41 protein-coding genes and 2 tRNA genes (2 of these 43 cut by a window edge) are annotated in these 57,671 nt (G+C 32.8%); 7 read left to right on the forward strand and 36 right to left on the reverse strand.

Going from position 1 to position 57,671, the window contains the following annotated elements:
• The 5 genes from APR43_RS18100 to APR43_RS18120 form a co-directional block, all read left to right on the forward strand.
• A protein-coding gene (locus APR43_RS18100) for a SusC/RagA family TonB-linked outer membrane protein (RefSeq protein ID WP_053471164.1) crosses the window boundary here: on the forward strand, positions 1–22 show its final stretch. The gene continues 3,065 nt to the left of window position 1, outside the view; 22 of the gene's 3,087 nt are visible here — the last part of the coding sequence; its start codon lies off the left edge, out of view; its stop codon occupies positions 20–22.
• A gap of 19 nt (positions 23–41) precedes the next feature.
• Positions 42–1,640 (forward strand): SusD/RagB family nutrient-binding outer membrane lipoprotein, encoded by a 1,599-nt coding sequence (locus APR43_RS18105; RefSeq protein ID WP_053471163.1) that lies wholly within the window; start codon positions 42–44, stop codon positions 1,638–1,640.
• Between the two features lie 90 nt (positions 1,641–1,730).
• Complete coding sequence (locus tag APR43_RS18110; RefSeq protein ID WP_053471162.1) at positions 1,731–2,780, forward strand: sialidase family protein; 1,050 nt, start codon at positions 1,731–1,733, stop codon at positions 2,778–2,780.
• Between the two features lie 17 nt (positions 2,781–2,797).
• Complete coding sequence (locus APR43_RS18115; protein WP_053471161.1) at positions 2,798–3,130, forward strand: L-rhamnose mutarotase; 333 nt, start codon at positions 2,798–2,800, stop codon at positions 3,128–3,130.
• Between the two features lie 152 nt (positions 3,131–3,282).
• The gene (locus APR43_RS18120) at positions 3,283–4,254 is read left to right on the forward strand and encodes a M20/M25/M40 family metallo-hydrolase (RefSeq protein ID WP_053471160.1); all 972 of its coding nucleotides are present in this window, start codon (positions 3,283–3,285) and stop codon (positions 4,252–4,254) included.
• A 74-nt stretch (positions 4,255–4,328) separates the two neighbouring features.
• Here APR43_RS18120 and APR43_RS18125 read toward each other — a convergent pair whose 3' ends face one another.
• The 26 genes from APR43_RS18125 to APR43_RS24525 all read right to left on the reverse strand — a co-directional run bounded on the left by APR43_RS18125 (position 4,329) and on the right by APR43_RS24525 (position 46,447).
• Positions 4,329–4,670, reverse strand: a complete 342-nt coding sequence (locus tag APR43_RS18125) for a hypothetical protein (protein ID WP_053471159.1) — start codon at positions 4,668–4,670, stop codon at positions 4,329–4,331.
• Positions 4,671–5,171: 501 nt separating this feature from the next.
• On the reverse strand, positions 5,172–7,475 hold the full coding sequence (locus APR43_RS18135; protein ID WP_240514971.1) for a mechanosensitive ion channel family protein: 2,304 nt from the start codon (positions 7,473–7,475) through the stop codon (positions 5,172–5,174).
• 233 nt (positions 7,476–7,708) lie between these two features.
• A complete protein-coding gene (locus tag APR43_RS18140; RefSeq protein WP_053471156.1) occupies positions 7,709–9,478 on the reverse strand; it encodes a hypothetical protein in 1,770 nt (589 codons plus the stop codon).
• Between the two features lie 77 nt (positions 9,479–9,555).
• Positions 9,556–11,511, reverse strand: coding sequence for a leucine-rich repeat protein (locus APR43_RS18145; protein WP_053471155.1), 1,956 nt, complete (start codon positions 11,509–11,511; stop codon positions 9,556–9,558).
• 2 nt (positions 11,512–11,513) lie between these two features.
• Positions 11,514–11,987 carry a hypothetical protein gene (locus APR43_RS18150; RefSeq protein WP_053471154.1) on the reverse strand — a complete coding sequence of 158 codons (474 nt, stop codon included), beginning with the start codon at positions 11,985–11,987 and terminating at the stop codon, positions 11,514–11,516.
• Between the two features lie 80 nt (positions 11,988–12,067).
• Positions 12,068–13,954, reverse strand: a complete 1,887-nt coding sequence (locus tag APR43_RS18155; protein ID WP_123959161.1) for a BspA family leucine-rich repeat surface protein — start codon at positions 13,952–13,954, stop codon at positions 12,068–12,070.
• Positions 13,955–14,079: 125 nt separating this feature from the next.
• A complete protein-coding gene (locus APR43_RS18160) occupies positions 14,080–15,807 on the reverse strand; it encodes a hypothetical protein (protein WP_053471152.1) in 1,728 nt (575 codons plus the stop codon).
• A 127-nt stretch (positions 15,808–15,934) separates the two neighbouring features.
• A complete protein-coding gene (locus tag APR43_RS18165) occupies positions 15,935–17,650 on the reverse strand; it encodes a hypothetical protein (protein ID WP_053471151.1) in 1,716 nt (571 codons plus the stop codon).
• A gap of 175 nt (positions 17,651–17,825) precedes the next feature.
• Entirely contained in the window at positions 17,826–18,980 is a 1,155-nt protein-coding gene (locus tag APR43_RS18170) for a DUF5977 domain-containing protein (protein ID WP_053471150.1), read from the reverse strand.
• A gap of 5 nt (positions 18,981–18,985) precedes the next feature.
• A complete protein-coding gene (locus APR43_RS18175) occupies positions 18,986–19,852 on the reverse strand; it encodes a DUF5977 domain-containing protein (RefSeq protein WP_053471149.1) in 867 nt (288 codons plus the stop codon).
• Between the two features lie 78 nt (positions 19,853–19,930).
• Positions 19,931–20,299, reverse strand: coding sequence for a tail fiber assembly protein (locus APR43_RS18180; RefSeq protein WP_053471148.1), 369 nt, complete (start codon positions 20,297–20,299; stop codon positions 19,931–19,933).
• Between the two features lie 24 nt (positions 20,300–20,323).
• Entirely contained in the window at positions 20,324–21,469 is a 1,146-nt protein-coding gene (locus APR43_RS18185; RefSeq protein WP_053471147.1) for a hypothetical protein, read from the reverse strand.
• An 88-nt stretch (positions 21,470–21,557) separates the two neighbouring features.
• The gene (locus APR43_RS18190; RefSeq protein WP_053471146.1) at positions 21,558–27,347 is read right to left on the reverse strand and encodes a vWA domain-containing protein; all 5,790 of its coding nucleotides are present in this window, start codon (positions 27,345–27,347) and stop codon (positions 21,558–21,560) included.
• 13 nt (positions 27,348–27,360) lie between these two features.
• Positions 27,361–34,749 carry a hypothetical protein gene (locus tag APR43_RS18195; RefSeq protein ID WP_053471145.1) on the reverse strand — a complete coding sequence of 2,463 codons (7,389 nt, stop codon included), beginning with the start codon at positions 34,747–34,749 and terminating at the stop codon, positions 27,361–27,363.
• Positions 34,750–35,211: 462 nt separating this feature from the next.
• Positions 35,212–36,792, reverse strand: coding sequence for a hypothetical protein (locus APR43_RS18200; protein WP_053471144.1), 1,581 nt, complete (start codon positions 36,790–36,792; stop codon positions 35,212–35,214).
• A gap of 422 nt (positions 36,793–37,214) precedes the next feature.
• A complete protein-coding gene (locus tag APR43_RS18205; RefSeq protein ID WP_053471143.1) occupies positions 37,215–37,535 on the reverse strand; it encodes a hypothetical protein in 321 nt (106 codons plus the stop codon).
• 185 nt (positions 37,536–37,720) lie between these two features.
• Complete coding sequence (locus APR43_RS18210; RefSeq protein WP_123924564.1) at positions 37,721–40,492, reverse strand: hypothetical protein; 2,772 nt, start codon at positions 40,490–40,492, stop codon at positions 37,721–37,723.
• A gap of 2 nt (positions 40,493–40,494) precedes the next feature.
• Positions 40,495–42,681 carry a hypothetical protein gene (locus tag APR43_RS18215; RefSeq protein ID WP_053471141.1) on the reverse strand — a complete coding sequence of 729 codons (2,187 nt, stop codon included), beginning with the start codon at positions 42,679–42,681 and terminating at the stop codon, positions 40,495–40,497.
• Between the two features lie 28 nt (positions 42,682–42,709).
• Complete coding sequence (locus APR43_RS18220; RefSeq protein ID WP_053471140.1) at positions 42,710–43,207, reverse strand: hypothetical protein; 498 nt, start codon at positions 43,205–43,207, stop codon at positions 42,710–42,712.
• A 21-nt stretch (positions 43,208–43,228) separates the two neighbouring features.
• Positions 43,229–43,687 (reverse strand): CHAP domain-containing protein, encoded by a 459-nt coding sequence (locus APR43_RS18225; RefSeq protein WP_053471139.1) that lies wholly within the window; start codon positions 43,685–43,687, stop codon positions 43,229–43,231.
• Positions 43,684–43,971, reverse strand: coding sequence for a methyl-accepting chemotaxis protein (locus APR43_RS18230; RefSeq protein ID WP_091290755.1), 288 nt, complete (start codon positions 43,969–43,971; stop codon positions 43,684–43,686). The genes APR43_RS18225 and APR43_RS18230 overlap by 4 nt, the downstream gene beginning before the upstream one ends.
• A gap of 315 nt (positions 43,972–44,286) precedes the next feature.
• Positions 44,287–44,532, reverse strand: a complete 246-nt coding sequence (locus tag APR43_RS18235) for a hypothetical protein (protein ID WP_053471137.1) — start codon at positions 44,530–44,532, stop codon at positions 44,287–44,289.
• 436 nt (positions 44,533–44,968) lie between these two features.
• A complete protein-coding gene (locus APR43_RS18240; protein WP_053471136.1) occupies positions 44,969–45,169 on the reverse strand; it encodes a hypothetical protein in 201 nt (66 codons plus the stop codon).
• A 122-nt stretch (positions 45,170–45,291) separates the two neighbouring features.
• Positions 45,292–46,008, reverse strand: a complete 717-nt coding sequence (locus APR43_RS18245; RefSeq protein WP_053471135.1) for a DUF3164 family protein — start codon at positions 46,006–46,008, stop codon at positions 45,292–45,294.
• A gap of 30 nt (positions 46,009–46,038) precedes the next feature.
• On the reverse strand, positions 46,039–46,317 hold the full coding sequence (locus APR43_RS18250) for a hypothetical protein (protein ID WP_053471134.1): 279 nt from the start codon (positions 46,315–46,317) through the stop codon (positions 46,039–46,041).
• Positions 46,310–46,447 carry a hypothetical protein gene (locus APR43_RS24525; protein ID WP_165590678.1) on the reverse strand — a complete coding sequence of 46 codons (138 nt, stop codon included), beginning with the start codon at positions 46,445–46,447 and terminating at the stop codon, positions 46,310–46,312. The genes APR43_RS18250 and APR43_RS24525 overlap by 8 nt, the downstream gene beginning before the upstream one ends.
• Before the next feature lie 304 nt (positions 46,448–46,751).
• On the opposite strand from APR43_RS24525, the gene APR43_RS18255 reads away from it, so the two are divergent.
• Together APR43_RS18255 and APR43_RS18260 are read left to right on the forward strand one after the other, a co-directional pair.
• Positions 46,752–47,435, forward strand: a complete 684-nt coding sequence (locus APR43_RS18255) for a helix-turn-helix transcriptional regulator (protein ID WP_053471133.1) — start codon at positions 46,752–46,754, stop codon at positions 47,433–47,435.
• A 316-nt stretch (positions 47,436–47,751) separates the two neighbouring features.
• A complete protein-coding gene (locus APR43_RS18260) occupies positions 47,752–49,554 on the forward strand; it encodes a glycoside hydrolase family 2 protein (RefSeq protein WP_053471132.1) in 1,803 nt (600 codons plus the stop codon).
• Between the two features lie 134 nt (positions 49,555–49,688).
• On the opposite strand, the gene APR43_RS18265 is transcribed toward APR43_RS18260, so the two are convergent.
• The 10 genes from APR43_RS18265 to APR43_RS18310 form a co-directional block, all read right to left on the reverse strand.
• Positions 49,689–49,773, reverse strand: a tRNA-Ser gene (locus APR43_RS18265).
• 143 nt (positions 49,774–49,916) lie between these two features.
• Positions 49,917–50,001, reverse strand: a tRNA-Ser gene (locus APR43_RS18270).
• 141 nt (positions 50,002–50,142) lie between these two features.
• Positions 50,143–50,541, reverse strand: coding sequence for an acyl-CoA thioesterase (locus APR43_RS18275; RefSeq protein ID WP_053471131.1), 399 nt, complete (start codon positions 50,539–50,541; stop codon positions 50,143–50,145).
• A gap of 5 nt (positions 50,542–50,546) precedes the next feature.
• Positions 50,547–51,677: a 3,4-dihydroxy-2-butanone-4-phosphate synthase gene (gene ribB, locus APR43_RS18280; protein WP_053471130.1), complete on the reverse strand. Its 1,131-nt coding sequence runs from the start codon at positions 51,675–51,677 to the stop codon at positions 50,547–50,549.
• A gap of 2 nt (positions 51,678–51,679) precedes the next feature.
• On the reverse strand, positions 51,680–53,137 hold the full coding sequence (locus tag APR43_RS18285; RefSeq protein ID WP_053471129.1) for an LptF/LptG family permease: 1,458 nt from the start codon (positions 53,135–53,137) through the stop codon (positions 51,680–51,682).
• Between the two features lie 8 nt (positions 53,138–53,145).
• A complete protein-coding gene (locus tag APR43_RS18290; RefSeq protein WP_082356391.1) occupies positions 53,146–53,838 on the reverse strand; it encodes a LolA family protein in 693 nt (230 codons plus the stop codon).
• Positions 53,839–53,845: 7 nt separating this feature from the next.
• Positions 53,846–56,293, reverse strand: coding sequence for a DNA translocase FtsK (locus APR43_RS18295; protein ID WP_053471128.1), 2,448 nt, complete (start codon positions 56,291–56,293; stop codon positions 53,846–53,848).
• Between the two features lie 13 nt (positions 56,294–56,306).
• Positions 56,307–56,681: a diacylglycerol kinase gene (locus APR43_RS18300; protein WP_053471127.1), complete on the reverse strand. Its 375-nt coding sequence runs from the start codon at positions 56,679–56,681 to the stop codon at positions 56,307–56,309.
• A gap of 13 nt (positions 56,682–56,694) precedes the next feature.
• The gene (gene tpx / locus APR43_RS18305; protein ID WP_053471126.1) at positions 56,695–57,192 is read right to left on the reverse strand and encodes a thiol peroxidase; all 498 of its coding nucleotides are present in this window, start codon (positions 57,190–57,192) and stop codon (positions 56,695–56,697) included.
• A gap of 360 nt (positions 57,193–57,552) precedes the next feature.
• Positions 57,553–57,671: the 3' end of a DUF6952 family protein gene (locus tag APR43_RS18310; RefSeq protein ID WP_042566605.1), read on the reverse strand. 139 nt of this gene lie beyond the right edge of the window; only the last 119 of its 258 coding nucleotides appear in the window; its start codon lies beyond the right edge, outside the window; it ends in the stop codon at positions 57,553–57,555.

A 57,671-nucleotide genomic window follows, 5' to 3' on the forward strand; every position in this document is an offset into this window, starting at 1 on the left:
TAATGTGAAATTTGGATTTTAATTAAATAAAGAGAGATATCATGAAATATAGTTTTAAAATAAAAACGTTAGGAGTTGCATTAATGGCAGTTTCTATTTTGTCAAGCTGCACTGGTGACTTTGACGAAATAAACAAAGATCCTAATTCATTGACTGAAGATCAGTTAGATGCTACGTTAGCGGGGCCATCATTTGCATCTGCGCTTTATGCGGGTATTCATAACGGATCTTACTCATCGCCAGGTGTTGATGATCAGGGAACTTGGGGTATTGCTACAGGTATTTTATCTTCTACTTTTATTCAATATTTAAATTGTGGATATGGTACTGAGAGAAATGCATTCGTAAATGGATACGAAGGCCGTGGATGGACAAGATTTTACACCGTTGCAGTTCCGGCTTTAAACAATGCTATTAAAGCATCTGAAGGAAACGCTGAAGCTTTGGCAGTTCTTAAAATCTGGAAAGTTTTTATGTACAACCAAATGGTTGATGCTTACGGACCAATTCCGTACACTGAAGCAGGAAACGGAAAAGAAAAAGTAGCTTATGACAGTGTAGAGTCTATCTACGAAGACTTTTTTAAATTATTGAATGAAGCAAATACGACATTAAGTTCTACATCTGTAACAACTGTGGCTTCATTTCAGCCAAACGACAGAGTTTATGCAGGAAGTGTAGCAAAATGGAGAGTTTTTGGAAATAGTTTAAGACTTCGTTTAGCTTTAAGAATTTCTGATAAAGAACCTGCAAAAGCAAAAACAGAAGCAGAAGCTGCTGTAGCTGCAGGTGTAATGCAGACAAACGATCAAAGTGCTTTTTTCAAAGCGAGCAATATTACTCCAAACAATTTAAATATGATTGTAAACAGCTGGGGTTATACTATGACAGCTTCTATGGAAAGTATTTTGGTTGGATACAACGACCCTCGTTTAGCAAAATGGTTTGCTCCGCTTGACGCTTCAGCTCCGACTCCTGTTTATAGAGGACAGCCAATAGGAGGTTTAGAAGATCAGTTTGGAACAACTAAATTCTCTGCTTTCAACAATGATATTATGGGTAACGGAGCTGCAGGAAACGTAAGCGAATCTAAAAATATCGAAATCTTCATGGCTTCTGAAAACTATTTAAGCAGAGCAGAAGGTGCTTTAAACGGATGGAACATGGGTGGAACTGCTCAAAGTTTGTATGAAACAGGTATTAGATTGTCTTTACAACAATGGGGAATCACTAATGCTGCTGATATCAACAGCTATATCGCAGGTTCAACTTTGCCAACTTTACCAAACGTACTTACAGTTTATCCAACTTTAGATTTACAAGATATTCCGGTAAAATTGCCTGTTGCATGGTCTTCTACAGAAGCAAATCAGAGAACTCAAATTGCAGTTCAAAAGTATTTGGCAATTTTCCCAGAATCGTGGGAAGCTTGGGCAGATTTACGTAGAAGTGATGCAAAAGTTATTTATCCGCCGTTGAATACAGATAATACTGATCCGGGAGTTGGAAAAAGCTTAATGAAACGTATCATTTATGTTACAAACGAATATTCTTCAAACAAAGATGCAGTTACAGACGGAATCTCAAAACTTGGAGGTCCTGATTCTGGAGGAACTAAACTTTGGTGGGATACAAAATAATTATTTGGTTGAGTAAAGATCCACACAATCTTTACTTAAAAATTCAAAAGGAGAGGAAACTCTCCTTTTGTTTTATATAAAAGTCAGATTATGAATTTAAAAAAATACGGTTCAATTGTTTTATTAGTTTCTGTTTTTCTTGCTTGTAAATCAATTAAAAATGAACCAAAAGCAGTTAATATTACCCAAAATTATATTGCAGCAAATCCGGTCACAGCGGCCAGTCATGCTTCAACATTGGTCGAATTAGAAAATAATACACTTTTAGCAGCTTGGTTTGGCGGAAAATATGAAGGCGCAAAAGATGTCAGTATTTATATTTCATCTTATAAAGAAGAAAAATGGTCGGCACCAAAAAGACTGATTGAACCTTTGATTAAAGACGGAGATACACTGCCATGCTGGAATCCGGTTTTGTTTAAAAGTAAAAGTCAGAATTTGTATTTATTTTATAAAGTGGGGAAAAATCCGAGAGAATGGTTTGGTGCGATGATTGTTTCAAAAGATGATGGAAAGAGCTGGAGTAATCCAAAATATCTTCCGAAAGGAATTTTAGGACCGATTCGGAATAAACCCATCGAAACAACTCTCGGAATTATTTTATGCGGAAGCAGTACAGAAAGTGTCGACGATAATAAATGGCGAGTTTTTATAGAAACTTATACAGAAGCGACGGACAGCTGGACAATTACCGATATTAATGACAAGAAGAATTTTGATATTATTCAGCCAACATTTTTGGTTCATTCTGATGAAGAAATTCAGATTTTATCCCGAAGCCGACATAATAAATTGATTTCATCCTGGTCTGAAGATAACGGAAAAACCTGGCAGAAAACAGACAGTATTAATGTTGTAAATTCAAATTCTGGAGTTGATGCTGTAACTTTATCAAATAAATCTTTTTTATTGGTGAATAATCCGCTTAAGATGGGAAAAGACTGGTTTAACGGAAGAAATGTTTTAGATGTAGAATATTCGAAAGATGGTGTAAATTGGAACAAGTTATTTGATTTAGAAAACCAGCCAGAAGGAGAATTCAGTTATCCGGCCATTATTCAGACTTCAGATAAAAAGATTCATATTTTGTATACTTATAATCGAAAATTTATCAAGCATACAACATTCGATTTGAAATAAATTTTAAAAACAGAATTATGCAAAAACACTGTCTCGCCTTAGACTTAAATAACCACCCGGATTTAATTGCAGAATATATTGATTACCATAAAAATGTTTGGCCAGAAATCCAAAAAAGCATCAAAGATTCGGGAATTATCAATTTAGAGATTTACAATGTTGGCGATCGTTTGTTTATGATTATCGAAGCCAATGAAGATTTTTCATTTACAGAAAAAGCAAAACAAGATGCCGAAAACCCAAAAGTGCAGGAATGGGAAACGCTAATGTGGAAATTCCAAAAAGCTTTGCCACAAGCCAAATCAGGAGAAAAATGGATTTTAATGAATAAAATTTTTGAACTTAAATAAGTTGGCACACGGATGACACGGATTTGCTTCGCAAAGGCGCGGATGGGCACAGATTTTTATTGTAAAAAAAGAAAAAAAGAAATCCGTTTTAATCCGCGTTTTCACGAAGTGAATCCGTGTCATCTGTGTGCCAATTTTAGATAACTATAATTATGAGATTTTTTAAAAAGATCAACTTTGTTTACGGTTTATTACTTTTTAGTTTTATTGCAAATGCTCAAAAAGATAACTTAGCCCAGACATTTTATAAACACGATAAATTTCTTTCTTCAGATAAACTAGAAGGTCGCTTCGTTGGAACAAAAGGAAATAACGACGCAGCATCTTACATCAAAAAATATTTTAAAAAGTATGAATTAAAGGAATTTAACAGCAGCTATTATCAGCCTTTTAAAGTATTTGTAAAAGAAGGAATCAACAAAACAAAATCCGACAGTGTTTCGACCCAAAATGTTTTAGGATATATTGAAGGATCTGACGAAAAACTCAAAAATGAATTTATCGTAATTGGCGCCCATTATGATCATTGGGGCTGGGGCGGAAGCGGTTCCGGAAGCAAAAAGAAAGATACCGTTGCGATTCATAATGGAGCGGATGATAACGCATCCGGAGTTTCGGCTTTGTTGTGTATTTTGGAAGAAGTTTCTAAATTGAAAATCAAACCCAAAAGAAGTATTATTTTTATTTCTTTCAGCGGAGAAGAAGAAGGATTACTAGGTTCGAAATATTTCATAAATCATTTACCTATAAAAAAAGAAGCTGTAAAAGTAATGCTGAATATGGATATGGTTGGAAGATTAAATACCGAAAAACAAATCTATATGGGCGGCGCAGGAACTTTCCCAAACGGAGTCGACCTAATGAAAAAACTAGGCCAAAACAGCGGACTAAATCCGGTTGTTTTCGCCGGCGATGTTGGCGGATCTGATCATGTTTCTTTTTATAAAGCTTCGATTTCTGCAGTAGGTTTCCACACAGGCGGACATCCGCAATACCACACTCCCGAAGATGATATTGATTTAATTAATTTTGAAGGCGGTGCTTTGGTAGCAAAGTATATTTATAATGCTTTGGTAAGTATTGCTGATTATGAAGAGGAATTGGTTTTTATAAAGCAGGATTAGAATTATATATATTAAAAAAAGCCACTTTTGTAATGAAGTGGCTTTTCGTATTTTTAGAAGGACAATGCTATTTTTTATTTGTAAGTTTTTCCTTCGCATTGCCAAGATAATGATAGAATTGTATCCTTTTTATGAATACTAAAAAGTACTTCCCCTTTTCTTTTTATTATTGTATCTCCTATTGAAATAAGATTATTATATTCACTCCAACCATCATTTTTATATTCAATTTTTTTACCTGTAGTAGGATTAATTCCTTTAATGTTGAATCTATAACCCCCTGTATTAGGAATCTCTTGAACTACAATTAAGAAGTCATCATTTTTTCTTTTTTCAAATAAACTCTCACAATCAGCTTTTAAGCAAGAATTGAATATTAAAAAAGATAGACTCAAAAAATAGCAATAGCACTTCATTGTTACCTGTTTTTAGAATTATAAAAAATTATTGTTCTAGATCCTGTAGCTCCTCCATTAAATCCAGCTAATAAATTTATACTTTTTGTTTCTACACCTTTATCAGAAACCTTTAAAATCGCTTTCTGCGGATTTAGTATATGTTCCACCAAAAAGCAACGAGCCTGTATAACCCATTGAATAATCTCGCATTCCAGAGAATACATCGGTATTCCCTTCAAAATTATTGTACATGTCATATGATAAACCATATCCTATTTTTGGAATTCCTAAAGTTCCATTAAAACCTATATTTCCCCTGCTGGTGCGAGGGTCTCGCTCGTGAACACAAAGATGTCTTGTAAATGCCCCTAAGACTTCGAGGAGATATCTGCCAAATATTATTTCTAGAAATCCATTATCTTTTTTTAATTTGAAGAATAAAGAAAATTAAATTTTAGCAATAAAAAAATGGTTTGAAAAACTTATGTGTAATTCAAACCATTTTTCGCATCTAAATTTCTATGTCGAAAAAATCAACCCTTTTGCTTTAAAATTACTAAACAAAACTTGTTTAGCTGTACTTATAGTTTCTTCGGTTCTGTAAATACTACACCAGAATTTAATCTGTATTTTGAATTTCCCATCAGAAATAGAATTGTAATAAATCTGAGATGGTTTGGTGTTATTTACTAAAGGAAGACTTTCAAGAGAATTTAAAATAGTTGCATTTATATCTTCGGGAGTTGCATCGCCGCTAATTTCGATAGAAATATCTACGAGTTTAAAATTATCAGTATAAGTCCAGTTGGTAATGTTTTGAGATAATAGATTTCCATTCGGTATAATAATTTCGGCACCATTTGGAGCATTGATTTTAGTTGTACGCAATCCCATTGATTTTACTCGTCCAGATTCAGAACTAATATCAATAACATCCCCAATTTGAATTGGTTTATCAAAAATCAAAATAATTCCCGAAACAAAATTGTTGACCACATTTTGAAGCCCAAGTCCAACACCGACCCCTAAAGCTCCTAAAAGAATACTCAGTTTATCTAAAGGCATTCCAGAAGCTGCGACAGCTAAAAGATAACCCACAATTAAAACAATAAGTCTGGTAATTAATAATTTTGAATGTTGTCTTTTGTTGATGTTTTCTTCGTTTTCATCTTCAATTTCTCCAAAAAAGTAAGCAACATAATTCTGCAATAAATGCGCAGCCCAGACAATAATGAAAAACAATACAATATTCCCTAAAGTGAAAGTGATACTTCCAATGGTATTTGGACGGCTTAGTAAATTTCCAAGAGAAGTACGTAATGATTCCCAAATATTTAGATTAGAAGCGATTACAACCAGCCACATATAGCTGATTATGATTATAAATGGTTTCTTTAGTGTATCAGATACATTCTCGAAATCAAATATTTTTTCGATTCCGCGTTTAATTCGTGTAGTGTAAATCTGTAAAAGGATTATTTCCAGAATTATTTTCAAGAGAACACTTAAAGCAACAATCTGCGTTAGCGAAATAAAAGCAGTTAAACTCAACATATTTGAAAGCGAAACTCTTCCGAAAATATTATAAAGAATTGATAATCCATTTAATCCGATAAAAATAATGCTGGCCCATTTAAAGAATCCTTTGATATACAATTGATCTTTTAAACTTTTAATTTGAACTAAACCATATCGTATTCCCAGAATATTTATGATGATAAAAGAACAGCGTTGAAACAATCCAACTTCAATAAAAAGGTCAAGGAAGCAAAGCGCAAAAAATAATCCGAAAAGTAATAGCCAGTTGCGCATTGATTTTCCAGACCAGTCATTCTTAAATAAAATTGTAAGCACACCTAAAGAACCTAACTGAAGCAGTTCTAAAAATAGGGCAGGAGCATATAAATTTGTAACTATAGCAATGTTTAAGCCTATAACAATTACAGGTAAAATAACACCTCTGTTTAAATATTTAAAATTAAAAAGAGAAAGATTTTTGGTATGACCGTTAGATTTTAAATATTTCAAATTGCGTGAAATATACCAGGCCAAAAGTCCCATGAAAAAACATAACGTAATTAATCCGCCGGCTTTGTAACTTAAGTAATAAGCAGCAACATTTTCTTCAATTATAACTTTTGCTTTAATGTTGTGCGATACTACTTTTTTTGCTGTAGTATCAGTACTCCATAATGATGGATATTCTTTTTTAAGAATACTGATTCCAGATTTTTCTAGTTTTGTTTCTACAGTTGTTAAAGCGTTTGAAACAGCTATTTTATGTTCAACAGTCAGCCTTTTTTTGAGATTTAAAACTTCCTGATTTTTCGTCATCAGGCTGTCCGTTTTAAGATATCTTTTTTTAAGATTGGCTAATTCTGTTTTAAATTGTTTTCTGCGAATAGTATCTTTTATAAGTGTAAAAAGAGTTTTGTCTTTACGCAGATCCAGAATTTTACTTTTAATTTTTTCAAGATTTGCATTTCGGTGATCTATCGCTTTATTTTGATCGTTTAATTCCTGTTCGATTTCTTTTAAAACAATGCGATACATTTGCTGATTTCGCACATTCGGGTTTGCACCTTTTAAACTTGCTAGTATTAAATCGAGTTTACTTTCTGTTCGTTTAATCTCGCCAAACAAATGAAAAGTGTTTCCTTCGAATTCGGCATCATTAGCAGCCGATTGCAAAACATCTCCGGCTTTTTCAATAGACATTAAATAATCACTGTCTGTTGCGGTTTCTTCAAATAATTTAGACTTGTTTTCTGTTTTTGAAGCTGCAGTCTGTGAATAAGAAAATGATACGAAAAAAAGTATCATTAGTAAGGCGGATAAATAAGAATTTCTTTTTGAATTCATAATTAATTTGGTGATTTAAGGTCTCCAAATTTAATTGTTTTTTGGATAGTATTTTTTTAAATATAAAATTTGATTGTTAAGATATCTGGCTTTTATAATTTAATATACCTGGATTTGCGATGAATTTTAAATAAAAAGTCCCTGCTTCAATTTTGAAGCAGGGACTTTTCTTGAATTAAGATAAATAATTTTTATTACCAGGTTTTTCGGCCTGAAATAGATTCTGATATATCAATAATTTCATGCAGTTTTATGACTTGAGAATCTGATAAACCTTTATGGATTATTGCCATTTGTAAGCGTTGGTTAGAATATAATTTAGGGACATTTCCATTATTCTCGCATCCAATATAAATGTTTCCGTTGTATATAGTACTAGACGCATTTGCGGTAACATTCGTTCCAATTAAGTTTCCATTCCTAAAAGCGGTAGTTTTATTAGTAGAAGTTTTTGATCCTGTAAATATTCCTTTTGCATCCGTAAACGTATTACTGCAGACATTTCCAGTAATCGATATATTAGTGTAAACAGGCAGGTTTTTTGAGTTTCTTAATGCTAATCGTGTTAAGTTGTTACTATTACTGGAAACTCCAATTTCAACAGCATCAATAGAAGAAGGGATGTTTGATGTTCCTGAAACTACAGTAAGTCCGAGATTATTCTTATTTGCTAAAGTTAATAGATTAAAGTAAGTATTAGCATACGCATTTGATCCGTTTAATTGAAAACCTAAGCTAGAGTAGGTACCAGTACCACCAAATGTAAGTCTGAATGCTTCATTTGAATCTACAGGATTTTTAGCATTCCACTTGTGCTGAGTAACGCTTGAACCTTTGAATAAATATAAGGCATGAATTTCATTCCAAAGTGAATTACTTATTAATTGATTTATAATATATTTAGTTGATTCAATATCAGAGGGACTACTTAAGCCAGATGCGTTTAAATAAGCTGTTGATTCTATACTGTCTTCATAATTATAATTTGCAGTTACAACGTTCAAAGGATTACTAAGAATGGATTTATTGTAAAAAATATCGACAACAACAATATTAATATTATAATTAGTATTAGGTGTTAAATCTATAATAGTACCTTTATTGTTTTTGATATTATAAATATATTTTCCATTTACATAAAGTTCATAATAATGAATAGAATTTGAATTGTCAGGAATATTAAATTTAAATTCTATGGAGGTATTAGACTTTTTGTCAGAACTTAATGTTGTTACTGGATTTGGAATATTTTCATTATATTCATAAGAAACAGTTCCGCCAGATGTTGTCAAGAATAGGAGATCGCCCTCAACATTTCCAGAGTCTGATGTTTGCATAAAAGGATTTACAATGAATTTAATATTTGACGGTCTGGTTGTACCTCCCCAAACTGCTGAATCTCTTCCTGTAGTTCTTCCTAATTTTTTTAAATTTGGAGTTACTATATTTGTTAATAAAGGCAGATGTTGAAATATTTCATCAGAAGAGTTAAATACAAAGTTTTCCAATAATGGAGCTTTAAAAATTTTCAGGTATGACATAATTCTACAACCGCAATAATTTCCTGTCCACGAAGTTAATTTGGGCAGAATCAATTCCTCTAACCCAGACCCCAAAAAACTTTCGTCTAGAAGAGTAGTTAAACTTGGGAAATTAACACTTTTTAAATTGACTGCAGTTCTAAAGATACGATAGCCTGAGGATATAACTAATCCATTTTTATCATTAAAATATGTAACTGTCGTATCTGTACTAAATAGCAATGCAGGTAAAGTATAAGAGCCTCCTGTAATAGCACATTCTACATCAGTATTGATAATTCTAAAGAGTTTAATTCGATTAGCTGCAATTCCTAATTTGGCAGCTAATAACGCAGGTGTATTAATTATACTTCCAATTCCTCCTATATAGGTATTTATTTTATAGTTTGACTTTCCAAAAACAGTATTTTGTAATAGGCTCATAATTATTTTTTTTTCGTCTGTTAATGAATCAAACAGAAAAGATATATTTGATTTTATCGTTATTTATAAATTAAATTTTACCCTGAAATTGAAATTGCTTGATAATTCAAAATATCTCCTTTTTGATTCCAGGTCAATCCGTAATCCAGTGATATATATATGTAACCGTTTGGTACTGCTGTAGCTTGTATTTTCCCATCCTTACTCATATCTAAGCAGGAGTAATAAACATTATTCAAAGTGTTGGTGTTTGAAGTCCAGCTTGCTCCGTAATCAGAGGATATATATATATATTTATTCGAACCTATTACGGTTTGATATTTTCCATCAGAACTCATCGCAACTTTTGGTAATGTAAAATTGCCATATGCAGTTTTAGTAATCCATGTTAGACCACCATTAGTAGACACTTTTATTGTACTTCCAGAACCAACGGCAGTTATATATTGACCATCATCAGAGCAACATAAAGCAGTAATAGTTCCTAATCCTGTTATTGTACTCCAGTTGGCACCATAATCAGTTGATATGGTAATATTTGGTGCATCTATATTTGTTGTAAGTTGATATTGTCCAGTTCTGCTCACAAAACAATCTCGTCTGCCTCCTGAAACAGCTAATTCCCATGTCGTACCATAATCCACGGATCTATATGTATGGCCAGCAGATTGTGTTACTAATTGATACTGACCATCTTTACTCATTGAAGCACAATAATAAACGGTACTTGGTAAAGAAGCGACAGTAAAAGTTTGGCCAAAATCAGAAGATACCATAACGTTAGAGTTTGTTGCAAAAGTTATGTACTTTGTCGTTTCAGATATTGAAACACCTCTTGCCGATGTAGCAAACCCTCCATTAAAAAAAGTGGAGCCCTCATTTACAGATCTTTGATAAGATGAACCATAAACACCTGCAATAATGTAATTTGCATAAATTACTATTGCATTTCTTGTTCCAGAAGCATACAATAAATCACCATCTGGAGTACCTGCATTTACGGTTTTTAAATATGGTGAAACTGTAATAACTGCATCTGTTTTTATTAAACTAAATATTCCATTGTTTGCTGTAGTAGCTCCTAATTGATTTAATAATGGCATGTATATGAAGTTTACGGCTAAATTTCCTGTAAACCCTGAGCCTCCAGTAATAGTTCTTAGACTGTTAAAATTATATCCCAAAACTTTTTCACAGTTTAAGAAAGAATTTCCTGTAATGGTAGTAAGAGAATTTACATTGACAACGATTTCCAGTGATATACAATTAAGAAAACATTCATCGCCAAGAGATGTTACCTTATTTAAATCGACTATATCTTTCAAGAGCGTACAACCTGAAAAAGCAATTGGACTAATTATTGTTGCATTTGATAAGTCAATAAATAACAATTTTTCTGCACCTTCAAAAGCATTATTCCCAATTCCAGTAGGCTTTCCTATAGTAAGATTTAAAAGATTAGAGCAATATCTAAAAACTGTTGAATTTGTAACTGTCAGTATCAAAAGAGGTGCATAAACCGTAACTAAATTAGTACATGATCTAAATGTACCGGTAGAAGTTAGTGAGATTAAAATTGGAGCATCAAAACTAATTAATGAAGAGTTATTACTAAATTCTAAGCCTCCTGCACATGTTGTTAAAGCAGGAAAATAAAAACTTGAAATTCTTGTACCACTAAACGCCTGACTATCTACTCTTGTAACAGATGGAAACGAAACATCTCCTGTATAATTAGTACAATTATAAAATGCATTTAAATTAATTCTAGTGACCAATCCAAATCGGTCATTAAAAAAAGTTAGAGAAGTATCACCATAAAAAGCATTGCTGGCGATTTCATATTTTCCACCTGTAATTGTAAATTCAATATCGGCTCCCTTAATTTTAAAGTTGTTAATTCTATTGCTTGAAATTCCTAACTTTCCTGCAATTAAAGCAGGAGTATTTATAGTTGAAGAAACTCCGCCAATAAAAGTATTTGGCTTATTTTTAGTATTACCAAAAACAGTATTCTGTAATAAGCTGCTCATGATTATACCCCTAATAGCAATATACTATTTGTATTACCTCTTTTTGTGAAAGTAAAAATTTGTTTTTCAGCGGTTACAGAAGGAGTTCCAAATAACCAGGTATGAGGTGTTGTAATTGCCCAGGTTACACTTACTCCGGGCAGCGTAATACCGTTAAAAATGAAACTTGCTGGCAAAGAAGCAGGAACTGTAATTGTACAACTTGTTGTGAAAAGGATTGTTTTTCCATGCCATGACGAAGGAATAGTTTGACTTGTAGCTATTTCAACCTGATTAGCAATATCTTGTTTGTTTGATAAATCGATATTTCCGCTTCCTACAAGGGATTCTCCGTTGATTGTTTTAAGATTATTAGTAGTGACAACAGTTCCAGCGCTAAACTCTAATTCGCCATATCCATTAGTTATTAAAGTTTTGTTTGGCTCATTTATTTCTAAATCGGCTACCTTAATTCTGTTATATTTTTTTGTGATCATTTTTTGTTTTTATTTATTGTGATTAGATAAGTTTTTTGAAATTTTTATGAAGGATAATATTTAAATAAATTGCATATCATTTATATTCCACCATCTGTTATTGTCCAATTGTTTGGTGTTCCTGTTAAGATTGCTTTTGATGCTGACGCTGCTGCAGTATGTTTTGCAGTTCCGAAAGTGATTGATATAGAAGGTTTAACTGGACGTGAACTCCATCCATTATATATTGCATCTAGATTTGTAGCTGAAAAATTAGTGGAGGTCTTTCCAGTCATAAATCCCACAAAATTTGTTACATTTGAAATGTTCCAACTACCAATATTTTGATTAAATGCTGTTGCACCAAAAAAAGCATTCTGCATGGATGTTATATTTGTTGTATCCCAATTACTTAAGTCTTTATTAAACATCACTGCACCATTAAACATTGCAGAAAGATTGCTGACGACACTAATATTCCAGCTTCCAATAGGCTGATTAAATACTAATGCTGTAGAAAACATAGAATTAATGGCAAGTGTTCCGGTTGTTTTTAAAGTCCAATTATTAATTTCAGGGCTTCCTCCATTGTTAAATGAGGTCGCATTTTGAAACATTGAACTTAAATTAGCATTGTTTGACATATTCCAATTACTTAGGTTTTGATCAAAGAGAGAAGCACCGCTAAACATAGCGTCTGTTCTTGTAACCTGTACAGTATTCCAGTTTCCAATGGGTTGATTAAAATTCTTTGCATTGCTAAACATAGAATTCATAACTATATTAGATGTAGAATTTAGTATCCAATTATTTATATTAGGACTTCCACCATTATTGAACGAAGTTGCACCCCCAAACATTGATGAGAAGTTTACCACCTTGCTAACATTCCATGATCCGATATTCTGATTAAAAGAACTTGCTGCGATAAACATGTTGGACATATTGGTATTATTGCTCATGTTCCAATTACCAATGGGCTGATTAAAGGTAGTTGCATTAGAAAATAAGTCATTAGTAGATGAGACTGCAGCTGTATTCCAATTTCCTATAGGTTGATTAAAAGATGTTGCTGCAGTAAATGTTCCGCTCAAAAGAACTGTGCCCGTAGTTTTTAAGTTCCAATTATTTATATCAGGACTTCCGCCATTGTTAAAAGCACTGTTAAAATTGAACATTTGACTAAAATTGCTACAATTTGAAACATTCCAATTACCAATATTTTGATTAAATTGATTTTGAAACATATTTGCAAACGAAGTGGCCGAAATGGTATTCCATGTATTTAAGGGCTGATTAAAAGCAGAACTCATAAACATTGCACTAAAATCTGTGACTTTTGAAACATCCCAGTTAGATATATCCGAATTGAATGATGATGAATTAAAACAACTTGCCATTGTAGTGACGGCAGAAGTATTCCATTCATTAACTCGTGCAATTGATGATATCGAAGAACAGCCTCTAAATGAATTTACAAAGGTTTTTACACCAGTTAAATCTAAAACGTCTTTAACAGAATCTAATGTTAGATTAGCGCACCCATAAAAGTGAGCAACTACATCCCCAGGATTAAATTTACCCCAGTTTGAGACAGATAATATTTTTAATCTGTCTCCTGTATTATTAAACTGCCATCCTTTACAAACTCCTGTTATTTTGATTACATAATCGCCTGCAGCTGTATAAGTATGTGTTGTCTGTGCTTGATTCCAAACAGTTATATTATTGCTTGTTCCATCACCCCAATCTATTGTAAAATTATAACTTCCGACTGCTAATAAAGGCAATCTTATTTGATTTGAAGTACTTGAACCTGTAGAAGTATTTGAAGTTCGCCAAGTAGAAATAAAAGAATTTTTAGTTCTACCGAAAATTGTGTTTTGTAGTAAAGATCCCATGATGAAATAGTAAGTATAAAGTATTGTAGTAATGATTCTTAAGTAGAAGTAAATTTGCTTTTCAATTGTAGTTAAAGAAGCTTTCACTGAACAATTGTATTATAAGTGTATGCTGCATTTATATTACTATCTCATCATTTGTCTCTTATTATGATTTAATAAGATGATGGGAAATTTATGTTTTGCGTCATACATAAGGTTTACATTTTTAATTAGTAAACAATTTTACGATCTCCAGTTGCCGTTTTGTATTCACATCCTACAGGAAGACCTGCGGCAATAGCAGTAGAATTATCGGCATAAGTTGGCATGTTTAACCAAACCAAATAGCCATTTTCATCAATATAACATCTTAATGTTTCTGCCTGTAGATTTGTTCCCGATGCTGTTTTTTGACCTGTTATAAATTGAATTCTCGATTGACCAGCACCTTTTCCAATGCCTGCTTTTTGTTTTAAGATTCCTCCATTTAAATCAGGAAGACCGGCTGAGTTAATGTAAAAACTATAAATATCCTGTAAGCCTGCGCCAGTATTTACCCATGCGGTAAACAATATTGTTTTACAAATTGCTAAAGTTGCACAAGCGAATCCAAAAGAAACGCCCAAACTTATAGCAGAACCTGAGCCACCTGTAAATTTATAGACAGCAGTTACAGAAGAGCAATACAAATCTCCAGCAATTCTATCCCAAACAATTCCGTTCCAAGATTGAAAAGTACTGTCCATTTGAGTAAAAACTCCAGTACTATTGGTTTGTTTGTACATATATCCGTTACCGCCGCCCATAGAATTATTCCCTCCTTCTGCGATATAGATATTATTATTTAAATCAGAAGTCAATGACATATAATTACGAGAAGGTTCGCCAATGTCGATAAAAGAGCCAGTACTATTTGTCTGTTTATAGATTTTACCCGAAAATGTACATGCGTAAATATCTTTGTTAGGCGTTATAGTAATTCCAGTTCCATAAAATCCAGCCGGTAAGGAAGCATATAAAACAAAAGCACCAGTTCCGTTCGTTTGTTTATAAATATTCCTTGCTTGATTAATATAATAAACATCACCAGTAGGAGATTCACATCCTCCCCATATACTATTACCAGTAATAAGGCCAGTAGCATAAATTGAAAACGAGCCCGTACCTTTATCGAATTTATACATAACTGTTCCTGCACATGCATAGACGTTATCTGAATAATTAGATGAAAAAATTGAGGTCGCCGTAGCTGGTAACCCTGCGCCCATTTTTTTAATTATCAATTGTGTCTGAGAACTGCTTGTACTGCCTCCTTTTATAACAAAATCAGTTCCATTAACACCAGAAGCAGCTGTTTCTGATCCTATTACGTTAGAATTTTTAATCGAATTGAATTGTAAGTCTAATTCTGCGGTATTGTAATTATCAACTACGATTTTTGAACCTGTGTCTGCAATTCTACTATTACCTAAGGTTGCACCATATAAGCCGTACTTTGGGATAGAATTTTGGCTGCCAGTGGTTACAATATTTGGGGAGATGTCAGATGTCATTGCTACAATACCATCTTTGTTTGGTAAAGTATAAGTTCTTGATGCTGTATTTGCATTTGTAAAAAATGAAGTAAAAGTATTAGCAACATTTCTTATTCCTAGTTTACCAGCAAGAAATGTTTTAATTCCTGATACATTTTGATCATTGGAAATTCCTAAATACAGTGTGTCAAAATAAGTTTTAAGAGTATCTTTAATATTATCTATTAAATCTTTTAAAACTTTACCTTGCCTAGCGTCTAATGCTTTTCCTTCAACATTGTAGTCCAGGGCATTATAGTTTTGAGTTTTTACACTCTCAATATCTTTAAATTCTAATTCGCCATTGTCATTAGTAGTTAAAATTTTATCTCGCTCATTTTTTTCTAAATCGGCTACTTTTATTCTGTTATATTTTGTACTCATTTTTGTTTTATTTAATTGGTTAAATTTCTGTAAAAAATACTGGAAGCACTTTACTTTGTGGAAAGTGAGATTTTGTAAAGTTTTTTGTTGTAAGGAGTTATGATATGAAATAATTTTAGATTGTTATTTAAACTACAATTCGCATTTCTCCCGTTGTCGTCCAATAGATTGCTCTTGGAGGCAAACCTCCAGCGATAGCAGCTGCATTATTTGAAAAAATTCTATCGGTACCAACAATTATATTTCCATTTTCATCGATTTCGAGTCTGATGGCTTCTGTTTGCATATTTGTTCCTGAAAACGACTTTTGTCCTGTTATAATTTGAACTTTACTTTGCCCAGTTCCTTTTCCTGTGCCGCTTTTCAATTTTAGTACTCCGCCATTTAGATTACTTACACCAAGTGCATCATTATTTTGAAAATATATAGTTGAATTAGACCAACCATACATATAGACATTATTTCCACTGGCAGTTAGAAATGAATATGGAGATGTTATACCTAAAGGACTTTGGAAACTTGAATTAGAAAAAGAAATGCCGTTATTAATTGAAACTGCAAAATATGGTATAATACCACCGTATACGTTTAAGGTATATATTGTCCCGTTAGTCAATACGCATACAGAACCTAAAGAAGTATTTGAATAGATATTCACCCAAGCTCCAGTACCACCTGTTTGCTTTAATAATCCAACTGCCCACTTTGCAACATATACATCTCCATTTGGAGCGCAAGCAATATCTACATGAGCACCAGATGCAACTGATTCTGCTATAAAATTACCTGTATTATTTAGTCTTTTATATATATAATCATTTCTATTCCCTCCTTGATCTGAGTAGGCACAGATCGCGTATAAATGGCCAGCTGAATGAAATGACATAGAATAATATGTTCTATTAGTGACACCTGCTTCTAACACAGGTGTACCAGTTGCATTAGTTTGTTTATATAGACCGTTAGCAGTTGCAATGAATATATCATTTGTTGAATTTATAGCTATAGAATATACAATTACTCCCATGTCTCTATGAACTATAAAATCTCCAACACCTCCAACTTGTCTATAAACTGAATTACCAGCGCCTAAATAAACATCGCCATTTGGTGCAGCTTGACCTTTTCTGTTATTTTTTGGTGCTTGGTTAAGATTAACAAAACTAGCTGTTAGTTGATAATTAATCGTCCTACCTGCTGTAATTGTTAAATCTTTTCCAACTGTTGATGAATCAGAGTCTTCGATTCCAATTTCTCTATTTCCTTGATAACCTAACGAAAGAGTTTTTGTTGGAGTAGTAACTGTATCAATTCCAGCATAAGTACCTGTATCAATAAATCTACTATTACCAAGTTGTGTCCCCTCTGTATTATTGTATTTTGATAAGTAATTTTGAGCTCCAGTACCTACAATGTTTCTAGGTAAATCAGAAGTCATAGCTATAATACCATTTTTATCTGGAAGAGTCCAGGTTCTTGATGCTGTAACAGTATTCGTAAAAAATGAAGTAAAAGTATTTGCAACATTTCTTAAACCTAGTTTACCAGTAAGAAATGTTTTAATTCCTGATACATTTTGATCATTGGAAATTCCTAAATACAGTGTGTCAAAATAAGTTTTAAGAGTGTCTTTAATGTTATCAATTAAATCTTTTAAAACTTTACCTTGTCTCGCATCTAGTGCTTTGCCTTCTTTTGTATAATCTAGCGCATTGTAACTATCAGTTTTGATATTATTAACATCGCTAAACTCTAACTCACCACTAGAATTTGTTGTTAAGATTTTGTCACGTTCATTTTTTTCTAAATCAGCTACTTTTATTCTGTTATAATTTGTATCCACTTTTATGATTGATTGAATTAATTTTTAGTATGTCTTTTAGAATCCAGCTTAAAAAATTTGAACCCAAATTGATTAAAGCTGGATTTGTTTGATATTTCCTTTGCCAAAATTTGATTTAAATCACAGAGATTTAAAAAAGTAAATTATTTTTAGACTGTAGAAATCCAATTTTAATTTATGGATTTGGATTTTCTCCCTCTTTATAATTATGAGTTAAAATTCCATTTGCGAAATAGGTATGAAATGGATTTAATGTTAAAGGGAAAATTTTTCTTTTCTCTAAATTAATTCTAACTGATGTAACCGGAATAATTTCACTATTAATAGAGTACAAATTATCTCCAACCTGAATATCTCCAAGAGAGATAAATCTCCACAAACTATCGCGTTGAATAAGCTGTAAGTGAGTTGGAGTAGCCTCTAACAATCCGTCGTTTACAATTATTGTTTTATATGCATCTTTCTGCGTTAATTTAGTAATTGGCGATGTTATTCTTCTTTCCAACAAGGAAGCAGAAGACCATTTATATAACTCATTAGCATTATTGGTATCAATTAATGTTTCAATTTCGGCAGAAAGAAGCAGTTGTTCCAGATGCAATTCCTCAATAGCTTTTTTAGAACCATCTGGAAGCGTAATCAATGTGCCTTCAACGAAACAGCTTCCGCCGCCGCCACCTGGTCCTCCTGTAGAATTATCGCCTGTAGTTTGAGAAGTTATATTACTTGGGGTTGATAAACCAGCTGCGCTTCTTGTTGCAACCTTATAATAATAAGTAGTATTGGCTGCTAATGAGGTATCTGAAAATGATTTTAGATCTGGAATATTTATAGATCTGTATGGTAACCAATCACCATTTAAATCAAGAGTTCTATATAATTGATATCCTGTAATTCTTACATCATCATGTGGAACAATCCATGATAAATTTATAGTCATTCCATCACTTGAAATAGTGCTGGAAATAACCGGGATATTAAGTATACACGTCCCTAAATTATTGGCATAAACTTGTGCATTTTCTTCCAGCCAGGCAATGGCTTGATTATTTGCGTCAGTAATACTAATATCAGATACGAACTGATTTACATAAGCGGTAAGTGTTACTTCTGATCCGGCTTCACCTTCTGAGCAATCATTTTTTGTTATAGTTTTAGTTTGTTCTGTATTATAATATCGTGCATCTTGAGGACAGCTTGTTGTGTCAAAAATTGGTGCAATATAATCCGGATCTGTTACCACATTTGGTTTTGTATCTCCCGTAGAAGAACCATCGTCTTTATAGTATCTTTCTAATAAAGTAAAAGATTTATATCCTGTATTTGCCATGTTATTTAATAAGTTATTACGACTTTTGCTGTTGAAGAGTCTACATTATATGTTATATATCCAATGTTTGTAACTTCATTTACATCGTTTACCCACTTAGGTGGATAAGGAATCTTTTTCGAAAAATTCAACTGTTGTATTTGAGAGCCGTCTATGTTAATAAAATCAAATCCTAGTTTTTCCATAGTTCCTCCTGAAAAAGTCGTTATCTCAATATCTATATTTCCACTCCCAAATTGACCAAACCAAGCAGCAGCCATTCTAACCGGAATCGATTTTAAAGAAATATTATCAGATGACAATTTGTCGAAATTAATTAAGCAGGCCTCAACGCCGTTGTTTTCTTGATTGTCTCCAGCATACATAATATAAGATTGGGAGATATTGCTGTAGTTTGGTAACTCAGTTCCTTGGCCATGACCATATCCCATATATTTATTATCCCAAGGAGTTCCTGTGTTAACAAATCCGGTAAAAGTGTCAAGATCTTTCCCTGCACCTAAAGCCCATTTGTATCTTATAACCATGTAGTCGAAAGGCTGTAAGGTTGTTGGTGGTTCAATTACGCACGAAGGATTCACACCACGCCAAGCTGTTTCTCTAATACTGCAAATCCCTTCATTGTTTGCATAAGCCTGTACATTCGCTCTAAGCCATGATTCAGCTTGTTCATTTGCATCGGCTATACTTTCAGTTGATATAAATTTATTGGCACTTGCAGTTAAAGTGACCAGATTTCCAGCTGTTTCTTTAGAACAATCATTCTTTTTAACCGCTAATGTTTTTTCTGTATTATAAAAAACCACCTCACCTTCTATAGGAGTATAATTATCTAAATAATTAAAAGGTTTATATGTTGTATTTTCTTCCATACATTATGTTTTAATAAATAATAATGTTGTCTTTTGTTTTCTAAAAACCATTAGAAAGTCATTGAACAATTGTTTTTATTATGATGGTTGTGTAGGCCAGACAATAGATGTTAAGTCATCGAGATTGGTTAAATCCCTTAATGCCTGTCTGTAATTTTTCCATTCTGTTTTTTTCTGTTTTGAAAGAGGAGAATCACCTAGTTGAGTCCAGTCACTATCAGTTAACAATGTATCTCTGGTTGTTCTTAGATTTTCTAAAATAGTATCCTCGTTCTGTACGAAAGCAGAAAAGGTATGTTTTCCATCAATTACCTTGTAATTTTTAGATAACGCTTGCTGCCATTCTTCTGTAGTTAATTCAATATTTGGCTGTGGAATATTTTCATGAATCCCTTCAACATAAAAGCCTGTGTATTCTCCATCTTTGTTGTATGTTCCTTTATACATAATTTTTTTATTTTAAATTTTAGATTAGCGTCCAATTGCAAACATGTAACCATAGTTACCGTCAATAATCGCCTGATATGATGTTTTTGAAAGATTAGCGACATGATTAAAACCTTTATTCCCAGAAGAATCTCTAATAGTAGATAAGACCACACTAAAAGCTCCCACTGGCCAGGCAAGAGGAAAACTGTAGCTTACACTGCCCGATGTTAAATAAGCCCATTGTAATATTAACCCGTTACTAAGTTTTTGATAACCGCTTGTTGTTAACATATCAAAACCAGAATGTCCTGCATCATAATCAGAAGCTGTAGAGGTAGAAACCGAGCCATCTGCCATAAGATATTCGTTAGAAGCACCGCCAGTTTTAATGAAACTTTTACTTTGCGTATCTCCGTTGAAAGTTTTATTTCCATCAATAGTTTGATTTGTTTTTAAATCAACATATTTTGATTTTAATTGCTGATCATTCAATGATATTGAACTTGCAAACCAATAATCTACTTCAATATTACGGTTGCTTATAACTTCAGAAAACGTAATGACATTAGTGCCGTCAACTATTGAATAGTCTTTATCTTCTCTAAGTAACTGCCCATTTTTGTAAATTTTTACACTGTATTTTAGAGGTTTGTTTTGCAGCACAATAGTATCACTGCTAAAATCATCGGCATTAAAATTTTCTTTAAACGGAATAGAAGATTTTCCATACATTGAATCAGAATCTTCCAAAATTGGATTCATATTCTGATACCAATAATTGATTTCAATATTTCTGTCGATAATTCCCTCAGGGAAACTAATTTTTGCATGATCATAGTCTAATACATAATCTTCATCTTCCCCTAATAATTGCCCGTTTTTGAATACTTTAACACTGTTTTCAATAGGCGGATATTCTAATTCAATTAATGAGCCGGTATAATCATCTCGATATTCTTTTAAAGGGAAGTAACAGTTACCGGAAATAATTCCTGAATTTTGAAAAACTGATCTTAAAAGTGCGGGAGTAATATAATGTTCGTTAGATGTACCAGTTTCAACCATTTGAAAATCGGCTTTGTCATCTTGTTTGTGAACGAAATTGTCAAAAATTTCGACGAAATCAGCATGTGATGGAATATCTCCATTATTGAATTTGCTGTGAAAGTCATTTCTGCTTGTTGCCATGTTATTTAATTTTATTTCTTGCTTTAAATGTTTGTTGAATAAAACCTGATTTAAATACCAATGAGGTTAGTCATTGGTATTTCTTGGTTTAAAGAGTTAGAATTTTTTCTTCGCTGCTGAACATACCTGATGAGTTTTCAGAAATTACTTTGAAGTGATGGTAAATTCTTTCACCATCTTCATTTTTAATTACTAATTGATCTGTTCCCAGTTTAGTTTCCTGCAGAGGTAAATTCACAATAATTTCATTAGATGCTTTCTCGTGAATTTTTTCCCAGTTGCCTTGATTATTCATTTTATACAAATGATATTTACCATTATGAACTGTTTTTTCCCAGCTAAAAATTACTGGTTTAAAGATTTCTCCGTTTGCTCCGGTTTCGATTCCCGAAGCTTCTAATACTGGAGATTCTGGCGAAACATTATCTGCAATTATAGTAGCCGTAATTTTTGATGGCTGCGAAGGAGCATAATCAATATTAACAATTCGGTTTAAGTCAGTCGAACTAGGATCTTCATATTCGATTTCTCTTGAAACCGTAATTCGGTAAAAAAGACCATCTCCAAACGGAACAGATTCCAGATCTTCAAATTCATCATAAACCGTCCAGACATTATCAAATTCATTTGATAGTGTATCTTCGTTAATTAAAACTTCTTTAACGGAAGTCATTGTTCTTATCGATTGCGCATCCTGCATTGAAAAAGCACGATAAATATTAATTTTCTTAATGTTGGATGTAGGGAGATAAGCATTTAATTCAAACTGAATAGCCGGCTTAATTCCTAAAACCTGATTTTCAAGAACTGGCATAATTCTCTTGATTTCCGGCATTTTAGGCGGAGTTGAAGAAACCAATTTTACAGGCCCTAAAAGATCACTAAATTGGCTGAAATTCATTTTAATGTCCATTTCACGAACAGCGTAGAAATAAATACTCTGCGAATTTCCATCAAGATTAAAATCTGTAAACTGTGTTATATTTTCAGTTTCGTTTACGATTTTCATCATTGGTGCAATATCAAAATCCGTGTCAGTTGGTTTTAAGGCATGACCATTTTTATCTTTAATAGTTTGCTTTTTGTTAGTTGGAGTATACGTTTTCCCTTTAATGTGTTCATAAATAATAGGTACTTCTGTTAAAGGAACAAAAGCAGATTGAATCGCTTCTTCAATAAAATGGACAGCCAAAACAGGATTTTCAACTCCTTGAGTAATTAAAGCCTTCTTAAGAGATACTATCGAAGTAATGTTTTTGTCTTTGTCTTTATCAAGAACTGTTTTAGGTAGTGAAGCATTATGCCAATTAATAAAATCATTAATTAGTTTTATTAATTCTTCATTATCCGGTAATGGGAAAGCAAAGCCTTCAGGACTATTTTGCGGAAAGGTTTTATAGTGACCATCTGTTTCAAGTTCATTAAAGTTTAAAAAGTTTTTCCATCTGTCTCTAAAATTAACTTCATCGTTTCCACCAAGTTTTTGTAGTTCTTCATGAATCGTTTTTATAGTTTCTCTTTCATACAGAACATTTAAGAAGCTTTCTTCATTGGCTCTGTAATGCAATGCTCCATAAGGTTTGCGGTCTTTTTTATATCTTGTTGTAAAAGTGAAAGTCGAACGATTGTAAAAATCTGGTCTTGTAGCATAATAACTCTCGCATTTTACCTCTTCTGGTTTTTCTGGTTTTTCAATTTTAACAGCATACATCGGACTAGGAATACTAATCTTTGATTTGTATTTCAAATTTGGTCGCATAGCACGGGTGCTAATTCCGAAAATAGAGTAGTGTGTACTTTCATTTGCTCTTGGCTGAATATTTTGTTCATTAATTCCAGATGCAGCATCAGCGTACAGGTAAACTTTATAACTAGGATAGTAGTTTACCTCTTGCTGTCCGATAATGATTTCATTATATTTATCATCCATTATCTGATTCACATAATCTCCTAATTTGAAATCGGTATCATTAATATATAAAACTAAGTCTCCTGTTTCACCAATATTTTCTGTTCGAACAACTTTAAATTCTTTTCGTGATTCTACGTGAATTGTACTTCCAGCTTTCACAGCACTTTTTCTAAACAAACGAACAATACCATTAGACCATTCTACAGAATTTTCGTTTCCGTTTTTGAATTGAGGATGTTGAGGTAAATGAAAACCTGGGAAAGTTATTTTGTATAATCCTAGGTGTTTTTCTATTAAGTCTTCACCTACAGCTAGAGGAATAGGATCTTCGTTTACATCTAATTTATATGTTCCATCTGCATTCATTTCATAAGTTTTTTCCAAAACCCTTTCAATTACTGCAGGTTTAAAGATTCCTCTTGTTTTTTCCAGTTGTAAATCTTTTGTGTTTTCGCTTTTTGGCTGAATAACTTCACGATGAATCTCCTTAAGATAAGCTGGGTATTCAACTTTAAAATCAATTCCCGGTTTATGCCAGTTAAAAGATGACTGCATATTCTGTACAAGAGTACACAATCTGTTTTCAGGCGTAATTATTGGCTTAATCTGATCAGAATCTATCGTAGCATCTCCATCTGCGTGAACGCTGTCACTAACTTCTTTTTTCAAGACTTCAATTAGTGCGTAATCAAAGAGCACATCAGTACCTACTGTTTTGGTAATAACTTCAATATTTTTAACAACATAATTTTGATCTCCAATAGTCAGGATTCCTCCGTCATACTTTTCTTTGTTGTCTTCTGTTAATGAGATTTTTATTTCCTGACCACTGCTTAAGACTTTATATTCTTTAATTTTAATAATCGAAGTCAAATTATCTGTGCCATTATCAATAATGTCATCAATAGCACCATATTCAACTTCTGGAAGTCCATCTTTGTAATACAGTTTAAAATGATCTGCAAATATTTCTTCCGTATCAGGATAAATGCTGTTTTTGTCATCTTTTGCTGCTTCAGCAGACATATCTGCAGGAAGTGTATAATTTGTCAATTCCTGAGCTGAGTAATAATCAAACAAGATTCTAACTAATGTTTTATCAGTTCCTGTAATCTTGCCAAGACGTTCTTGTTCAGAAGCTGAAGTAAACATTAAAGGACTTTCGTCTGTAATTAAAAGTGAGTTGATATTACTTGGCGGCATTAAATTGTTTGCCGGTTTAATATCTGATTTAATACTTATTTGTCTTCCTGTTGTTGCTCTGGAGAAAATATTAATACCATATCCCTGGTAGATATAATTTTTTTCGCCTACTTCTTTCTGACGGATATTTATAATCGATTTTCCAGATTCAGGAATAATAATTGGTACAGACTCATAATTCGATTCTTCAAGATTTTTATTGACATTTTTGTATTCTACATCATGTGATAATTCCGGTTTTACCCAATTGTCATCCAACTCTTCAACTTTATAATCAACTCCTACGTAAACAGGAAATGTAAAAGTACTTCCATCATATTCTTCTGGAGATTTAAAGAAATCTTTATCATCTTTACTAACGTCATAATCCATGACATCATCCATAAATAAACTTACGTATCTTTTCTTTCCATCAAAACTGTACCCTTCCGGATCTGTAATGTTTGCAGTCTGACTTTCATCAGAATCCATATTTAATCCCGGAACAATTTTATTTAACTGCACAGGAAGAGACTGACGTTCTGTATTTAAAGATGTTGGAATACTCATAGAAAGATGCTGTCTTTCTTTTGCTCCAGCGCCATCCAAATCACCCAAAGTGGTATATTCTGTTAAATAAACAAATTCTCCGGATAAAACTTCGTCATCCATGTCAATACATCCCAAGCCTAACATACGTGCAATATGATAATCATTTGCTGCAATGTTTAAGAGTTCCAGATAAGATATCCTCGTGAATTTATCTTCATCTAACTTTTCTTCTTCTGTTAAAGTTCTTCCTGCATCAAGATCTCCAAAATTGATTATTTCAGATGCAGTTGGATTATCAGCTTTTTTACTTAATTCAAGATATTGATTAAGAATTTGTTTAATGTTTTTATCACTTTCATCAGTTGGAATTGTCAACCTATTCCATTTATCCTTATAATTAGCAATATTTACATAGTCGTCTTCATTATACTTTAACCATTTTCCGTGAACTGCATTCAGCTTTGGTTCTAATTGTTCAAAAACTTTAGTATCATCATCGCTTAGTCCATATTTTCCTTTTAAAGTCCAGTCTCCAGTTGTATTTGCCTGCGTGATAAAATCTGAGTAAAATTCAAAATGGATTGAATGTAAAAGACATTTATCAGCTTTCAATCGAATACTTTTTCCGTTTTCAGAAACCAAACGAATATTGTCTATTTGAGATGAAGAATACGTTTTACGATTTGAAACTCTTTTTTCGGAAATAAAATTATTTTCGGCAACAGATAGCGTTTCTAACCTTACTTTGCTCGAAGTGTTTACAGATGAAAAGTTTAGTTCAGCAGCAAAAAATAATTCAGATTTATTTTCAATTTCGATCAAATTATTTCCATAAGCCTGAATAAAATCAGCAGGATTAACCAGCGGATCTATAGCAAGTTTAACCGATTTATACTTTGTTATATTATGAAAAGTGACATAAATTGATCTCGTTGAATTGAGAGGTCTGTAAATCCATAATGCTTTTTGATTATCAACAACATTTGGTTTTTCACTTAAATCTAAAACATGAGTTTTCTTGATGTAAGGAGCTCTGTAAACTTTTACGAAGTCATCAGGTTTATTAAAATTAGATGCCTCGTCAGTGTATAAATCTCCTTTAGGAAGATGTTTTTCTCCTAATTTTCCAGTAAGCATCCAGCGAAGGTGAATTCCTTTTGTACTGTCAACTCCTCTCGATCCGGCAGCTGCAATTTGCAAATAAGTAGACTGCAGATTTGTTTTTGACGGATCAATATTAATTACAGCAGATCCTTTACCAACATTAAAGTTAATGCTGAATCCGGCATTGTTTTTAACGTTGTCCAGAAAAATTGGAGCCGAAGAATTTCCAAGAGTTAATGGTTTTCCTTCAATTAGAATCGCAGCATCAACCTGAGCCGATCCGGGAATTGTAACAGCATTTTGAAGCCTGAAAATCAAACCATTTAAACTGCTTTTTTGATGAATTCTTGTTCCTGCACTTAATGTAAGCGGAACACGGCTTTTGTTTCTAAGAGTTAAACTTCCGGCTGCTTCCTTTACTTTTTTTCCTTTCTTTAAAACAGGATAAGTAATTTTATTTTCAATAATACTTACATTCGAAATACAGCCCGTTTGAGCATTATTTAAATCAGTAATAAGTTGATTTAATTCTGACTCTAAAGTGCTGAAATCAATAACCCTAAGATAATCTGAATCTAAAGCAGTAAGTTTATCTGATTTTAATTTTGGTGTTCTTCCCAAAAACGTATTTAACGGAGTTGTTAACTCATTTTCGCTGCCAATTTCACTTGTAACACCATAAACAAAAACCTGCGATTTTAAGTTTAACTCTGTGAATATATCTTTTAAGAATTGAGAATTGTTTACCTGAACACCATCTGTTACAACAAAAACAATATCAGGAGTAATAGCCAGATTCCTGACTTCATTTAAACCAGAAGCCCAATAATCAGACTGAATAGTAACTCTGCCTTGACCAAATAAACTAATCCAGTCTAAAAAATCCTGTTTGTTATCTGCAATTTTTTTCTGGATAACATTATCGGGTCTAACAGCTGTATCGCTGTTAGACATTCCGATTAATGAAAGGGTGATGTTGCTTTGGGAGTGAGAATTGATAAATGAAGTCAGCCCGCCTCTAATTTGCTGTGCTTCATTGGAGCTAATCGAACCCGATTCGTCAACAACGATTGCTATATATTTTTCGCAGCCAGAGAGTTGGCTTTCCTGAAGATTTATAGAACTCATTTTTTTCTTGTTTTTAAAGATTTGTATTTTCTGATAGTTGTACCTCTATGTTTTGCTTGACAATAGATTCTGTTAATGCTGTTCCCTCATTTTTCCACATTCTGTAATCAAACTGAATGTTTAGGTTTTCCTTTGGAATTATTTTGCTGTTTAGCATAATTAAAGCCTGTGAATAATCTTTAGAATGCAATACTTTATATCCTGTTTTAGGATTTAGTGATTCATCAACAACTACAATTGAATCCTTGATTTCTTGCAAAGGCATTTTAGGAATATTAAATGGCTCTGGATTACGAACTAAAAGAGCGATGATATTACCAGTATTTGTGTCGATAATTTTATTGATCTCGGTATTTTGTGCCGGATCAAGAGGAGACATTTTTAAGATTCCTTCAATGGCACGGTCAAATGAATGCTGGTATTTTGATGCCATTGAATCACTTAATGTGTTAGCCGTATTTTCTACAGAAACCAAATGATATAGGCTGTCAATTTGTTCCTGAACTAAATTAAGTTTGACATCATATAATGCTCTTTGTGATTGATCTTCACTTAAATAATAACTTTCAATTTGTTCTTTGAAATCTTTGTAACGAGAGGTCTGGAAGCCGAATTGGTGTACCAATACGTTTTTGCTTAAGCTGGTAGTTCCATTTTGTGCATCATCAAAAAAGTTATTTACTAAAACTGTATAAAGTTTAGAAGGTTTTAAATCAGTTAATTTTACTTCGTATCTATATGATTTTGGTTTTAAAGGCTGGCCCCAATCTAAAGTACATCTCATTGCTGATTTATCAGTAAGAATGTTGTTTATCAATTGAATACCTAATGGAATTCTAGGATCATTATCGTCTTTCCAATCATCAATTGTTTCAATTGGTTTTGGATATGCTACTTCTTCATTTTTAAACGGATATTCGATAAGCAAATCAGTCAGAGGATCTTTAATGAAAAGATTTATTTTTCCTTTTATTTTAGGTACATTTTCAGTATTATATGGTCCCCAATCTTTAAACATGTGATATGTATAAGGATTTGTAAAAAACAAAGAAACTTTGCATTGTTGATTTCCATAAAACGCAGGTTTCGATTGTAATAAACTTCCATCAGCATTTGGGTAAGAGCGGTTGTAATCTAAATATTGTCTTAATGAAGTCAATGGCGATTTCGACAACTCAGTCAATTCGTTTTTAACTGGCGGCTCTTCACCAGGTTTTACAGGCTTATCAGGAACAGGATAATGGCCTACAGGTCCTAAAGTTTTAAATCCATAGAAATAATTAAAATCTTTTGTTCTATCATCATCTACAGTATCGGTTAAAGTGAAATCCAAACAATACGTTGTATTTGGTCTCCAAATTGGCTGAACAGTATGTTCTACTGCAGTTTTCATTGCTTCTCGATCGTCTTCTACAGCATCGATTTGAGGAATGGTTGTATTATGGAAATAACTTTCTTTACTCAGCCATTCAACACTTTGAATTGAAGTTGTATAATCCAATTCAGGATCTTCTTCAGCATTTCCGTTAGAACAAATGATCTCATTAATCGAAATTAATTTTGAGTTTTTTGGAGCTCTCATATAATTTACTTTTTCAACTAATGAAATTGTTGTGAAACTTGTCATTTCAGTTGTTAAAGCTGATGCAGAGGTAGTTATGGTAACAGTTTGTTCAGGATATAAAGAACAATTATTAAACTGATCTGTAAACAATGAAAAATAAACACCTTTTTCTTTTGGTTTAGATGAAAGCATCAGAATTTCATTTTGAGAAGGTTCATTTTGAAGATGAATAATCGACGCATTTTCTACATTGCTTCCTCTTTTAATTAATCTTGTAAGTGCTAATGCTGAACTAAATACAAATAAATACTTTGTGTTATAAGCAACAATCGAATTATCTGCCAGAGTACTGTTTGATAAATAAATTGGAGAATCAAAAACCGTATCTTGGTTTACAATATCTAATGAATTTCCTGTAATTTGAGCTAAACCAAATTTTTCATTTGAGAACTTAATAGTAACTAAAACTTTTCCGTTTGCAACAACAGCATCAATAATTTCAGATACCGAAGGATCAGAAATAACTTTTGTATCCATTACCTCAATTGCATTTGTGTTGGTATTAAGATTAAAATGAATAATCTTTTTGTCTTTAGTAACTAAACTAAACTCAGCAGCATTATGCTGCAGCACTTTAAAGGCGCTTCCATTTACTTTTACACGCTTAATAAGAGCACGATCGGTTCCGTTAATCCAATTAATCTGTGTTTCGGTTTCTAATGCATTAACCCAAAGCAATTCGTTATTTGCAAGAGGCAATACTTTGTTGAATCCTAAAGAATAGCTGTTTAAATACTGTACTCCGGAACTTAAATTCAGTTCATCATCAAGCTCCGTAATAGTCATCGCAGCAATAGGAGATGTACAGCCAATAATAAGATCAAAATCAACAATAGCTTCTCCAATTACTTTACATTGCTTCGCATTCAATGCCTGAGTGATTAGTAAATTATCATTTACAACCTGCATTGAAGTAACAACTCCGTTTAGTAAACGTTCTCTTAAAATAGCTCCTTTTGAATCAATGTGTAACAAAACCGTTGTATCAACTTTCGGATGAAAAGCAATAATGTAAGTGTTATTGAATTTAATTACTTTATCAAAAGCATAAGTATTTTTTCCTTTATAGCCATAGTAATTAGTAAAAGTCAATTTATTTGGAGCACCTACAGATGGATTATCATTTCCGGCATTAATTTTTAATGATGCTAATTCAGCTAATAATTCATTATATTTAGTCATATTACCAGGTAAAGAGATAGAAACTTCACCCGTTTCACTGCTATATGTCTCGTTAAATAAAGTGGCTATTTCATTTCTAATTTCATAAATACGTTTTGCATTAGGCGATAAAGGAATAATTACAATTTTATCAATTTTAGTTTTTGATATTGGTTCAGTTTCTTCACTTAATAATTTTATACATTTTAACAATTCAGCTTTAGTATAAGTTAAATCATATTGGGCTGTATCAGTATCTGTTTTTTTAAGTTTAATTGGCTTATATGAAACTGATTTTGCATTATCTTCTGTAACAGCAGTAAAGGCTTTTATAACAACTTCTTTCGCCTGAGTTGTTATTTGGAAAACCGGTTCAATTGCTGAATCCGGGAAAATAACTTCTAACTGATTATTGTTTTTGAAAGACAAAGATTTATTGTAACCATGTGGGTTTGTTTGTCCCGAAATACTCATAAAATCTAAACCTTCAATTGTATTATCTTCAGTGATTTCTGAAAGTTCTCCAATTAATTTAAAAAACAATCCGTTGATTTTATCTGCTTCATGTTGAGATGGAACATAATAACGTAAACCAATTTTCTTGTTAAGGAAATCAGTATGTTTTGATTCAATTGCCACAGAAGGACAGAATAATTTAGATGAAGTGATTCCGAATTGTTCCGGAACGTGCCATCCAGGTTCAGCTGCACTTAAGAATGAAAATGGATTGGTTCCTAATACACGAATACTATCATATTGATCAATTGCCTTCTGCCATTGTGCCCAAGGTAAATTGCTTAAATCTTCTGCTGCATCAATATTTTTTACAGCTTCAAATGGATAATAATCTTCCCATGTTGAACCATTCCATGATTTTATATCAATAGATTTAATTGCATATTGATGTTTCACCTGACGTGGTTTCTTAGCTGTTTTAGGATTATCGTCTTTTGGAGGCATAAAATCGGTATAGTTTTTAGCATCGCCGGTATAACCTCCAATTTTGTGTGACAATTCAGGATTTGGTAATACTCCTTTTGCCATTTTAATATCGATGTATGTATCTAAAGGAATGATTTGTGTAATAAGTTCTGCTTTAGGCATTCCATTATGAAACTTATTTGGATCATAGTCATTATCATCTGTTGATTTGAAATAATCAAGTGTAAAAGCTTGATTGGTAAGCATGTGAACTCCTTTTACATTTTCTAAAGTTCTGTTGTCAACTCCATCACCAAATGTTCCTTTAGGCAGCGGGCTGTAAGGTGTACGATCAACAACTCTGTTAATATCCCATTGAATTTCGACTACAAAGTTTTTACGGACTCTTATAAAACCAATTTTTACGCGAACACTCAACTCCAGTTTAGCATAAATTAAGAATGGTTTAAATGATTCTACAGAGAAAATAGTATCTAAAACAATCTCGACATTAATGATCCAAAGTTTAATTTGAATACCTCCGCCGGCCGTAATATATCCACCCATTTGCGGGCGTTTGAACGAAATTTTCCCTCCCAATTCTAAATAAGCCCATAATCTTACTTTAGCAGGACCAAAACTTTTATCCAAATTGAAATCTAATCTGGCACCGGCTTCAATTCCCTGAGCCGAAAGCATAATAAAGGCTTTAGCACTAAATAAGGTCAATATATCGGCTTGGATAGGATTCTCTTTTGTTCCAATGTTTACATACCAGGGCTTTTGATTTTTAAAGAAGAATCCGGCTTCTAATAAAGCATGAAGTTTAAAGATTTCTCCACTGTCTTTTGGAATACTAAAGTCTGCTCCGGCTGCCAGTTCTAATGAATCATCACCAAATGCAACCATTGCAAAGAATGGAGGATTACTTGGATCATCTTCAATAAGTCCTAATCGTCCGGCAACAACATTTAATCCAGCTTCGATATAAAATAACGTAGGCAGAGACAATAAAAGCATTGCTCTTAAAGACAATACATGTCCGCCATCTGCAACGGTTCCAAAAGTAGCTCCGGCTCCAATAGAGAACGGAGAGTTGTATTGCATAGAATCTGGCGGTCCGCTGAATTTTCTAATATTAATACCTGGTTTTGGAGCTTTGTAAAACTCATACCAAGAATTATCTTTTTTCAATCCTGCTGCTTCTTTTGTCGCCACATATCTAAAACCTAGCAAACCTCTAAAAGCAGAAATAGCAAGAAATCCAAGTGGAATAGGAGTAGGCAGTTCGATATGAGCATCAATTAAGAATGCTGGATATTTTGGCATAAAACGCATTCCAACACCACCAGAAATTTTTGCTTTTGGCAGTTTTAAACCAACTTCACCAATAAATTCCGGTGATTTTCCAGGTTCAGGAAGCGAAATCATACCATTAATGATTGCCATTGCAGAAGCTTCCGTAGCTGTTCCCGGAATGATTAAGTCAACTTCAATAGTCTGGATTCTTAGGAAAGATTTTGCTTTACGATCGTCTTCATCATTGCCATCCGTAGGATAATAAAATTTCACACCTTCTCCACGAGCGTCAACTCCAAGTGGGTTGATGCTGATTGCACCGTCAAAGCCCCAGAAATTATATTTACGGCCGTTAATTTGGGTTGAACCAAAACTAATATTGGTAACTGCCATTTGAACTGGTCCAAGATTTACAGAAAGACTGATAGGAATAGGAATTGATCCTCCTTCAACTTCAATGTTTCCATCGCTGTAAATACGAAGTTTTTCAACATCAAAGCCCTGACCTTTCATAAGGTTTCCAATTAAAGAGCCTTGAGGAAAAGAAATATGACATGAAGTTCCTATATAAAAGTCATCGTCTTGTTTTCCTAGTTCGAAACTGTTGAAATCAAATTTTACGAGATCAAATAAATTTGCTGTAGGTTTATTTTCTTTAGGGAATGAAGCAGTAAGATTGAAGTCGCCATCATCTTGTAAGTGACCTTCAAGATCTATTTTAAAAGCATCGTTGCCCTTTTTGAATTTTTCAATTTCTAAGGCACCCTTAATATTAGAGCCAATTACTTTGTTTTGTTTAAATGAAATATCAAACTTATTGAAACCAATTTTGAAGCCTTTATTAGACGAGCCAATTGTTTTCCAAAGTGTATTGTCGTATAACTCCAATAAAAAGTTCTGATAATCTTTAGCCTCTGTAAAAATATAAGTTGTAGAAGCTTCAATAGTTGGTGAATCTACCGAAGAAAGTGTTGTTAACGATAAAGGATAATCAAATGCATAAGGAGTTTTTTTAGTATTTAATTCCTGTAAAAAAACAAGTAAAGAGGCATAATCCGCAATTTCTTTTTTATTTGCCACACCACTTTGATCTTTTTCGAACATTGTGATTGGGTAATTAAAATTGAATTTGTCATTAAAATAATTGAATGCACCATTTGCACTTGGAACTGTTTCCAGATAAATATTCCCCGAAAGACCGCCAGAACCCACTAATAAATCAGAAGCACCAATTTTTAATGTTGGAGTTGTATTTAGTGGATTTTCTTCAATTTTGTTAAACCATTTTGATGGCAGGGTAACTGAAACGGCACGCGCATAAACTCCAACGAAATCATTTGGACGTCCATCAGCATCAGCTTCAGGGATGTTGGTTTTTTTGCTTAAATCTACTTTTAAAGTATCTAATTGAAGAATTAAACCAGTATTGCCAATCATGGCATACTCTGATGGTTTTAATGATCCGCCTAATTCTAGTTGATACCCAATTCCTTCTTCAGTATCAGCATACAATTGTGCCTGACCAAATACAAACATTGATTTTGTCGTTGGATCCGAAAGAGACTCACCTTTATCTGTAACAGGTTTTAAAATGTTTTGAGGAAACTCGATACCAGCACTTAAGGCTAAAGTTGCTTTTGCCTTTGGTGTAATAATTCTTTTAATATGAGCTTCGATGCCATCAGGAACAATAATGTTGTAGAATTCCTGTAGTTTTTGTTTTGTTGCGCTTAAATCTGATTTTAAGATATAAGTTGCAAATAATAATAGAGAAACAGAATCTGTAATTGCAGGATTGTTTTTAATAAGCGTAATTACAGCATTAATAGATTGTTCAGTTCCTTCTGGGAATTCTAATTTTTGTACTCCAGTTAAATTCTCAATATCATTAATATCTTCTAAAAGCTGTTCGTATTTTGTTTTTCCTTCTTTAGCTTCAACAAAAATATTCAGCATGTGAGCCACAACTTGTTCTTCGCTGATGCGGAAAACTTGTAATCCTACCGAATAAAAATCTTTTACTGAAAAAGAAAAATTGCTTGAACTGAAAGTTTTTAGAAAAGCTAAAATTTCCCACTGATATTCTAACGTAATTGGGAATGACGAAATAGACGAATCGCCATCAAGATCTGGATTAAGTACTAGACCTAAACCAAATGGCAGGGGAATCGCAAGTTTTTCGCTTGTTACAATATCAAGACTGTAAAAAGCCGAGTCGCCGCGATATCCTTTTGAATATTGTAAGTTTTTGTAATGAATTTTATTGAAAATGTCATTTAAGCCATTTTCTACAAAGGATAAAAACTCCGGTAAGTCATCTACGGTAATTACCTCAGATAGTCGAGGATAATACCTTGCCGTAGGAATTGGAGTCGCTGGAATTGGATTAGTTGGCATATTCTAATTTGTTTTTGACTTTAATTTTCGTTCGTGTTTTTGCATGATTAAATTCTTGTTTTGATAAACCAAATGAGGTATTCAAATAATGAATCGATTATTTGATGACCAGGTTTACAGTATTTTTTGATTTAGATAATGCCTCGAAAAAAGCAGCTGAAAAATTGATTTTTTTTGCAGTATTTTCCTTTTGATAGTGTAAAGATCAGCCTAAAAAAGAGGTTTAAAAAACAGCTGCTTAGTGGTTGAACATTGGTGTTCTGGGGCTTTACAGAGTTGTAAAGAGAGTGGAGAGGATCAGGAATAATTAGATAAAAAACGTACGCTCAAAATTTTATAAATTTCTTCTTTATGTCTTTTTATTTAAGATGCAAGCATCTCACTTATTGATTATTTTAAATGAGATTCTGAATCGACAGAAAGTAAATTAAAGTATTTGTTTACGTGTTGTATTCTTTAATCTTATCTGATTTTTTCAATAAAAAAAGCATCAGTTGAGACATTTACATTTACTGCTACGTTCTTTCCAGCTGAATTTGTACTATCTGCGTATGTGTGCGTAATTTTTTCGACAATTTGAAAAGAACAATTTATAACGTCTTGATTGTTAGAATTGTCTGGAGTTCTGATGTTTTTAAAAGATTCCTGAATACCTATACCATTATAATTACCATTTTGACCAGAACCGTTACGTTTTGAAAAAATTGTTGCGCTTGCGTTTTTTGTGAAAGTTGAAAGATGAGTTGTAGTGTTTAGAAAATCGCTACTATAAATAAGGTAATCCACACCTTGTGGTACGGTACCCCATATGTATCCATCAAAACTACCGTTTGTAACTCTTAAATAATACTCAACCTTAATTGACGTTGGCAATATACTTCCGCTGCCAGATTCAGTCCAATAAGTACTATAATACATGCCTATTCGACCAACAAAAATACTCGGTATAGTACCCAATGGAATGTTTCCAATTACCGTTGTAGTTGTATTTGTAATTGCTGAAGGTGTATATGTATTTACATTTGGTGGTAAATTAACTAAAAGTGAAATAATACTTCCGTCATCCTCAAGAAGTCTATAACGTGCATTATTACGAGTTGTGAATAATTTACCAGAACTGTCACGCTCAATAGCTCCATTTTGTAATGTTGAGGTCAATGTGCCATTAGGAATAAAAAGAGATGGTGTTGTTGTATTCCCAGCGGCCAATGTAACTTTATTAGTAAAATTCCAAGGTCCGGAAATAGTTTGAGACTGAGACTTAATCCATGTCCACCAGTTGAATAATTTGGAGCGGCTTACAATCTTATTATCTTCAGATACAGTTTGCGTTATTTGAGTTTCTGAATCTGTAGCAATAACAGCCGTAAGTTTTCCACTCAAACCTTTTACAGTAGGAAAATCGGCAGATCCTTCTAAATCTCCTGCTAATTTTAGAGTTCCTTTTACAGATGGAGTCGCATCAACTGTTGCTGAGATACCTATGTAATCGATTAATCCTCCGTTATTTGTGTTATTAATAGCACGCATTACAAAGTGAGCGCTTTCTTCAGGTTTTAAAACTAGATTGTTAGCTCCTGGTATATTAAATTTAAAATTGCCAGATCCTAAGTTATGAAAAATAGTAACATTTGTTAAGCTTCCATTTTTTAAAATAAAGTCACGGCCATGATATAAATTTTTTGAATCTTGAATATTTAAGGATTTTAAGCCTGTCATTCCTTGTTCGAATTTCAAGTATGATTTATCATCAACGTCAACCATGTCAATGTCGCCTATATAAAACATATGGAAGAAGCTTTTGGAGGTTTTGGTAATAAACTCATCGGGAGAGACATTGTCAATCATATCTTTTAATGCTTTTCCTTGTCTGGCATCTAATGCTTTACCTTCAGTTGTGCAATCTAGTGCATTGTATTTTTCGGTTTGCAGATTGTTTAGATCATTAAACTCCAGTTCACCTTTTTCGTTGGTTATTAAAATTTTGTTAGACTTATTTGTTTCTAAATCTGCCACTCTGATTCTGTTGTGATTTGTACTCATTTTTAATTAATTATTACGGGTTTTTAAATTTATAGGCGTTTATTAAGGCTTATGGGGGTTACCGTAATTTATTCTGGTTAATTTTTGCTTTTAGAGAGGATGGTTTTATATCTCTTTTTAGCATGTTTTCAGCCAAAATGGATTGTTTTAAAAATTGTGTTAGTGGCGTCACAATAGTTTTATTTTACAGAGTTTGTAAAATATTTGGGTAATGATTGGCTTTCAGATAAGCCAATAAAGGGTTAGGAAACTTAATTTTTAAGTTCCAGATTGAGTTTTAAAATGTGATTTTGAATTTATTAGGTTATCATTTTCATTAAGGAAAATGATGTTTTTAAGAGAGCTCAAAGACTTTTTTGTCTTTGAGCTTTATATGCTTTTTGCAAACCAATTCTAGTACAAAACAGGGAAATAACCGGTACTTATATAACTTGTACATTTGGATTTGTAACTGATTGGTAACCAGTAAAGTTTACAGCTCCTAAATCATGAGGATAAACTTCATTTAGTAAATCGATAAATAAATCTAATAAGTTTACAAGACTACTCGTTTGGATTGGAATTGTCCATTCTGTCATATAAACTGAATCACTTTTTGAGTTTTCAAATTGATTAAGTTTTACTACTGAAATTGTTGTTCCTAGAGATTGAATCAATGTTTTAGTTTGATTAAGTATAGCGATCATCGATGTTTTATTTTCATCATCTAAAATATCATTAAAAGTGATACCTACAAATCCCATACTTTCACCTGTCCTATTGCCATTGCAGCAATAGTATATATTGCGTAGTTGTTCTGAATATGTGTTAAGTGTTTTGTATTCAAATACCTGGCATATGTATTCGCTTATTAATTCAATGAAATCTGGATTAATCCAGAATGATTTTGTTCGATATTTGATTCTAATGTCTCCCATTTTTATTTTATTTAATTATTTATTAACATGAAATAGTTTGGATTATCTCTTAAATTCTTATAAAAATAATTTGGATCGTTGATGTAGTTAAGGACCATATTTTTAATTTCTAAATCTTGATCATAATAACGTAAATCCATTACAAATATATCCAATGATTCTCCTGGATATTTTGTACTATTAAAAAATTTAATAAAATGATCATCAATTGATTCTAATAATTTATTTATACTTTTTATTCTTTGAGCTCCATTAAAATTATTAGATAACAATGCTCCTTTTGGTAATCCCCAAAAGTCTATTGTTTTTCCTGAAAGAGAAATACTATTATAACTGCCAGACATACCAAGGACATCCCCAATTTTTCCATAAGGTAATGGTTCAAATAAACCTTTAGATTGAGTTTGTAGATCGACCCAAGTTCTACATTCAGGTAATCGGAATGGTTTTCCTGTATCTAGATCAATTAGTTTTAAATTAAATCTTTCTAATGCTTTAGCTTCAGTTCTTACAACGTACCAAATTTTATATGAACCTGTTTTGTTTAAATTGAAAGCTAATTTTTCGGATTCTGGTAATGTGTCCCAATACTTTATAAAATCGGGAGTTTTTTCAATTTGAATTATGAAATCCTCGGAAACATTAAATAAATCATCATATAGTCTATTTTTTGAAGCTTCTTCAATAATCTCTAATTCATTTCTAATAGGAGCATATTTATTTAATCTAATTTTAACCTGAGTTCTTACGATTGTATGAATGACTTCTTCCTCATTTCGTAAAATATACAATTCATTTTTAACTTTTTTCACCATTTCCTTTAGACCAGCTATTTCCTCTGTAGATAAAATTGATAATGCTTCACTGTCTTTTAAAATAGCTTCAGCAGTACCCACAAATTTTGTAGCTTCAGCTTTTGAAAATTGATTTAAAATACCAGATCCTGCCACAACATTTGTTCCAAAAGATAAGAATGTGGAGAAAAGTTGTAAATTTCCAAGAATTTGCTGATAATCATTTGGATATTTTTCGACGATATAATTTCTAAAAGATGTTTCACCACTTAAATACAATGCAGTATCACTAGAAATCATAACAACTCCCAAAAATGCTCTTAACACATTAATACCTCTAACAGCAGCTACAACTTCTCCAAATCCTATTGCTAGTGAGATTGCATATAAAGCTGCATTGAATACTTCTTCAGCAACTTTTGTGTTTTCTTTTTCTAGTAAATAATCAATGAAACCTGCAAAAGTGAAATAATGTTTGCCTTTATATGATTCATCAGAAGTTAAATCAACAAAAGATGGGTTATCATAAAAGTGTATTGAAACCAAATCAAAATGATCAAGTTCAAATGATGTCTCTAGTTTTTCAGTAGTAACTTCTTCATATCCTGCAAAAACAGGAACACCTACTGAATTTGCATGATAAACCTCTTGTAATTTTACTTTGTAAAAAATAGTTTCTTTAATTTTTATCTTTTTGTCAGTATTACTAGTGATTTCATACTTTCTTCGATCTTTATTTGGACCATTTTTAACCCGTTTCTCTCTCCAAATAAATTGAGCACATGTAAGTTGCTTAATTTGCTCAGTCGTATATTCTGGAGGGACTTCTCTTTTCTCAATATTATTTTTTAATAAAACAATTCTATTCAGCTCTTCAACATAAGCTGTAAAATTATCTTTTCCAAAATAATCATCCATCCTATAAAAAAGCATCTTATAAAGTGTTATATAAGTATTATATGTGACTTTTTTATGTTTGTATTCAGATTCAATAACGTTTGTGGAAATGAGTTTTTGTAAAAAATCATCAGCATCTTCTTTATTTGTGACTGATTCCAATATATGTATTGCTAAATCTTCTTTATGAAAAACTTTAGTAAAATTTTCAAAATACCAATTCATTAAAGGTCTCTTTTCAACTAAAATTTTCAAAATGCTAATTCTTTGATCAACAGATAATAATGTTAGCATGTTATGTCGATACATTACATCTATTACAATAAATAACTGTTCTTCATGACCTAGTTTACTGATCTCGGTTTGATACTTTTTTAGCATTTTAAGCCATAATTCAAGACCGTTTTTATACTTTAAAAGTTCTGCTCTTGAGAGTTGATTTTCTGTAGTATGAAAAGTGAATTTTGTAGTGTCAACACCTGTTAGGTTAAAATTTAAAAAAGCCTCTGTTGTTTTTTCGCCAGCATTTTTTAGTAATGATGCAATTTCTCCAATAAGTCTAATATCACTTTCGTCTGTATCTAAAAAAGTATAGGTTTTGTATTTATCAAAAAAAGTTTTTGCATGTGTACCATTAGCAAATGTTTCGCAAAATTTACCCTTAGCACTTGCATTAGGAGCTGGTTGAGGATTTTTCGGAGCTATATATGGATTAGTGTATTGCCATGTAAAATTATTATAGCATAATCCTGAAGAATCTCTTAATATTCCAAATATTGTGTCATTAAATTGTGCAACATTCAATTTATCATATTTTTTAAAAACATAACTCTCCCATAATTTTTTTTCAACTCCATCGTATTTCTCTCCTTCTTTTTGAATTTCTTTGTCTTTTAGTTTTTGAAAATAGCCTTCGTCAACATAATCTAAAAATTCATTTGACTTAAATTCAAAAAGAGCAGTATATTTTAAGCCTTCATATATAAATGAGATTACTTTACCTCCTTTATTAAAGCCCACTTTTGATATCCCGCCGAAATTTGAAGCTTTAACTACTAAATCATTTGCTAAAATAATTGCGTAATCTTCCATAATCATATAGTAATTTGTTCATTAATTAAGTTGTCTCCCTCGATACCTATTGAAATATTGGGCATATACTCACTATATTTTTTACTGAAATGATATTTTCTATCAAGTGAATAAACAAAAACATCATTTTCTGATTCAAATAATTCTGTCTCACCATTTACATTTTCAGCTACCATCAGAACCTTGTATTTCTGGTATGCAATATTTTCAGGAGAAATCAACTCATTCTCATTCTCAAACAGATCAATCAAAAACAAACGAGGATTTTTTGTGTCATCAGTAATTAATGCTTTTATAGCATTATTTTCATCTTTCGTTAATCCCAGAATAATTTTATTAGGATTAGAGCCATCCATTGTTTTTAATTCCAGTCCCGTAATAGTTTGAGTGCTGTCTGTAAACAGTTTTAAATTATAGTAATAAGGATCTGGTAATTGGTACGTTTTATTTTTTGTAACTGCGCCGCTTGCAGAAGCTGTTGTTTTTGTATCTGGAGTTGTGCTTCCGATTGCAGAAACAGCATTATTCATAACATCTCCGGCTTCAGTTAAATAAGTAACTCGCGAAACCGTAGATGGTTCTTCAATTCCAGTTTCAATGACATCATTTACAGTAAGAGTTTGTACAATTGAAATTCCTTGCTGTTTTTTATCATAAAACTTATTGATAAGATTTGGTTTTTCAGAAGTCATTCTCGAATAACTCTCATCGCCGTTTAGTTTTAATAATGGTTCAGCTTTAATTAAACTAAACACATCATCAAAAAAGTTAGCCTGGCCAATTACAACAACTAGATCTCCATTTTCATCAAGTACTTCATCTGCCTTATAAGTATTAATTTTCCCCTGATACAACAAAACACTAAGGGCAGCAATATTTTTGCCTTGATAAGCAGGAGTTGTAAGCTGAATTTCAGCCGTTAAATCTGAATAATTTCTTTCTTCATCTGGAGGTAATAATAATCCATCGGCATTTATGAAATTATCTTTTTGTGCATTGGCAACTTTTGCAATCTGTCCGTAAAAAGCAGTATTGTTATTATTATCGGTTGTAAATTGCAGATAAAGGTTATTTGTGGTAACGGTATTAGCCTGCTCTTGTTTATCAATTAAAACTGGCCAGCCCTCCGTGCTATAAGTTACGGCTGTCATTGGAACAATTCCTTCTGAATTTGCTAATAAACCTGTTTTAAGATTTTCTGGTCCATCGTCAATTTTGTAGTTTCCATAAAAATCATAACTGCGTGTACGGTCACTCTGGATATAGATATACCAATTATTTTTAGTGAAAAAATTATTGACAACACTATTAAAAATTTCTACACCCTTTTTAGTTGTTTTAGTTCCTGCGGTGACAACATCTACAGAATTTTGCGGAACAAACAAACCATAAAAAGCAGCAATATCAACAAATTGAACACTTTGCTCGCGCAGTAATTTTTGTTGATACGGAGTACCTTCTGTAATTGAAATAGAATCAAATGCTTTACGAGCATATTTTAAGTTAAAATCAAACTCGCCATTATCAAAATTCTGTTTGTAATCGCCGTAATTTAATACAACGTCAATTCCGCCTTCTCCCTGAGCAAATTTCCCCAACGATTTTCCTATATCAATCATTGGAAGTTCAAAATCGTCAGTTTCGTCGAAAGTATTATCGGCTTCAACAAATTCAGACTCTTTGAAAAAGAAACTAGAAAGTGGAATTGCTAATTCTGTAGCCTCATTTTCCTCAGTTGGATTGTCTTTATAACCAATATATTTAGCAGTAAAATCTGGTTTTTGAATAGGATTGCCTTGTGAATCTTTGCGATTATCGTTAAAAGCACCAAAATCATCATTTATATTATTGATAAAATCAGACGTTTGATCTGTTTTCTGAATTATTTTAGGATTAGAACCTGCTGTAAAAAAATCACTTCTTTGCAATCCTCTATAAATGAAATATTTGATATTTAATCCCGGAAATGGCTGTTTGTAAGGACGAAGAATAAGATTTACTTTATCTGTACTGCCTGTTTGAGGCTGCACTAAAACAACTCCTTTGCAGATTGCATATGCCTTTTTGGGAGAAGCTAATGAAAATTTGGAGGTCAGGTTAAACTCGGTACTCGATTGAGGACCAAAAGCTTGTTCGCGGCTTTGCGTAAAGCCTCCTGACTCCACGAAAAAATGAGATTGTGAAGACATATTTAAATGAATTATTTAAAAGTTAATTTTAAACCATTAAAGGCTTATAGATTTTGTAGACGAATCTTAGAAGTAAAAAGATGAGAGCAATAAGAAAAAACCTTCCCAGCGAAATTTGTACCTTCTGCCAAAAAGTTAAGTAATTGACAAACTTGGTAATCGTAATCGTTTTTTCCTGAACATCTTTTACTTGTTTCGATTTCCAGAATGCGTAAAGTTCCTGTTCTTTTAAGTCACAGTCAACGCTGAGTTTATTGTTATCAAGTCGAACCCTTGGGCTTTTTAATGTACGCCCTGGTTCGGCCTGAATAACATTTTTGAGAACTACTTTTCCGTTAATACAGTCAAGTAATGCGTTATAAGAACTGCTGTCTTTGGCAATTTTAAAAACAGTATCGTGCAGTGTTTCTGTAATAGTAATAGTTTGAACTTTATTTTCGTTTTCAATGGGTTTCGGACTTCGGCATGAAATCACGATCAGAATAATCAAAAGAGAAAAAACAAAGTATTTTAGTTTTTTAGTCATAATTAAGGTTGGTTTATAAATTTAGTTTTGCAGACGTAAAAAGCCTTTTACGCTTTTTATATCGCGTTTTCTTCTGGCTACTTTGTAACCTTCACGGCCTCCGGCGTCATTTGTGTTTCCTTCAATTGTGTAAATCGTGGTTCCGGTCACTTTTTCAACGAAACCCGTATGGCCTGCGCCATTATTAAAATCCATAATGAAAACATCTCCGGGCTGAGGTGTTTTTTTTACCAAAAGCGGTCTCGAATTATATTGATCCAAAACTCCGGCAGTTTTCTTTAAAGGATTTTTAGCATTAATCTGCAGCGCTGCTTTTTGCGTGCACCAGTAAACAAAAGCCATGCACCAGGCATATCCTTTTGATAGACCAACGCTTCTTAAATAAATTTCGACTTCGGGGCCGGAGTTACTGTTTCTGGGAATTTCTTCGACACCAATTTGTGCCGTGGCTATTTCTAAGGTTTTTTGGGTTAGTGTCATGAATTTTTTCCGTTAAGCTGTTTAAATTTTTGTAACTCATCAACCAGCTGCTGGTTGATAAGCATAAGTTCTTTGTGTTGTACTTCCATTTTTTTTATGGTATCTGTGGCGGCGGTCAGGCGAGCAGTAATGTCATCAAGAAGATCACGGTAATATTTTACAGCGCTTACTGCGTTGTCAAGTTCGGCGGCGCGGTCTTCTGCTAATGATTTTCGCATAGAGAAAAACCAGGTTATAAAAGCGGCAAAAAATGCCGTAAGAGAGGGGTATAGAAACTGTTCCATTGAATGTGTTAATGTTGAATGTTTATAAAAGTGATTTGGGGAAACACACAGCGTGCTGTTTTTTTTGGAGAAGGTGCAATCTTAATTTTTTGCAGTTAGATTCCTGCTGTCTTTTCCTTTTGTGATTGCAAAGATTGGGTAAAAAAAGCCCTAAAAAAAACAAATGCAAGGCGTGCGAACATTAGTATTCTAGGGCTTTACATAGTTGTACAGAAAGCGAACAAAGCTCATTTTTACGAGAGTAAATGGCTCATCTTTGCACCATAAAAATAATGTTTTTAAGAGCTGAAAAGATTCGCTTTTCTTTTATAATGGTTAAGAAGACTTTTCCTGATTGCTCATAAGTTCTTCAATTTTTTTCAATTCTGAAGTAATAGGCGTACAAAGAATTTCATACAAAGTAGTTCGTGAAATGGGATAAACAGGATAAACATATTTACGCCATACTACCGTAGTCGGAATATCTTCCGTTTTGTGTTTTTGATACAGTTCTTTAACAAGTTTGTAGCGCAATAATTTATTTTTTTGAATTCCGAGACTTCTGTTTGAGGATATAGGCATGATAATGATATTTATAGAGTGATAGAAAATGAAGAGAGATTTTTTGAAAAGAGAAGAATTATTAAAATGAAGATTTAATCATGATTAAGAATTATTTGAATACGATATAATGACATAAAGATTTACTGCAGCCAAACCATTTAATCTTTTTAAGTAATGGTTTTTCTACTTCAAATGCCATTTTTTTGAACCTCGTTCTGAGGTGCTATTTGTTAAAGAATATTTTTTAACAATTGAGGTCAGTACTCTTCCTATCATGATCTCGTTCCGCAGCTCTAAAGACTGGGAACTCTACAGAAAGAATGGTTTTGGTTGCTTTTTTTGGGTAAAAACCGCCCATCTTCGGTTCCTGTTTTCCTTCAGAAAGAAGCGAAAAACAGGAACCATTTTTTTATGTTTACTTAAGTTTTTATAATGTAGAGTTTGAGGGGATTATTCAGCCTTTGTAGGTAGCTGTCGTGTGTTTTTTAAATCTCGGATTTTTGATTACAATGCTTTCATATTGATTAAAAGCCTGACGTTCTTTATTAGATAAATCATTTTTACAGTTCCAGTTTCCAAGCCCGTCTTTAAAAATGGTATGTTCATTAACCTTGTAACTTTCGTGGTCAGTAATTGGCTTTATTTTTACGCTCATTTAAGTATTGTTTAAAAATTATTTTGATTCTGAAATAAAACCATTCACGGAATAAAAGAATTGGTTTTAAATTGGTTGCAATAAGCAGAAGGGCTAAAAGAGCCGATGCGTAAATATCATTATTAGGCTGCATGACTTTGTTCGTTTTGCTGGTTAAAGAAATTAAAAGCATATCCTTGTAAAAAATCTACAGACGACATAGACAACGGAATATTGGTTTTTACACCATTTTCATCAATTCTGTTTGCTTCAATAAACCAGCTTGAGCGAATTGGTTTAAAAGAAGAAGCAATAATTTCAACACCATCGGTAAATTCTTCATTATTAAATTCTTTAGTTAATTTTTGAAGTTCCAAAACGCGCGAACCTTTTAAATTTCCTTTAGCATCTTTTTTTAATAAATTGAAAACAATTTTTACCAATGATGCTGTTTCTTTACTGGTCGAAAGCGACGAAATATAATTCTGCACTTTTTCAATACCAATTGTTACTGTATCGTCCCAACCTTCATTAATGCGATATCCAATCGTGATTTCTTCTTTATCATTAGAAAAAGTATGCGACATTTGCTTTTCTTTAAAACCATAAACCTGATTCTTTAAATCCAGAATAGTTTCAAATAATTGAAAAGTTTCTGTTTTTGCATTTCGCATCATTTCAGAAGTTTCGTATAATCTCGAAAGTGCTTTAGGAATAGTTTCGGCTACCAGTTTCTTATAAGCATCTCGTTCTTCATTCTTTTTATTTTCAATTCGGTTTAAAGCTTCTTTTAATTGCTGTGCAGAAAATTGAGATAAGTCCAAAGATGGGTTCATTGTGTTTGTTAACGGCGTGTTCATAATAATAGGCTTTTAGTTTTTATAATAATTTTAGTTATGCAATAAGATTTCTTCTTTAAATGGATCACCGTAATAAGGCTTAAAATTATAGTGATCAGCAAGTCTTAATACCTCTTTTAATTTGTTTTCAATTGCTTGTGAAACGGGACGGGGAGAAGCGGTTTCATTGTCCAGAATATGCATCCATTGAAAACGTTCCTGATTAATGCAGATTCTTTCTCCGGGCGTAAAAGATTTCGATCTTTCAGAACAATATTGAAGTGCCAGATACAATTGTGCAATTCTTGTTTCGATTTGATTTCTACTCATGATTTTTATTTAATAAGGTTCGTAATTTTTTGATGTCAGATCCTATTAGATTTCTCTCGGGGCTGTTTGGATTTTCAATCAGCCAATTCTCCAATTCCTGAATTTTTTCCTTGATTTGATTTGTTTCCATTTTTATGATTTAAGTAATGATGAATAAGGATTTTTTAATTTTAATGATTAATATTACAAGTCATTCGTAGTTTTATTCTGATTTAGTGTAGTGCTGTGTTTTTCATTTTTTAGTAACTTAAATGTCTTGTAATTAATTTAATATCAATAATTTATTCAAGTATTTTGTTTTGAATGTAGTTTGTGTACCGCATAAATTTGTATGTGTTTGACTTGTTTTTAATATTTATTTTTCTTTACTTTGCAAATATAATGTAAAATAATACATCGAAACAAATTTTTAACGTAAAAAAATACATCTTTTTATGGGGTCGACTGAAAGAATAAGAGAATACCTTGATTATAAAGGGATTACTAAATATAAGTTCTGTAATGATTTAGGTTTTTCTAATAAGTTTTTAGATAATAGCAGTAATATGGGAACGGACAAAGCGTGTAAAATTTTACACTACTATCCAGAGATAAATTCTGAGTGGCTTTTAACCGGAAACGGATCCATGATAAAAGAGGATAACACTAATATTGTAATTATGAATAATGACCGAAAAACAATAGATTCGCTGCATGTGAGTCAGGAAATACCATTATATGATTTGGAAGCTGTAGCAGGTTTAAGGGAATTATTTAGTAGTGGAAAGCCGCAAAGAGTTTTGGATACGATAAAAATTCCAAATCTTCCTAAATGTGACGGAGCGATTTCTGTTACAGGTGATAGTATGTATCCGCTTTTAAAATCCGGAGATATAATTTTATATAAGGAAACAGAATTTGATAATATCTTTTTTGGAGAAATGTACCTTTTAAGTGTCAAATTAAATGACTGGGAAGAATATATTACAGTGAAATATGTTCAGAAATCAGAACAAGGGCAGGAGTTTGTGAAATTGGTAAGTCAGAATTCACATCATCAGCCAAAAGATATACATATTTCAAAAATATCTGCGCTGGCCCTTATAAAAGCTAGTATTCGTATTAATACAATGATGTAAATTTACATATCACTATAAAAGTTAGCCTCTTAAATTATTGTATTTAAGAGGCTTTCATTTTTTATTCCATCAATAAAATGCAAATAGATCCTCTTCAAAAGAAAAAAATAACTACGCTCATTTTCTTGCGTTAGATTTATTTTGTAGTGTATTTGATATGTTTTTTCTAAGTTTAAGGTAGATAAACCTATTGTAATTTAGGAACGGCAAATGGATTAGTTAGTTATGAAGGATGATTTTTTGATAAGAAGCTGATTGTTAATTCGTTCTTTTGATAAAAAATAGAAAATTGTATTTTAAATAAATAATTGTAGCTATGAGAAAAATAATAATGCTGTGTTTGGCTTTTCTGATTTTTGGGAAAACGATGGCACAGGAAATTCCGGTACTATCTAATATTTCATCTCGAAATAACATCAACCTAAATGGAAAATGGAGTTATATTGTAGATCCACTCGAAAACGGATATTACGATTATCGTTTAATGCCTTTAAAAGACAATGGATTTTTCGAAAATAAAAAATTCAATACTACAGATTTAACCGAATATAATTTTGCTACTTCAGCCACGATGGATATTCCGTCTGATTGGAATTCAAAAGATCAAAGATTATTCTTTTATGAAGGAACGGTTTGGTTTCAGAAAGACTTTAATTATAAAAAAGATGCTCAAACCAAAGGAATTCTTCATTTTGGAGCGGTTAATTATGATGCAAAAGTTTATGTAAACGGAAAACTGGCGGGAACTCACGTTGGTGGTTATACGCCTTTTAATTTTGATGTAACAAATTTGCTGGTTGACGGAAATAACTTTGTTGTAGTGAAAGTAGATAACAAACGTCATAAAGATAATGTCCCAACCGTAAATATGGATTGGTGGAATTACGGCGGAATCACAAGAGATGTTACTTTGGCTCAGGTTCCGAATACTTATGTTGAAGATTATCTGGTTCAGCTAGATAAAAAAGAAAAAGGAAAAATTTCAGGCTGGATTAAGCTGAATAGTGAAACGGCCAATCAATCACTTTCGGTTTCTATTCCTGAATTAAAAATCAAAAAGACTATTACAACCGACTCAAAAGGTTTTGCCTATTTTGAAATAAAAGCAAATCCGATTTTATGGACGCCGGAAAAACCAAAATTATACGATGTTGCTATAAGCAAAGCAGATGAAAATATAAACGATAAAATTGGTTTTAGAACAATTGAAACTAAAGGAAAAGAAATTCTGTTAAATGGAAAAAAAGTCTTTTTAAGAGGAATAAGTATTCATGAAGAAGCGCCTTTCAGATCTGGAAGAGCCTGGTCGCAGGAAGATGCGATTACATTATTAACCTGGGCAAAAGAATTAGGTTGTAATTATGTTCGCTTAGCACATTATCCGCATAACGAAAACATGGTAAAAGAAGCAGAAAAAATGGGATTAATGATTTGGTCGGAAGTTCCGGTATATTGGACTATTTCATGGACAAATCCAGATACATACGCAAATGCCGAACGTCAGCTGCATGATATGATCTATAGAGATAAAAATCGCTGTGGAATCGTAATTTGGTCAATAGCAAACGAAACGCCTCATGGCGACGACAGAGATCTTTTTCTAAGCAAATTAGCAAAATATGCCCGCACACAGGACAATTCTCGTTTGATTAGTATGGCGATGGAAGTGACTAAAAGTTCCAATAATATCAATACGCTGCAGGATAATATGAATGAATATGTAGATATTGTGAGTTTTAATCAATATTTAGGCTGGTACAGAGGAACGAATGAATCCTGTAAAGACATGCAATGGGTGATTCCATATAATAAACCGGTTATCATCAGTGAATTTGGAGGCGAAGCTTTACAAGGTTTACATGGTGATAAAAAAGAACGCTGGAATGAAGAATATCAGGAAGAATTATATATTCAAAATACGCAGATGTTCAATCGAATTGAAGGTTTAGCAGGAGTGTCTCCGTGGATTTTAGTCGACTTTAGATCGCCAAGAAGACAATTGACAAACATTCAGGATTTCTTTAACCGTAAAGGTTTAATTTCAAGTAATGGAATTAAAAAGAAAGCTTTTTATGTGATGAAAGATTGGTACGCACAAAAAGAAGAAGAGTATAAGTAAAACGAGTTTTAGATAAGTGAAAAGCCTTCAAAGTCAGAAATGATTTCGGAGGTTTTTTGGTTTTGAATAAATACTAAAAGAGAAAAGATATAAAAAACAAAACCCCTAACATTTGTTAGGGGTTTTAAGTTCTGCGGAGAAAGAGGGATTCGAACCCCCGGACCTGTTACAGTCAACAGTTTTCAAGACTGCCGCATTCGACCGCTCTGCCATTTCTCCAGTATGTCGCTATCGTTTCGTGATTGCGAGTGCAAATATAAGGTGTTTTTTCAATTGAGAAAACTTTTTTGAAACTATTTACAAAGAAAATAATATTATAAAAAAAGAAAACCCTTAACAAAAGTTAAGGGTTTCGAGTTCTGCGGAGAAAGAGGGATTCGAACCCCCGGACCTGTTACAGTCAACAGTTTTCAAGACTGCCGCATTCGACCGCTCTGCCATTTCTCCAGTATGTTGCTATCATTGCCTGATTGCGGGTGCAAATATAAGACGGTTTTTCGGTTCTGAAAACTTTTTTCGAAACTTTTTTAAAATAATTTACAAGTGCCTAATTATCAGTATTTCCGAAAATAAGATTTTTTAAAAAAATTAATCCAAGTTGTCCAAAATTGGCGTTGGTTTCTTGTTTTCATCAACAGCAACAAACGAAAAAGTTCCAGAAACTACTGTTTCGCGAAGCTCGGTATACATTTGTTCCATAAAAATATCAACGTGAATTTTACAGCTTGTTCTTCCCACGCTAACAACTTTTGCAACTAATTCGATTAAAGTCCCTGCCGGAATTGCCTTTTTGAAATCAATTTGACCTGTAGATATTGTAACTACTTTTTTACGGCTGAAACGTGTAGCACAAATAAAAGCCACTTCGTCCATTAAATGAAGCGCAGTTCCTCCAAATAAAGTATCATAATGATTCGTTGTACTCGGGAAAACCGCTTTAAAAATATGTGTTTCAGATTTTAAAATTCTTTCTTCTAATGTACCCATAAAGATTAGTAAGTTACGTATTCAGTGATTTCAAGACCATATCCAATCATTCCGACACGTTTTGTTTGTTCTGTGTTCGAAACTAATCTAATCTTAGAAATATCAATATCATGAAGGATTTGAGCCCCAATTCCGTAATCTTTACTATCTATGATAACTTTTGGTGCTTTTAATGTTCCTTGTGCCTGCAAAGTTTTAAGTTCAGAAATTCTGTTTAATAAATTTACAGCCGTCATATCTTGGTTAATAAAAATAACCGCACCTTTACCATGTTCATTAATAACCTTAAACATATCATCTAACTGCTGTTCTGCATTATTAGTCAATGTTCCTAATAAATCATTATTAACCTGCGAAGAGTGGATTCTCGTCAAAATTGGTTCTCCAAGATTCCATGTTCCTTTCGTTAAAGCAATATGAATTTGTTTATTTGTAGTCTGCTCGTAAGCTCTTAATCTAAAAGTTCCAAAACGAGTTTCAATATCAAAATCTTCTTTTTTAATGATAAGACTGTCATGCTGCATTCTGTAAGCAACTAAATCTTCAATCGAAACTAATTTTAAGTCAAATTTCTTTGCTACTTTTATAAGTTCAGGCAAACGAGACATTGTTCCGTCTTCATTCAAAATTTCACAGATAACACCTGCAGGTTTAAATCCTGCTAATCTTGCAAAATCAATTGCAGCTTCTGTGTGCCCTGTTCTTCTTAAAACTCCACCTTGTTTAGCAATTAAAGGAAAAATATGTCCAGGACGTGCTAAATCATGTGGTTTTGTATTTGGGTCAACTAGGGACTGTACCGTTTTAGATCTGTCAGCAGCAGAAATTCCGGTTGTAACACCATTTCCTTTTAAATCTACAGAAACCGTAAAAGCAGTTTCCATATGATCAGTATTATTAGTAACCATAGCGCGTAAATCAAGCTCCTTGCAACGGCTTTCTGTAAGTGGTGTACAGATTAATCCACGTCCGTGAGTAGCCATGAAATTGATCATATCAGGAGTAACTTTTTCGGCAGCAGCTAAAAAGTCACCTTCATTTTCACGATCTTCATCATCAACTACAATGATTACTTTACCTTGACGAATATCTTCTATAGCTTCTTCAATGGTATTCAGTTGAATTTTTGTTGACATAATTATTCTTTGTTTTGAGCTGGTGAAAACCGCTCGGAAATTTTTTGAAATAGTTGTGAGATTGGGGTAGTTATCGCATCAAAATTAATTAATCCGTTATCATTTGTAGCACGATAGGTTAATAATACTGCTAATGGCGAAAGAATAAACGACGACATCCATGAACCCATAAAAGGAGTCATTCCGCCTTCCTGCGATAATCTTTTTCCAAAAGTATTGATGAAATGGAAAGTAATGAAAATTAAAACTGCAAAAACAATTGGTAAACCAAGTCCGCCTTTTCTAATAATAGCTCCAAGAGGTGCACCAATAAAGAACATTAAGAAGCATGCAAAAGCAATAACAAACTTTTCATATAAAGCCGTTAAGTGTTTGTTGATTTCTCGCTGTTTGTCTTTTAAATCTTTTTGGGTTGATTCAATAGAGAAAACGTTGCTGGTAACATTGCTGCTTGCCATTTTTAGAACATCAACTTTTTCTTTATTGTTGTATAAAGACAAAAGATCACTTGGTAAAGCCTTTTTCTTCTTTGCTTTATCAGTAACCAAAGTGCTTGATCTTCTAAATCCAACGCGCTGATTTATATTCTCAGAAAATGAAATAATTTCATTGTCCAGATTCTTGTTTAATGAATCTAAAGTATAACGCAATTCATTAAAATTGAGCATTGCATTTGTACCGGCAATACTTTCTTTACTGTCGTCAACTTTGTTTAATTCAGATAAATCGATGTTGATGATATGCGTTTTAAAAGCTCCTTTTATAAAAGGAAGTTTAGCACGGTCTTCGTATTTTTTTGGAGTAACATCCTGATAGTAATAACCATCATTTAAAACCAGTTTCAAAATACTTGATTTTTCATTACTGATTAATTCTCCATCTTTGGCTTTGATGACCGTTTTGTTTTCTCCAAAATTGTTTGCCTTTTCGTGAATAGTAACACCAGTAAGAATATTTCCGTTTTCGCCAGATTTTTTGTTGACTTTAATGTTGTACGTTCCAACATCGTTAAACTGGCCTTCGGCAATTGCCATGGCTGGTTTTGCCTGCGCGATATTTTTTCGGAAGTTCACAAACTTATATTCGGCAAAAGGAATAACATTATTGGCAAACCAAAATGCTACAATACTCAAAACGAATATAAAAATAATTAAAACCCGCATTGCTCTTTGAAGTGAGATTCCGGAAGATTTCATGGCTGCAAATTCATAATTCTCGGCTAAATTTCCGAAAGTCATAATCGAAGCCAAAAGAACCGATAACGGTAAAACCAACGGGATAATACGCGGCATAGAAAAAAGCAGGAATTTCACGACCAATATTAAGTCGAGATCTTTACCTGCTAGTTCTGATATAAATAGCCATACTGTCTGAAGTATGAATATGAAAAAAAGGATTACAAATACCGTGGTAAATGTAACTAAGAATGTTTTTAATAAGTATTTGTCTAGAATTTTCAACCTTCTGATTAATCTAATTTGTTGATGTAGTATTTCGGGTATTTACTCGCTACAAAGGTAAATTGATTTTTTGATAATGGCTGATTGGTTTTAAAAGAATTAACGGTTAAAGTTGTTTTTGTACCATTTTTTCCAGTTTCAATCAAATTATAGATGTGTTTTGTCTGAACATCAATACCTAAAAGAATTTCTTTTCTTTGATCTTTTCCAGTAGTTGGTACTAATTTAATGTATTGAATCTTTCTTCCTTTTACATTTTGTACGATATCCATATTGTATTTGTACCCAGAATTAAAGAAAGTAAGCATTTTTGAAGGCGTGATAGCATTATCATCCTTTTCATTTACTTTAGAAACTGTAACTTCTTCGTCTTCAGGAACAATTGTGTACGTTTTTTGTCCGTCAAAAATTTTAGTAACGCCCATAAAATTCAACACATATTGATTTCCTTTCATGGTTACATTTCCTTTACTGTCCTGGTTAATATTCTCTTTTGCATTATTTAGAGAATATTTAAAATCAATAACAATATTATCGTAGCTTTTTATTTTAGCAGTCACTTCGTTCAATAAATCTTTGGCTTTTTTATCCTGAGCTTGAATAGAAGTGAAGCTCAAAAGCAAAATAACTGCCATTTGAAAACACTTTTTAGTCATGTTAGTGATAGAATTGTTTTTGATTTCCTGAATGTTTGTTCTCATGATTGGATTAATTTTGTTCATTATTAAAGAATTGATCAAGAGCACTTAAGTCTAAAATGTTCACACTTCTTGCTTTACTGCCTTCAAACGGTCCAACAATTCCTGCTGCTTCCAGCTGATCGATCAAACGACCGGCCCTGTTGTAACCTAATTTTAATTTTCTTTGCAGTAATGAAGCAGAACCTTGCTGCGCATTAACAATAATCTCGGCAGCTTCTCTAAATAAGGTATCTCTTTCGGAAATATCCATATCAAGATTAATGCCAGTTTCTTCTCCAACAAACTCCGGAAGTAAATATGCTGTGGCATATGCCTTTTGTGAACCAATAAAATCTGTGATTTTTTCAACCTCTGGCGTGTCAATAAATGCACATTGTACACGCGTTACGTCATTTCCGTTTGTGTACAATAAATCTCCACGTCCAATTAACTGGTCAGCTCCCTGAGTATCTAAAATTGTTCTTGAGTCAATTTTTGAAGTTACCCTAAACGCAATTCTCGCAGGGAAATTGGCCTTAATTAAACCTGTAATAACGTTTACAGAAGGTCTTTGTGTAGCAATAATTAAGTGAATACCAATAGCACGCGCCAGCTGAGCCAAACGGGCGATTGGAACTTCGACTTCTTTTCCTGCGGTCATAATTAAATCGGCGAACTCATCGACAACCAAAACGATGTAAGGTAAAAATCGGTGTCCGGCTTCCGGGTTTAATTTTCTTGCTTTGAATTTTTCGTTGTACTCTTTAATATTACGAACCATCGCATCTTTTAATAAAGAATAGCGATTGTCCATTTCGGTACAAAGTGAGTTCAAAGTATTAACCACTTTTGCATTATCAGTAATAATAGCATCTTCTGTATCTGGAAGTTTTGCTAAATAATGTCTCTCTATTTTGTTGAAAAGCGTAAGCTCTACTTTTTTCGGATCGACCAAAACGAATTTTACTTCTGCTGGATGTTTTTTGTATAAAAGCGAAGTTAAAACTGCATTTAATCCAACTGATTTTCCTTGTCCGGTTGCTCCCGCCATCAATAAGTGAGGCATTTTAGCAAGATCGACAACAAAAGTTTCATTCGAAATAGTTTTTCCTAAAGCGATTGGAAGTTCCATTTCAGCTTCTTGAAATTTAGCTGATCCAATCACACTTTTCATCGAAACCATAGTAGGGTTCTTATTAGGAACCTCAATACCAATTGTTCCTTTTCCAGGAATTGGTGCAATAATACGAATTCCTAAAGCGGATAATGACAACGCAATATCATCTTCTAAACTCTTAATTTTAGAAATTCTGATTCCGGCTTCCGGTACAATTTCGTATAAAGTTACGGATGGACCAACGGTAGCTTTAATCTGCGCAATTTCTATTTTGTAGTTACGAAGCGTATCTACAATCTTATTTTTGTTTTCTTCTAATTCTTCCTGATTAATGGTAATTCCACCCGTCGAATATTCTTTTAATAAATCGATAGTTGGGAATTTATAATTAGATAAATCCAAAGTTGGATCAAATAACCCGAAATCAGCAACAAGGCGAGAAGCAAGGTTTTCTTCAATAATATCTTCTTCTTCCGCTTTTTCAATTACAAATGCTTCATCAGGAGAAACTAATGGAAGTTCTTGTTTTGGCTGAATTGGTTTTAAAATCGGATTTAATTCAATTTCTGACGAATGATTGATAGTTGGTTTTAAAGCTTCTTTGTTGATTTCGAATTTAGAATCATCTGTTTTTAAATGAATGTTATCCAATTCAGGATCTTCTTCAATTGCAAATTCTTCTAAATTATAAGCGCTTTCAGGTTCTAAATCCTGCTGCGGTTTTTTGATCGAATTTAATTCTGATTTTAATTCGTTTTTAGTGGAATCAAAATAAGACTGAATTTTTTCCGGAGATACTTTTATTTTGAAAATCAAATAAACGATCAGTCCAAAAAGTAAGGTTAATAAAGTTCCGGTTTTCCCGATATAATCCTGAAGAAAAAGATTTAATTCATAACCAATTGTTCCGCCAAGTTCTGGTGCCGAAGTAGCAAAAAATCCAAATAAAATAGATACTACGATAATGGCAAATAAATCCCAAAACCAAGTATTTTTTAATTTTTTGGTCGAAAGTTCTAATGCCAGAAATAATCCGGTTAAAAAGAATAAACGAACAATTATAAAAGAGGCAAGACCGAAACCTCGGTACACAATTAAGTCTGCAAGAAAAGCCCCGAATTTTCCGAGCCAGTTTTGCACTACTTCTTCACGGTCACCAAGCTGACTAACCGCACTTTGGTCTGTCTGCCATTGTCCGTTGACATAAAACGAAATAAATGCAACTAATAATGCAATAGAAAAGAGTACCAAAAGGCAGCCCAAAACAAATTTTTGTTGTTTGGATAATGACCAGGATCTAATGCTGGCGACTTTTGATTCGGTTTTTTTGTCTACAGTTTCTTTTTTTGTTTTTGCCATTCTTGCGTTCCGCCTATATAAATTTTGGAATATAAATTATCAAACCAATCGCTATTGCTGTCATGGCGGCAAAAAATACCGCTCCTGCAGCAATATCTTTAATAAACCCAATTCGTCTGCTGTAATCGGGATGGATAAAATCGGCGATTTTTTCAACAGCCGTATTTAATCCTTCAATGCTTAAAACCAAACCAATGGCTAAGGTTTGACATAGCCATTCGGTTTGAGAAATATGAAAATAGAACCCGGCAATGGTCATAATAATTCCCAGTGAGAATTGAACCATAACGCTGTGTTCTGTTCTTATCAGTTTTACAGCTCCTTTAAAGGCGTAAGTTACACTCTTTAAACGACCTGTAACAAAAGTATTATCTTTTTGAAACTCCATTTAGTGGAAAATATTATAGTGCTGCTAAAGCCGCTTCGTAATTTGGTTCGTTTGCAATTTCAGCAACTTGTTCTGTATGAGTAATTGTTCCGTTTGCATCAACAACAATAATAACTCTTGAGTGTAAACCTGCCAAAGGTCCGTCAGTGATTTCTAAACCATTTGCTTTACCAAAAGCTCCTGTTTGAAAATCTGATAAATTAACTACATTTTCTAAACCTTCAGCACCACAAAAACGTTTTTGAGCGAAAGGTAAATCTCTTGAAATACATAAAACAGTAGTGTTTTCTAATCCGCTTGCACTTTGATTGAATTTTCTAACAGATGCTGCGCAAGTTCCTGTATCAACACTTGGAAAAATGTTTAAAACTAATTTTTTACCAGCAAAATTGCTCAAAGAAGCAACTGATAAATCGTTTTGCACTAATTTAAAATCAGCAAGTTTAGAACCAACTGCTGGTAATTCGCCTGATGTATGAACTGGATTTCCTCCTAATGTTATTGAAGCCATGATAATTTTTTTTAATGAGGTTCAAAAGTAAGGATTAATATTTGAATCTAAAAGTATTTGTTAAGGGTTTAAGGTGAGATTAAGTGTAAGGTTTGATCTATAATTGGTTTGTGTGTAATGGCACGCAGATGACACAGATTAAACGGATTTTTGTCAGGCTGAGCGAAGTCGAAGCCCACATAAAGTAACTCCATAATCTAAATCGATAATCTTTGCGTGGGCTTCGACCTCGCTCAGCCTGACAAAGATTGGTAAACTGAAAACTGCGACCGAAAACTGTAAACTAAAAAAAAGCGTCTCGCAATACGAAACGCTTTCTCAGTCATGTTTTTTTGTTTTTTATTTGAAAAAGAGGTCGATTTATTTATCGATTGAACCTAAAACACGTTTCATGAACGCGTTTAAAGCTTCTTTTTTATCAGTTCCCTGAGAAACCATTTTGTGTACTTCAAGAGCACCGTACATATTCGAAATCAATT

The sequence above is a fragment of the Flavobacterium sp. NLM genome, from assembly GCF_002210235.1.
GTDB classification, from domain to species: domain Bacteria; phylum Bacteroidota; class Bacteroidia; order Flavobacteriales; family Flavobacteriaceae; genus Flavobacterium; species Flavobacterium panici.

Bases quoted from the DNA above. Each gene is read 5' to 3' on its own strand.
- APR43_RS18105 (WP_053471163.1), top strand. From the start codon at position 42: ATGAAATATAGTTTTAAAATAAAAACGTTAGGAGTTGCATTAATGGCA.
- APR43_RS18110 (WP_053471162.1), top strand. From the start codon at position 1,731: ATGAATTTAAAAAAATACGGTTCAATTGTTTTATTAGTTTCTGTTTTT.
- APR43_RS18115 (WP_053471161.1), top strand. From the start codon at position 2,798: ATGCAAAAACACTGTCTCGCCTTAGACTTAAATAACCACCCGGATTTA.
- APR43_RS18120 (WP_053471160.1), top strand. From the start codon at position 3,283: ATGAGATTTTTTAAAAAGATCAACTTTGTTTACGGTTTATTACTTTTT.
- APR43_RS18125 (WP_053471159.1), bottom strand. From the start codon at position 4,670: ATGAAGTGCTATTGCTATTTTTTGAGTCTATCTTTTTTAATATTCAAT.
- APR43_RS18135 (WP_240514971.1), bottom strand. From the start codon at position 7,475: ATGATACTTTTTTTCGTATCATTTTCTTATTCACAGACTGCAGCTTCA.
- APR43_RS18140 (WP_053471156.1), bottom strand. From the start codon at position 9,478: ATGAGCCTATTACAAAATACTGTTTTTGGAAAGTCAAACTATAAAATA.
- APR43_RS18145 (WP_053471155.1), bottom strand. From the start codon at position 11,511: ATGAGCAGCTTATTACAGAATACTGTTTTTGGTAATACTAAAAATAAG.
- APR43_RS18150 (WP_053471154.1), bottom strand. From the start codon at position 11,987: ATGATCACAAAAAAATATAACAGAATTAAGGTAGCCGATTTAGAAATA.
- APR43_RS18160 (WP_053471152.1), bottom strand. From the start codon at position 15,807: ATGAGTACAAAATATAACAGAATAAAAGTAGCCGATTTAGAAAAAAAT.
- APR43_RS18170 (WP_053471150.1), bottom strand. From the start codon at position 18,980: ATGGCAAATACAGGATATAAATCTTTTACTTTATTAGAAAGATACTAT.
- APR43_RS18175 (WP_053471149.1), bottom strand. From the start codon at position 19,852: ATGGAAGAAAATACAACATATAAACCTTTTAATTATTTAGATAATTAT.
- APR43_RS18180 (WP_053471148.1), bottom strand. From the start codon at position 20,299: ATGTATAAAGGAACATACAACAAAGATGGAGAATACACAGGCTTTTAT.
- APR43_RS18185 (WP_053471147.1), bottom strand. From the start codon at position 21,469: ATGGCAACAAGCAGAAATGACTTTCACAGCAAATTCAATAATGGAGAT.
- APR43_RS18190 (WP_053471146.1), bottom strand. From the start codon at position 27,347: ATGAGTTCTATAAATCTTCAGGAAAGCCAACTCTCTGGCTGCGAAAAA.
- APR43_RS18195 (WP_053471145.1), bottom strand. From the start codon at position 34,749: ATGCCAACTAATCCAATTCCAGCGACTCCAATTCCTACGGCAAGGTAT.
- APR43_RS18200 (WP_053471144.1), bottom strand. From the start codon at position 36,792: ATGAGTACAAATCACAACAGAATCAGAGTGGCAGATTTAGAAACAAAT.
- APR43_RS18205 (WP_053471143.1), bottom strand. From the start codon at position 37,535: ATGGGATTTGTAGGTATCACTTTTAATGATATTTTAGATGATGAAAAT.
- APR43_RS18210 (WP_123924564.1), bottom strand. From the start codon at position 40,492: ATGGAAGATTACGCAATTATTTTAGCAAATGATTTAGTAGTTAAAGCT.
- APR43_RS18215 (WP_053471141.1), bottom strand. From the start codon at position 42,681: ATGTCTTCACAATCTCATTTTTTCGTGGAGTCAGGAGGCTTTACGCAA.
- APR43_RS18220 (WP_053471140.1), bottom strand. From the start codon at position 43,207: ATGACTAAAAAACTAAAATACTTTGTTTTTTCTCTTTTGATTATTCTG.
- APR43_RS18225 (WP_053471139.1), bottom strand. From the start codon at position 43,687: ATGACACTAACCCAAAAAACCTTAGAAATAGCCACGGCACAAATTGGT.
- APR43_RS18230 (WP_091290755.1), bottom strand. From the start codon at position 43,971: ATGGAACAGTTTCTATACCCCTCTCTTACGGCATTTTTTGCCGCTTTT.
- APR43_RS18235 (WP_053471137.1), bottom strand. From the start codon at position 44,532: ATGCCTATATCCTCAAACAGAAGTCTCGGAATTCAAAAAAATAAATTA.
- APR43_RS18240 (WP_053471136.1), bottom strand. From the start codon at position 45,169: ATGAGCGTAAAAATAAAGCCAATTACTGACCACGAAAGTTACAAGGTT.
- APR43_RS18245 (WP_053471135.1), bottom strand. From the start codon at position 46,008: ATGAACACGCCGTTAACAAACACAATGAACCCATCTTTGGACTTATCT.
- APR43_RS18250 (WP_053471134.1), bottom strand. From the start codon at position 46,317: ATGAGTAGAAATCAAATCGAAACAAGAATTGCACAATTGTATCTGGCA.
- APR43_RS24525 (WP_165590678.1), bottom strand. From the start codon at position 46,447: ATGGAAACAAATCAAATCAAGGAAAAAATTCAGGAATTGGAGAATTGG.
- APR43_RS18255 (WP_053471133.1), top strand. From the start codon at position 46,752: ATGGGGTCGACTGAAAGAATAAGAGAATACCTTGATTATAAAGGGATT.
- APR43_RS18260 (WP_053471132.1), top strand. From the start codon at position 47,752: ATGAGAAAAATAATAATGCTGTGTTTGGCTTTTCTGATTTTTGGGAAA.
- APR43_RS18275 (WP_053471131.1), bottom strand. From the start codon at position 50,541: ATGGGTACATTAGAAGAAAGAATTTTAAAATCTGAAACACATATTTTT.
- ribB (WP_053471130.1), bottom strand. From the start codon at position 51,677: ATGTCAACAAAAATTCAACTGAATACCATTGAAGAAGCTATAGAAGAT.
- APR43_RS18290 (WP_082356391.1), bottom strand. From the start codon at position 53,838: ATGAGAACAAACATTCAGGAAATCAAAAACAATTCTATCACTAACATG.
- APR43_RS18295 (WP_053471128.1), bottom strand. From the start codon at position 56,293: ATGGCAAAAACAAAAAAAGAAACTGTAGACAAAAAAACCGAATCAAAA.
- APR43_RS18300 (WP_053471127.1), bottom strand. From the start codon at position 56,681: ATGGAGTTTCAAAAAGATAATACTTTTGTTACAGGTCGTTTAAAGAGT.
- tpx (WP_053471126.1), bottom strand. From the start codon at position 57,192: ATGGCTTCAATAACATTAGGAGGAAATCCAGTTCATACATCAGGCGAA.